52 protein-coding genes and 1 pseudogene (1 of these 53 cut by a window edge) are annotated in these 55,624 nt (G+C 64.5%); 15 read left to right on the forward strand and 38 right to left on the reverse strand.

Annotation, left to right across the window (positions count from 1 at the left end; all coding sequences use genetic code 11):
- Positions 1 to 438, reverse strand: a pseudogene (locus GM676_RS22305) (DUF3108 domain-containing protein); the annotation flags it as partial.
- 119 nt (positions 439 to 557) lie between these two features.
- Here GM676_RS22305 and GM676_RS22310 point away from each other — a divergent pair.
- Entirely contained in the window at positions 558 to 1,259 is a 702-nt protein-coding gene (locus GM676_RS22310) for a PhaM family polyhydroxyalkanoate granule multifunctional regulatory protein (protein ID WP_229262821.1), read from the forward strand.
- 4 nt (positions 1,260 to 1,263) lie between these two features.
- Here the strand turns inward: GM676_RS22310 and GM676_RS22315 are convergent, their stop codons facing one another.
- The 7 genes from GM676_RS22315 to GM676_RS22345 form a co-directional block, all read right to left on the reverse strand.
- Positions 1,264 to 1,479 (reverse strand): hypothetical protein, encoded by a 216-nt coding sequence (locus GM676_RS22315; protein WP_155466171.1) that lies wholly within the window; start codon positions 1,477 to 1,479, stop codon positions 1,264 to 1,266.
- An 88-nt stretch (positions 1,480 to 1,567) separates the two neighbouring features.
- On the reverse strand, positions 1,568 to 3,289 hold the full coding sequence (locus GM676_RS22320; RefSeq protein ID WP_155466172.1) for a tetratricopeptide repeat-containing response regulator: 1,722 nt from the start codon (positions 3,287 to 3,289) through the stop codon (positions 1,568 to 1,570).
- Positions 3,290 to 3,303: 14 nt separating this feature from the next.
- Complete coding sequence (locus GM676_RS22325; protein ID WP_155466173.1) at positions 3,304 to 4,026, reverse strand: sensor histidine kinase; 723 nt, start codon at positions 4,024 to 4,026, stop codon at positions 3,304 to 3,306.
- A 40-nt stretch (positions 4,027 to 4,066) separates the two neighbouring features.
- Positions 4,067 to 5,794, reverse strand: coding sequence for an FAD-dependent 5-carboxymethylaminomethyl-2-thiouridine(34) oxidoreductase MnmC1 (mnmC1, locus tag GM676_RS22330; protein WP_229262822.1), 1,728 nt, complete (start codon positions 5,792 to 5,794; stop codon positions 4,067 to 4,069).
- Positions 5,767 to 6,327: a DNA-3-methyladenine glycosylase I gene (locus GM676_RS22335; protein WP_155466174.1), complete on the reverse strand. Its 561-nt coding sequence runs from the start codon at positions 6,325 to 6,327 to the stop codon at positions 5,767 to 5,769. Before GM676_RS22335 ends, mnmC1 begins: the two co-directional genes overlap by 28 nt.
- A 4-nt stretch (positions 6,328 to 6,331) precedes the next feature.
- Positions 6,332 to 9,166 carry a diguanylate cyclase gene (locus tag GM676_RS22340; RefSeq protein ID WP_155466237.1) on the reverse strand — a complete coding sequence of 945 codons (2,835 nt, stop codon included), beginning with the start codon at positions 9,164 to 9,166 and terminating at the stop codon, positions 6,332 to 6,334.
- A 163-nt stretch (positions 9,167 to 9,329) separates the two neighbouring features.
- The gene (locus GM676_RS22345; protein WP_155466175.1) at positions 9,330 to 9,833 is read right to left on the reverse strand and encodes a DUF4142 domain-containing protein; all 504 of its coding nucleotides are present in this window, start codon (positions 9,831 to 9,833) and stop codon (positions 9,330 to 9,332) included.
- A 105-nt stretch (positions 9,834 to 9,938) separates the two neighbouring features.
- Here GM676_RS22345 and GM676_RS22350 point away from each other — a divergent pair, with 105 nt between their 5' ends.
- The 3 genes from GM676_RS22350 to GM676_RS22360 are packed head-to-tail and all read left to right on the forward strand — an operon-like array spanning position 9,939 to position 11,664.
- Positions 9,939 to 10,295: a COG4315 family predicted lipoprotein gene (locus GM676_RS22350; RefSeq protein ID WP_155466176.1), complete on the forward strand. Its 357-nt coding sequence runs from the start codon at positions 9,939 to 9,941 to the stop codon at positions 10,293 to 10,295.
- A complete protein-coding gene (locus tag GM676_RS22355; protein ID WP_155466177.1) occupies positions 10,295 to 10,798 on the forward strand; it encodes an RNA polymerase sigma factor in 504 nt (167 codons plus the stop codon). The genes GM676_RS22350 and GM676_RS22355 overlap by 1 nt, the downstream gene beginning before the upstream one ends.
- Positions 10,795 to 11,664, forward strand: coding sequence for an anti-sigma factor family protein (locus GM676_RS22360; RefSeq protein WP_155466178.1), 870 nt, complete (start codon positions 10,795 to 10,797; stop codon positions 11,662 to 11,664). The genes GM676_RS22355 and GM676_RS22360 overlap by 4 nt, the downstream gene beginning before the upstream one ends.
- A 9-nt stretch (positions 11,665 to 11,673) precedes the next feature.
- Here the strand turns inward: GM676_RS22360 and GM676_RS22365 are convergent, their stop codons facing one another.
- Complete coding sequence (locus tag GM676_RS22365; RefSeq protein WP_155466179.1) at positions 11,674 to 12,168, reverse strand: winged helix-turn-helix transcriptional regulator; 495 nt, start codon at positions 12,166 to 12,168, stop codon at positions 11,674 to 11,676.
- Positions 12,169 to 12,548: 380 nt separating this feature from the next.
- On the opposite strand from GM676_RS22365, the gene GM676_RS22370 reads away from it, so the two are divergent.
- Positions 12,549 to 13,337, forward strand: coding sequence for a response regulator transcription factor (locus GM676_RS22370; protein WP_155466180.1), 789 nt, complete (start codon positions 12,549 to 12,551; stop codon positions 13,335 to 13,337).
- Here GM676_RS22370 and pnuC read toward each other — a convergent pair.
- The 3 genes from pnuC to GM676_RS22385 all read right to left on the reverse strand — a co-directional run bounded on the left by pnuC (position 13,334) and on the right by GM676_RS22385 (position 17,181).
- A complete protein-coding gene (gene pnuC / locus GM676_RS22375) occupies positions 13,334 to 13,900 on the reverse strand; it encodes a nicotinamide riboside transporter PnuC (protein WP_155466181.1) in 567 nt (188 codons plus the stop codon). The two genes, GM676_RS22370 and pnuC, sit on opposite strands and share 4 nt — an antisense overlap.
- Positions 13,901 to 13,914: 14 nt before the next feature.
- Entirely contained in the window at positions 13,915 to 15,123 is a 1,209-nt protein-coding gene (locus GM676_RS22380; protein WP_155466182.1) for a M48 family metalloprotease, read from the reverse strand.
- 69 nt (positions 15,124 to 15,192) lie between these two features.
- Complete coding sequence (locus tag GM676_RS22385; protein ID WP_155466183.1) at positions 15,193 to 17,181, reverse strand: hybrid sensor histidine kinase/response regulator; 1,989 nt, start codon at positions 17,179 to 17,181, stop codon at positions 15,193 to 15,195.
- A 138-nt stretch (positions 17,182 to 17,319) separates the two neighbouring features.
- On the opposite strand from GM676_RS22385, the gene GM676_RS22390 reads away from it, so the two are divergent.
- A complete protein-coding gene (locus tag GM676_RS22390; protein ID WP_155466184.1) occupies positions 17,320 to 18,081 on the forward strand; it encodes a substrate-binding periplasmic protein in 762 nt (253 codons plus the stop codon).
- Here the strand turns inward: GM676_RS22390 and GM676_RS22395 are convergent, their stop codons facing one another.
- From GM676_RS22395 to GM676_RS22410, 4 genes are all read right to left on the reverse strand, one after another.
- Entirely contained in the window at positions 18,082 to 19,173 is a 1,092-nt protein-coding gene (locus GM676_RS22395; protein ID WP_155466185.1) for a catalase family protein, read from the reverse strand.
- A 70-nt stretch (positions 19,174 to 19,243) separates the two neighbouring features.
- Entirely contained in the window at positions 19,244 to 20,335 is a 1,092-nt protein-coding gene (locus tag GM676_RS22400; protein WP_170304343.1) for a HupE/UreJ family protein, read from the reverse strand.
- Entirely contained in the window at positions 20,319 to 22,415 is a 2,097-nt protein-coding gene (locus tag GM676_RS22405; RefSeq protein ID WP_155466187.1) for a DUF3500 domain-containing protein, read from the reverse strand. Before GM676_RS22405 ends, GM676_RS22400 begins: the two co-directional genes overlap by 17 nt.
- A 95-nt stretch (positions 22,416 to 22,510) precedes the next feature.
- Positions 22,511 to 23,125, reverse strand: coding sequence for a PEP-CTERM sorting domain-containing protein (locus tag GM676_RS22410; RefSeq protein ID WP_170304344.1), 615 nt, complete (start codon positions 23,123 to 23,125; stop codon positions 22,511 to 22,513).
- 148 nt (positions 23,126 to 23,273) lie between these two features.
- Here GM676_RS22410 and GM676_RS22415 point away from each other — a divergent pair, with 148 nt between their 5' ends.
- On the forward strand, positions 23,274 to 24,500 hold the full coding sequence (locus GM676_RS22415; protein WP_155466189.1) for an MFS transporter: 1,227 nt from the start codon (positions 23,274 to 23,276) through the stop codon (positions 24,498 to 24,500).
- On the opposite strand, the gene GM676_RS22420 is transcribed toward GM676_RS22415, so the two are convergent.
- Positions 24,475 to 26,091, reverse strand: coding sequence for a right-handed parallel beta-helix repeat-containing protein (locus GM676_RS22420; RefSeq protein WP_170304345.1), 1,617 nt, complete (start codon positions 26,089 to 26,091; stop codon positions 24,475 to 24,477). The genes GM676_RS22415 and GM676_RS22420 overlap by 26 nt on opposite strands.
- 143 nt (positions 26,092 to 26,234) lie before the next feature.
- Here GM676_RS22420 and GM676_RS22425 point away from each other — a divergent pair, with 143 nt between their 5' ends.
- The 4 genes from GM676_RS22425 (at position 26,235) to GM676_RS22440 (ending at position 28,644) form a co-directional block, all read left to right on the forward strand.
- Positions 26,235 to 27,179: a dihydrodipicolinate synthase family protein gene (locus tag GM676_RS22425; RefSeq protein WP_155466191.1), complete on the forward strand. Its 945-nt coding sequence runs from the start codon at positions 26,235 to 26,237 to the stop codon at positions 27,177 to 27,179.
- Positions 27,176 to 27,847: a GntR family transcriptional regulator gene (locus GM676_RS22430; protein WP_371866342.1), complete on the forward strand. Its 672-nt coding sequence runs from the start codon at positions 27,176 to 27,178 to the stop codon at positions 27,845 to 27,847. The genes GM676_RS22425 and GM676_RS22430 overlap by 4 nt, the downstream gene beginning before the upstream one ends.
- A 67-nt stretch (positions 27,848 to 27,914) precedes the next feature.
- Positions 27,915 to 28,307 carry a VOC family protein gene (locus tag GM676_RS22435; RefSeq protein ID WP_155466192.1) on the forward strand — a complete coding sequence of 131 codons (393 nt, stop codon included), beginning with the start codon at positions 27,915 to 27,917 and terminating at the stop codon, positions 28,305 to 28,307.
- A gap of 67 nt (positions 28,308 to 28,374) precedes the next feature.
- Positions 28,375 to 28,644 carry a hypothetical protein gene (locus GM676_RS22440; RefSeq protein ID WP_155466193.1) on the forward strand — a complete coding sequence of 90 codons (270 nt, stop codon included), beginning with the start codon at positions 28,375 to 28,377 and terminating at the stop codon, positions 28,642 to 28,644.
- 51 nt (positions 28,645 to 28,695) lie between these two features.
- Here GM676_RS22440 and GM676_RS22445 read toward each other — a convergent pair whose 3' ends face one another.
- From GM676_RS22445 to clsB, 7 genes are all read right to left on the reverse strand, one after another.
- Entirely contained in the window at positions 28,696 to 29,469 is a 774-nt protein-coding gene (locus GM676_RS22445; RefSeq protein WP_155466194.1) for an enoyl-CoA hydratase, read from the reverse strand.
- A 66-nt stretch (positions 29,470 to 29,535) separates the two neighbouring features.
- Entirely contained in the window at positions 29,536 to 30,732 is a 1,197-nt protein-coding gene (locus GM676_RS22450; protein ID WP_155466195.1) for an acetyl-CoA C-acyltransferase, read from the reverse strand.
- Between the two features lie 11 nt (positions 30,733 to 30,743).
- Positions 30,744 to 33,146 carry a 3-hydroxyacyl-CoA dehydrogenase/enoyl-CoA hydratase family protein gene (locus tag GM676_RS22455; protein WP_155466196.1) on the reverse strand — a complete coding sequence of 801 codons (2,403 nt, stop codon included), beginning with the start codon at positions 33,144 to 33,146 and terminating at the stop codon, positions 30,744 to 30,746.
- Between the two features lie 18 nt (positions 33,147 to 33,164).
- Positions 33,165 to 34,955: an acyl-CoA dehydrogenase C-terminal domain-containing protein gene (locus GM676_RS22460; RefSeq protein WP_155466197.1), complete on the reverse strand. Its 1,791-nt coding sequence runs from the start codon at positions 34,953 to 34,955 to the stop codon at positions 33,165 to 33,167.
- A 39-nt stretch (positions 34,956 to 34,994) separates the two neighbouring features.
- On the reverse strand, positions 34,995 to 35,618 hold the full coding sequence (locus GM676_RS22465) for a TetR/AcrR family transcriptional regulator (RefSeq protein WP_155466198.1): 624 nt from the start codon (positions 35,616 to 35,618) through the stop codon (positions 34,995 to 34,997).
- A gap of 209 nt (positions 35,619 to 35,827) precedes the next feature.
- Positions 35,828 to 36,199, reverse strand: coding sequence for an RNA-binding S4 domain-containing protein (locus tag GM676_RS22470; RefSeq protein ID WP_371866343.1), 372 nt, complete (start codon positions 36,197 to 36,199; stop codon positions 35,828 to 35,830).
- Entirely contained in the window at positions 36,196 to 37,359 is a 1,164-nt protein-coding gene (clsB, locus tag GM676_RS22475) for a cardiolipin synthase ClsB (protein WP_155466199.1), read from the reverse strand. Before clsB ends, GM676_RS22470 begins: the two co-directional genes overlap by 4 nt.
- 103 nt (positions 37,360 to 37,462) lie before the next feature.
- Here clsB and GM676_RS22480 point away from each other — a divergent pair, with 103 nt between their 5' ends.
- On the forward strand, positions 37,463 to 38,272 hold the full coding sequence (locus GM676_RS22480; protein WP_155466200.1) for a substrate-binding periplasmic protein: 810 nt from the start codon (positions 37,463 to 37,465) through the stop codon (positions 38,270 to 38,272).
- 12 nt (positions 38,273 to 38,284) lie between these two features.
- Here GM676_RS22480 and GM676_RS22485 read toward each other — a convergent pair whose 3' ends face one another.
- The 6 genes from GM676_RS22485 to GM676_RS22510 form a co-directional block, all read right to left on the reverse strand.
- Positions 38,285 to 39,100: an endonuclease/exonuclease/phosphatase family protein gene (locus GM676_RS22485; RefSeq protein ID WP_155466201.1), complete on the reverse strand. Its 816-nt coding sequence runs from the start codon at positions 39,098 to 39,100 to the stop codon at positions 38,285 to 38,287.
- Between the two features lie 76 nt (positions 39,101 to 39,176).
- Positions 39,177 to 41,111, reverse strand: coding sequence for a M10 family metallopeptidase C-terminal domain-containing protein (locus GM676_RS22490; protein WP_155466202.1), 1,935 nt, complete (start codon positions 41,109 to 41,111; stop codon positions 39,177 to 39,179).
- A gap of 66 nt (positions 41,112 to 41,177) precedes the next feature.
- Entirely contained in the window at positions 41,178 to 41,639 is a 462-nt protein-coding gene (gene nudB, locus GM676_RS22495) for a dihydroneopterin triphosphate diphosphatase (RefSeq protein WP_155466203.1), read from the reverse strand.
- A 42-nt stretch (positions 41,640 to 41,681) separates the two neighbouring features.
- A complete protein-coding gene (gene aspS, locus GM676_RS22500; protein WP_211923280.1) occupies positions 41,682 to 43,481 on the reverse strand; it encodes an aspartate--tRNA ligase in 1,800 nt (599 codons plus the stop codon).
- A gap of 37 nt (positions 43,482 to 43,518) precedes the next feature.
- Positions 43,519 to 44,145: a DUF502 domain-containing protein gene (locus GM676_RS22505; protein WP_155466205.1), complete on the reverse strand. Its 627-nt coding sequence runs from the start codon at positions 44,143 to 44,145 to the stop codon at positions 43,519 to 43,521.
- A gap of 31 nt (positions 44,146 to 44,176) precedes the next feature.
- A complete protein-coding gene (locus GM676_RS22510; protein WP_155466206.1) occupies positions 44,177 to 44,461 on the reverse strand; it encodes an FmdB family zinc ribbon protein in 285 nt (94 codons plus the stop codon).
- Positions 44,462 to 44,703: 242 nt separating this feature from the next.
- Here GM676_RS22510 and GM676_RS22515 point away from each other — a divergent pair, with 242 nt between their 5' ends.
- Positions 44,704 to 44,901: a hypothetical protein gene (locus tag GM676_RS22515; protein WP_155466207.1), complete on the forward strand. Its 198-nt coding sequence runs from the start codon at positions 44,704 to 44,706 to the stop codon at positions 44,899 to 44,901.
- Positions 44,902 to 45,002: 101 nt separating this feature from the next.
- Here GM676_RS22515 and GM676_RS22520 read toward each other — a convergent pair whose 3' ends face one another.
- The 8 genes from GM676_RS22520 to GM676_RS22555 all read right to left on the reverse strand — a co-directional run bounded on the left by GM676_RS22520 (position 45,003) and on the right by GM676_RS22555 (position 54,322).
- Positions 45,003 to 45,608 carry a methyltransferase domain-containing protein gene (locus GM676_RS22520; RefSeq protein ID WP_155466208.1) on the reverse strand — a complete coding sequence of 202 codons (606 nt, stop codon included), beginning with the start codon at positions 45,606 to 45,608 and terminating at the stop codon, positions 45,003 to 45,005.
- 5 nt (positions 45,609 to 45,613) lie between these two features.
- Entirely contained in the window at positions 45,614 to 47,173 is a 1,560-nt protein-coding gene (gene ubiB / locus GM676_RS22525) for a ubiquinone biosynthesis regulatory protein kinase UbiB (protein WP_371866344.1), read from the reverse strand.
- On the reverse strand, positions 47,170 to 47,778 hold the full coding sequence (locus GM676_RS22530) for a ubiquinone biosynthesis accessory factor UbiJ (protein ID WP_155466210.1): 609 nt from the start codon (positions 47,776 to 47,778) through the stop codon (positions 47,170 to 47,172). The genes ubiB and GM676_RS22530 overlap by 4 nt, the downstream gene beginning before the upstream one ends.
- Positions 47,779 to 47,856: 78 nt before the next feature.
- Positions 47,857 to 48,771 (reverse strand): Tim44 domain-containing protein, encoded by a 915-nt coding sequence (locus tag GM676_RS22535; protein WP_155466211.1) that lies wholly within the window; start codon positions 48,769 to 48,771, stop codon positions 47,857 to 47,859.
- Positions 48,772 to 48,785: 14 nt separating this feature from the next.
- Positions 48,786 to 49,520 (reverse strand): bifunctional demethylmenaquinone methyltransferase/2-methoxy-6-polyprenyl-1,4-benzoquinol methylase UbiE, encoded by a 735-nt coding sequence (ubiE, locus tag GM676_RS22540; protein WP_155466212.1) that lies wholly within the window; start codon positions 49,518 to 49,520, stop codon positions 48,786 to 48,788.
- A 46-nt stretch (positions 49,521 to 49,566) separates the two neighbouring features.
- Complete coding sequence (locus GM676_RS22545) at positions 49,567 to 50,823, reverse strand: alpha/beta hydrolase family protein (RefSeq protein WP_155466213.1); 1,257 nt, start codon at positions 50,821 to 50,823, stop codon at positions 49,567 to 49,569.
- A gap of 8 nt (positions 50,824 to 50,831) precedes the next feature.
- Positions 50,832 to 52,097: an LLM class flavin-dependent oxidoreductase gene (locus tag GM676_RS22550; RefSeq protein ID WP_155466214.1), complete on the reverse strand. Its 1,266-nt coding sequence runs from the start codon at positions 52,095 to 52,097 to the stop codon at positions 50,832 to 50,834.
- Positions 52,097 to 54,322: a TonB-dependent receptor gene (locus GM676_RS22555; protein WP_155466215.1), complete on the reverse strand. Its 2,226-nt coding sequence runs from the start codon at positions 54,320 to 54,322 to the stop codon at positions 52,097 to 52,099. The genes GM676_RS22550 and GM676_RS22555 overlap by 1 nt, the downstream gene beginning before the upstream one ends.
- A gap of 201 nt (positions 54,323 to 54,523) precedes the next feature.
- On the opposite strand from GM676_RS22555, the gene GM676_RS22560 reads away from it, so the two are divergent.
- Positions 54,524 to 55,576 carry a LacI family DNA-binding transcriptional regulator gene (locus GM676_RS22560; protein ID WP_155466216.1) on the forward strand — a complete coding sequence of 351 codons (1,053 nt, stop codon included), beginning with the start codon at positions 54,524 to 54,526 and terminating at the stop codon, positions 55,574 to 55,576.
- A gap of 8 nt (positions 55,577 to 55,584) precedes the next feature.
- Positions 55,585 to 55,624: the 5' end (the start) of a sulfonate ABC transporter substrate-binding protein gene (locus GM676_RS22565; RefSeq protein WP_371866345.1), read on the forward strand. The gene runs 866 nt beyond the window's last position; only the first 40 of its 906 coding nucleotides appear in the window; it begins with the start codon at positions 55,585 to 55,587; its stop codon lies beyond the right edge, outside the window.

Consider the following 55,624-nt stretch of genomic DNA (forward strand, 5'->3'; position numbering starts at 1 on the left):
TCTCGCCTGCGCCGCGCCAGCCTGCGCCACGCTCCCCGCCACACCGGCCTGCGCCCCTTGCGCGTCCGCCCCCGGCGCGGCCGGCACCGCGAGATCGCCCAGTTGCCCCGCTTCCGCCAGCACCGCCGCTGTCGCCGCCTGCGCGGCTGCCGGACTGGCGGCGGCCACCGGCTCCAGCACCTTCCTGCTGCTGGCCGCTGGCTTGCGCGGCAGAGCGGCCAGCGGCGCCACATCCTCCAGCGGCGCCGACTCCACCCGCTTCGGCAAGGCCAGCCGCAACTGCGCCGTCATCAGTGACGGCGCCAGTTCCGACGGCCGGTGCGTCTGTGCGCTCAGGCGCCCTCCCACCCAGTCGATGGCGGCATAGTGCAGCGCCACCGTGGCGGCACACAAGACCAGTACGCGCCGGTGTCGGGCTAGGAAGGAGGAATTCGTCATGGCCGCTAGTTTAAACGGGATCGCCAGGATCAGCTGAAGCGCGCCGAAATGTTGTCAAAACCTTTTGAATGACAAACAAATATCTGCTACGCTAAAACCTTATCCCACAGGAGAGACTCATGGCGCACAACCCGATGAACGACACGCTGGATTTCGTAAAAAACCTGTGGGGCAGCATGAGCGTACCGGGCCTGACCGCCCCCACGCTGTCGGTGGAAGAGCTGGACAAAAAGATCAACGACCTGAAAGCCGTCGAGAGCTGGCTCAATCTGAACATGAGCATGTTGCGCGGGAGCATACAGGCGCTGGAAGTCCAGCGCGGCACCATTGCCACCCTCAAGTCGGTGGGCGCCAGCCTGGCCTCGGCCGTCAACACCGGCGTGAACGACAAATCGATCTTCGACGCCAATCCCTACGCCTCGGCCTTCTTCCACCACGCGCGCGAGGCGGACAAGGCGCAAACCACACCGCCCGAACCTGAAGCCAAGGCGCCACCTGAGCCGGAAGTGAAGGCGGAAGCGCCCAAGGCGCCGCCATCGGGCGCGGGTGGCAGCCAGCCGAACGCCTGGTGGAACCTGCTGCAAGAACAGTTCAAGCAAGCCGTATCGACCGCCATGGCGTCCGAATCGATGATGACCGACGCCGCCGTCAAATTCGCCGCGGCGGCAGCCGGCGCCGGCGCCAAGCCCGCGGCCAGCAAGCCGCCCGCAGCGGCAGAGGCGGACCAGCCACCGGCAGCGGTCAAAAAGCCGGCCGCGAAGAAACCGGCAGCGAAAAAGCCCGCCGCCAAGCCAGTGGCCAAGCCCTCCGCGGATAAGTAATGGATTACGCCAGCCGCTGAATTCGGATGGCGTCAATCAAGCCGTCGGCCTGACGCTGCACTTTCTCGATATCGATCAGGCCCTCGTCTTCCAGCAGCCTGGCGCTGTCGTGCGCGGCCTGGAAGCTCTCCAGGGTGTCTCCTTTGGCGGCCACCGGACGAATCCAGGCCACACTCCCCACCTTCATTTTTTTATACACTTCCCTGGCGATATCGCGCATACGGTTTGCCCTTTATTTGCCCTCACCTCAAACCAGTGTAATCATTTGATGAGGCCGAAACAAGCACGCTGTTGCGTGGCGCGGACGGTCAGCTGCTGGTAAAGCGGGTCGATTCCGGCACCGGGCCATTGGCCGCCTCGTATTCGCTGGCGGCGGCTGCGGCCACCACGCCGGACACTGGCGCCAACAGCGCCAGTTGCTCCATCAGCTGGGCAAAGCGCTGCTGCCCGGGCGCGATGGCGTCGACGTGCATCAGCACCGCGATCGCCTCATCGGCCAGCGCACGGTCGTAGCCATGCTCCTGCAAATGGGAGATCAGGATCTGCGCCGAGTTGAAGAGAATGCGCATATTGTGCGGCAGCTGCTTGCGGGCGTCGCGCATCCATTCCACCGCCTCGTTGAGCTTGCCGGTCTTCCACAGCAACACGCCCTTGTTCATCAGGTCCGCCGCCTCCTGGCGCGCGGACTTGATCAGTTCCTGGCCTTCCTCGGCCATACGGGCTTTCTCGAAGATCTTTTGCACGTCTTCCAGCAGCGGCGCGTTGTCGTGGTTATTGCGGGTGACGTAGCACAGCAGGTTGATCGGTGCTTCCTTCACACCGACCGCGAACAGCAGGGTCGCCATATCGAGGCAGGTCTCGGTGTCCGGACGCTGGCGGTTCTCGTCGGCCAGCATGGCTTCCAGTTCGTCGCCGGATTTGCGCGCGCGGCGGAAGTCGCCGCTCTCGTGATACACCAGGCCCTCGGTGATCTTGGCGCGCAGCGTGACCTGGTCGCCGCCGAATTGATGGACCGCCGCGTTGAGCAGGCGGATGGCTTCCTTGGTGTCGTTCTTCTGGCCGCACACGCGCGCCAGGCCGAGATACGCATCCACCGTTTTACGCACCGAGAACTCGCCGATCTCGATGCACTTGCGGAAGGCCTTCTCCGCCACCGGGATATTCCCCAGCTTGAGCGCCGTGGTGCCCAGCGCGCGCTGGCGCGGCACGGAGTTGGGCGACAGCTTGGCGGCCTTTTGCAGCACGTCGAACGACTCTTCGGTCTTGCCTTGCAACTGGAACGATTCGGCCAGCTGGTCGAAGGCGTCGATGTAGAAGCGGTTATCGGTGATCACCGCCTGGAACATCAGGCGCGCCGCATCGATATCGCCATTGGCCATGCGGATTTTACCGAGGCCGCAACGCGCCCAGTTGTATTCGCGCTCTTGCAGCACATCCTCGTAGACCACCGCCGCGCGGTCAAGATCGCCGCTCTTGAGCAGCAGCGTGGCGCGCATGCGGTGCAGGTCGATGGCGTGCAGCGGATGATGGGCCACCTGTTCCTCGCACAGCTTGGCCGCGCGCAGGTAATCCTTGTCGGCAAAGGCCTGGTCGATTTCGCGGAACACCTGCTTGCGCAGCCACACGCGGTTCAGGCGCGTGAGCAGCACGCCCTCGGTGATCGGCTTGATGATGTAGGCGTCCGGCTGATGCTCGGCCGCGCCCATCACCGACTCCACGCTCTTTTCAGCGGAGACCATCAGCCATACGCTGGACGGCAGCATCAGGTTGCGGATGCGCGCTTCCTCCAGCACCTGCTGGCCGTTCTTGCCGTCGCCAAGGTTGTAATCGCACAGCACCACGTCGTAGCGGGTTTTCGACAGCAGCACCATGGCCTCGCCGCCGCTGGAGGCCTGGTCGATATGCTTGGCGCCGAGGTTGCGCAGCGACTCGCGCAGCAGCTGGCGAATGCCGACGAAATCGTCGATGATCAGGTAGCGTTTTTCCGCCCAGTCGATGCCGCTTTCCGCCGGATTCGAAGAGGTGCTCATGATCTCGCTCATCATCATGGCAGGCGCAGGATGAAGCAGCCGCCGCCCAGCGTGCCGCCGTTTTCCAGCGCGATGCCGCCGCTGCGCTGGCGGTGCTTGTGCATCTTCGCCACTTCGCTGGAAAAGTACAGGCCCAAGCCGCTGCTGTTGTTGAGGAAGTCGATGCGCGCGCGCTGCGGGTCCATGGCGCTGACACCTGCTTCCAGCAGCGCGGCGGGGAAGCCGCTGCCGTTGTCCTCCACGCGCACTTCGAGATAATCGCCGTCGATGCTGATGGCCAGGCGCACCCGGTCGCGCGTGTAGCGGATGGCGTTGTTGATGGCGTGGACCAGCACACCGATCACCAGGTCTTCATCCAGCGTCCAGATGGCGTGTTGCGGATACTCGACATCCAGCGTGATGCCGCGCGATTGCAGCAGCATGTGGGCTTGACCGGAGACCTGCTCCACCAGCTCGCGCACGCTGCGCGGGGCGGGATCGAAAGGGTAGCCGGGTTTGCCGACGTCCTTGTAAAGCGCCAGCAGCTGGATCAGGTTGTCGTTCAGGCGCTTGGTCTGATACAGCATGTGCGCCATCTGGCCGTATTCGGGAGCGCTGTTGGAAGGATGGGCGGCGAGCAGATTCTCCAGCGTGCCACTGAGGACGCTGATCGAATTTTTCATATCGTGCACGGTGGATGCCAGGAACATGAACAGCTCCGGCGAGCCTTCGTGCTGCGGCGCTTCTTGTTCATCCATTGCGGGGGTTCTCCAACGACTCTGTTGCCGATTATAGCGTTTATTGGCTGCGGCGGCGTTGTTTGAGGAGGAAGCGGCCGGGGTCGAGGGCTTCTATCAACTGGGTTTCCAGTGGTGGTGGCGTGTGTTCAAGTTGCGACACCAGCAGTTCGGCCATCAGCGGCGCCCAGATCAGGCCTCGGGAGGCGTAGCCCAGCAGGCAGTGGAGGCCGGGGTGGCGCCGCACGTCGGACAGGAATTCGGCGCGGCCGGTGTTGGGGTAGTCGGGCAGCGCGCCGGCCAGCGGCAGGCGGTCGGGCGCGGCGCAGCGGAAGCCTACGCGGCCTTCAAGCGGTGCGCTGTGCGCCAGTGCCGCCACCTCGTCGCCGGGAATGATTTCGGCCAGGCGGGTGAGGTTTTCCAGCTGGCTGCTGGCGCGCAGGCTCGGTTCGTCGTCGTTGTCGTAGGTGGCGCCGGCGCAGACGATCCCGTTCGACGGCGGCGTGACATACGCCTCGCGACAGACCACCAGCGGCAGCACCGGCGGGCGCGGCGCGGCGGGCGCGGGATCGAGCGCCAGGTGGGTGACCTGTCCGCGCAGTTTGAACAGCGGCAGTTCGGCGGCTTGCTCGATCTGGCCGGCTTGCGCGCCGCCGGCGAGGATGGCGGTGGGCGCTTGCGCGATCAATGCGCCGTCCGCGCCACGCACTAGCCATTCATCGCCGATGCGTTGCAGGGACAAAGCTTCGGTGTGAAACACGCGTTGCAGGCGGTCGCCGCATGCGTTCAGCATCGCCTCGCACAGGGACGATGGCCGCGCCCAGCCGCCCTGCTCGAACAGCCAGCCGCCATGCGGTGTCGTTGCGCCGATCAGCGTGCTGGCTTCCTGCGCGTCCGCCCAGCGGGCGTAGGCTTGCGGGTAGTTCCATGCCGCCAGCGCTTCCTGCTGGACCACGGCGTGGCGTTCGTCGCGGGCCAGTTGCAGCACGCCGCAATCGGCGCCTTCGAACGCGCGCCCAACGCCGCCAAGACGGCGCCATTCACGCAAGGCGAACAGGTAGGCGGCGCGGCTCAGGCGCGTGGGGATGTTGTCGTCCTTGGACAGCAGCGGCATGAAGATACCGGCCAGGTTGCCCGACGCCTCCTGTGCTGGCTGCGCATGACGTTCGATCAGCGTGACCTGCCAGCCGCGCGCGCACAAGCGATGTGCGGCCGATGCGCCAGCCAGGCCGGCGCCAATCACCACCGCGCGCCGCGCCGGCTCCGCCGCCATCGCTGGCTGCGGCCGTCGGCTGCGATAAACCGCCGTGATGTCAGGCGCCCTCTCGACATGGGCGGTGCGGTCGCCGGGGCTGGCGGCGATGCGGCACGCGAAGCCGGCGGCGGTGAGCGCCCATACCATCGCTTCGCCGGCCGCACGGGCGTGCAGCGTCGCACCTTGTACTGCAAGCTTTGCCAGCGTGCGCGCCATCGGCGGCGTCACGGCGGCATCGAGATGGAATGCGTTCACGCGCGCCACAACTTGCGGCAGCACGGCATCCAGCGCACCGACCAGCAAGTCCAGCGTCACTTCATCATTCAGGATCACGCGATGGAAGCCCGGCACATTCAGCGGCCACGCGGCGCGTAATTCTGCATCATGAACCGCGTCAGCCGGCGGCAGCGCAGGCGCCACCGCGATGTAATGCAAACGCCCGCCTTGCGCGCGCGCCGCCGCAAACCGCTCGCCACGCCATTCAGTGTCGAGCACCACCCGCATCATCACCGACGCGCCTTCCTGCAAAAACAATCCGGCGCATGATCGTCCACCATGCCGATGCCCTGCATGTACGCATAAATAATCGTCGAGCCGACAAACTTGAATCCCAGCTTGGCCAAGTCCTTGGAGATCCGGTCCGACAACTCCGTCTTGGCCGGACGCGGCTCCTTGCCGCTCACCAACGGCTTGCCGCCGACATAAGACCACAACAGCTTATCCAGACTACCGCCGCTCTCCACCAGCCGCATATAGGCCCGCGCATTGGTGATCGCCGCCGCCACCTTCAGGCGGTTGCGCACGATGCCCGGATTGGCCAGCAGCTCCGCCACCTTGCCCGGCCCATACGCCGCGATCTTGTTCGCATCCCACTGATCGAACGCCGCGCGATAATTCTCGCGCTTATTGAGAATGGTCTCCCAGCTCAGCCCCGCCTGTGCGCCCTCCAGATTCAGCATCTCGAACAAACGGCGCTCGTCGTGGCAAGGCACGCCCCATTCGTTGTCGTGATATGCGAGATACAGCGGATTGGCCGGATTGGCCCAGCTACAGCGCTTCTTTTCCATCGTTTCAGCCCAGTTCCAGATCGCTCGACAAGCCGATGCGGCGACGCTCGCCGCCCAGCACCAGCGGCCCGGCCAGATTGCTGACCAGCCGCACCTCGCCCTCCGCCACGGCCTGATCCAGTTTCTGCATCAGGCGCGGGAACACGCCCTCCGCGCGCGTGGCCTCGGTGCTGTACAGCGCGGCCCACGCGTTGCGGCCGGACCGCTTGGCGATGTACAGGCCCTGATCCGCCAGCTCCACCACCTGCGACCATGACAGCAAACGCGGTTGCTCGGGCAGGAAGGGGAAACAGGCAAAGCCGATCGAACAGGTCTTCGACAGACGCCCACCATCCGGCAATTCGAAATCGCGCTCGGCCACCACGCGGCGCATGCGTTCGGCCAGGCCTGCCGCATCGTCGCGATGGGTGGCGCGCGCCAGCACCAGGAATTCCTCGCCGCCCCAGCGGATCACGTAGTCCGATTCGCGGAACACTTCGCGCAGGCGCTCCTGCATCTGCACCAGAATCGAGTCGCCGGCCGCGTGGCCATAACGGTCGTTCACTGCCTTGAAGTGATCCAGGTCGACCATGAAGAACACCAGATCGTTCTGCGCCTGCAAATCGCACTCGGTCAGCTCGCGATGCTGGCCGGTCTCGTAGCCGCGCAAGCTCATGGCCACGTCGGCATCGACGTTTTGCAGGAAGAAGCGGCGGTTGCGCAAGCCGGTCAGCTGGTCGGTCAGACTGACTTCCTCCAGCGCCTTGTAGGCCTGCTCCAGTTCCAGATTCTTTTCCAGCAGCTGCTCCTGCGTGGCCGCCACCTGGCGGTACGCGCTGGCGTTATCCAGCGCGATAGCGCCGTACGCGCACAGTGTGCGGAAGATCAGGCGTTCGCGTTCGCCATACGAACGCGCGCGCAGCGACTGCACCGTCATCGCGCCCATCACGCGCTCGCCGACGCGCAGCGGCGCAAACAGCAGGGTCATTGTCGGCAGGGTGCCGGGAATCAGGTGCGGCGTGACGCCCTGTTCGTCCAGCTCAATCAGGATCTCGCGCCGTTCGCGCACGCAGCGCGCCGAGTTGGCGCTCGGCGAAGACAAAGGCACGCGGATCGGCGGCAGCGGCTTGCCCGCCTCAATCCCAAAGGTGCACACCAGCTCTTCGCCGTTCGCGGTCAGCAGGAAGATCGAGAAGTGCGTGGCGTCGAGCAGGCCATGCACGTGGCGATCCAGCGCGCGGAACACGGCCGCCGCATCGAGGTGCGCGGTGATCTCCTGGCCGATGGCGCTCAGGTGCTCCAGCGTGGCGCTGGTCTGTTGCAGCACTTCGGCGCGCTGCGCTTCGGCCGCCGCCAGCTGGCGATGGTGCTCGCTCTCGGTCTGCGCGCGCTCGGTCTGATACTGCACCTGCATGGCGATGGCGCGGTTGGTGGCTTCCTTGCTGTGCGTCTGGTCGCGCGCCGCGTTGGCGCGCAAGGCGATGTTGTAGGCGCGCTCGTAGTCGCCGATGGCCGCGTACTCGCGCGCCGCCGCATCCAGCAGCGCGCCCGGCACGGTGTAGCCTTCAATCGTGGCGGCGATCTCCAGCGCCAGCTGCAAATAATGCAGCACGGCGTTGGGCGCCATCATCAGCTCCGGCCCCGGCAAGTCGTGGCGCGCGTGGATGTCGGCCAGCACATTCAGCGCGGCGATCTGGCCCGACGCATCGGCATGGTCGCGCGCCAGCGCCAGCGCCGCCTGTGCGGCCGCCAGCGCCTCGCCCGGACGCGCCAGATGCGACAGCGCGTGCGCCTGGCCGCGCCGCGCGCTGCTCTGGAAGTCGTTCTGGCACAGGGCGTCGCCGCGCGCGGCCAGGCGGGTGAAGCTGTCCAGCGCCGCCACGTGATTGCCGAGGTCCAGCGCCAGGTCGCCCTGGTACTCCAGCGCCACCGCGTAGGCGCGCGAACCGGACAGCGGCGCCAGCGTGTTGAGCGCCTCGCGCAGCAGGCTTTGCGCGGCGTCGCGCTGGCCCAGCTGGCGCAGGGTTTCGGCGGTCTGCATCAGGCACATGCCGATGCTCAGCGGCCAGCCGGTGGGACGCGCCAGATCCAGCCCGCGCTGCATCCAGTCGAGCGCCGCCTCGTGCGCATTCAGGCTGGTGAAGCCGTTGCCGATGTTGGCGGCGATAATAATGGCGCGGCGGATCTGGCCGGTGGCCAGCGCGGTTTCAAAGCTCAGCATCAGATGGCCGATGGCGCGGCCGAACTCGCTGCGCTGGAAGGCGCAGGTGCCAAAGAAATCGCTGATCCAGCCGGCGGCGATCGGCGGCACGCCGTCCAGGTCGGCGTCGAAGCGGCCGTTCCAGCGCTGTTGCGCGGCCTGCCAGTCGCCGAAGGCGTCGCAGATGCCGGCGGCGGCGTCGATCACGTCGATGCGCACCGCGTCGCCCGCCTCGCGGGCGGCGGCGGCGGCCTGGCGCAGCCAGCTGTTGCCGGCGGCGCTGACGCCACGGTCATTCGAGACCCAGGCCATGGTCCAGCAGGCGTCGGCGCGGCAGGCGGCGGCCGCGGCGGGCAACGCCGGCGCGGCCTGCGCGCACAGCAGCAGGGCTTGTTCGAGATGGTATTGGGCGGTGTCCAGTTCGCCACGCAGCCATTGCGGTTCGGCGGCGATCAGCAGCAGGCGCGCGCGGTGCAGCACGGCGGCGGCGGGCAGCGACTCCAACAGCGGCACGATCTCGGCGGACAGCTGCAAGGCACGCGTGGGATCGCGCTGACGCAAATGCCAGGCGAGCGCGGTCAGCAGTTCAAACCGCTCCGAACCTTGCACTTCCTGCAATAATGAATCCCACTGCGCCAGCTCGTCGTCGAGCGCAAACATGTCCACCAAGTGACTTTCCTCTACTGTGTTGCGGCAGCGCGTCCTTGCGCCGCTACCGCATTATTCCACAGTTTGCAGCCCCACCATCATGCCCCCTTTAAGTGCCTGATAACAAAGCGTTTTTGGTGCCGCATGGAAACTTGTTTGATGGAAGCAACACCGTTTACTGCTTGCCGGAAGCTAAACCTTGCACGGTTTGCAAATGCTTGTCGATGGTCGGCTGCAACTCCGCCGCCAGCGCCTTCACGTCCGGATCGGTGGCTTTCTTTTGCGCCTCCGCCACCTTGGCGTGCGCCGCCTTGTGATCCTTGACGCCGGCGTCGGCCAGATAGGCCTTGTCGAACGCCGCGCCGGACAGGGTGTTCAGGTGCTCGGCCATTTGCTTATGCCTGGCGTCCGGCTCCATGGGCAGGGTGACGTTCTTGGCCCTGGCCACGTTCTGCACCGCTTGCAGGCCTTTGGTGTGGTCATCCACCATTTGCTGGGCGAACTTCTTCACATCGGCGGACTCCGATTTTTGCAGCGCGATCTCGCCGGCCGCCACCTCGGCCATATTGGCCTGCGCCAGCTCCTTCAGGATTTGCTGGTCGCCCTTGTTCACCGACTGGGCGTAAGATGCGGTGGCGGTGACCAGCGCCAGCACGGCGCCGCAGAATTTCATTTTCATGGCAGTTCTCCTCGCTTGATGTGCAAATTATTTTAGGGAGGATGGAATAAAGCAGCCGCACCTTACGTTTACGCAATTACATTCACCCACTCCAGGAGACTCGCCATGAAACTTGCCCTCAGCCTCACCGCCCTGCTGCTGGCCGCCAGCACCGCCCACGCCGACGACGTCATGAAAAAGGATGGCGTGCTGGTCAACAGCGCCGGCATGACCGTCTACACCTTCGACAAGGACACCGCCGGCAGCGGCAAGAGCGCCTGCAACGGCCCCTGCATCGAGAACTGGCCGGCGGTCGCGCCATCCGCCAATGTGATGGCGCCGTACTCGGTCATCGTACGCGACGATGGCAGCAAGCAGCTGGCCTATCAGGGCAAGCCGCTGTACCTGTTCAAGAAGGACGTCAAGCCGGGCGACCGCAACGGCGACAATGTCAAGGACATCTGGCACGTCGTCAAAGACTGATGCAATCTGACAGCCAGCGCCTGCTCGACTGCATCCCGCGCCTGCGCCGCTACGCACGGGCGCTGCTGGGTGCGGGCGCCGATGCCGACGACCTGGTGCAGGACACGGTGGCGCGCGGCTGGGACAAGCTGTCCTCGTGGCGGCAGGGCAGCGACATGCGCGCCTGGCTGTTCGGCATCATGCACAATCTGCATACGGACAACGTGCGCCGCGCGCACCCGGCCATGGTTGCGCTGGACGAGGCCTTGCCGGCGTCACAGGCCGATGCCGCCACCGGCCGGCTGGCCCTGCGCGATATGGACGCCGCGCTGCGCCAGCTGCCGCCAGAGCAGCGCGAAGTGCTGTTGCTGGTGGCGCTGGAGGAAATGAGCTACGAAGAAGTCGCGGCCGTGCTGCACATCCCCGCCGGCACCGTGATGTCGCGCCTGTCGCGCGGACGCGAACGCCTGCGCCTGCTGATGGAGGGCCAGCCGCTGCCCTCGCCGCTGAAGGTGATCAAATGAATGCCCCCGTAACCGAAGCCGAGCTGCAAGCCTGGGTCGACGACCGGCTGGCGCCGGAACGCCGCGCCGCCGTCGATGCCTGGCTGGCGCACAACCCGGCCGAAGCCGGGCGCGTGCACGCCTACCGCGCCCAGAACGCCGCCCTGCGCGCGTTGTTCGATCCCGTGCTGGACCAACCCCTGCCGCCGACGCTGGCGAGTCCGCCGCCCGCCGCGCAAGCGCGGACATGGCCGGCGGCGGACGACTCGCCGCGCGTCCCGCCAACGCCGCGACCGTGGCCGGCAGGAGAAGCGGGCGAACGGCAGGCGCAACCCTGGCCAGCGCTGCGCCTGGCCGCCATGCTGGCGTTGACGCTGGCTGGCGGCGCGGCTGGGTGGTGGCTGCACGATCTCACTTCGCCGGCGGCCAGCCCGGCCCTGCAGGCGGCCGCCGCCCTGCCCGGCCGCGCAGCCGTGGCGCACGCGGTCTACACGCCGGAAGTGCGGCATCCGGTGGAAGTCGGCGCCGACCAGCAGGCGCATCTGGTGGCCTGGCTGTCGAAACGCCTGGGCGCGCCACTGAAAGCGCCGCAGTTGAGCGCGCAAGGATGGGAACTGGAAGGCGGCCGCCTGCTGCCCGGCCAGAGCGGCCCGGTGGCCCAGCTGATGTACCGCGACGCCGGCGGCGCCCGCCTGACGCTGTACGTCTCGACCGAGCAGACGCATAACCGCGACGCCGGCTTCCGCTTCGCGCAGGAGGGCGAGGTCAGCGTGTTCTACTGGATCGACGGGAAATTCGGCTATGCCTTGTCCGGCACGTTGGACAAGGCGGCGCTGGCCACGCTGGCCAACGCCGTCTACGCCCAGCTGGAGCAGCCGGGCGCTTAAACCACCAGATCAGGCGCGCTGCTGGTTGATTTGCACCAGGCGCGAGCGCATGCCCTCGGTGGCGGCGGGGCCGGGCGCGAACATGTAGTCCTCGTCGTTGATGGCCAGGCCGCTGTTGGCGTCCACCAGCACCTGATCGGCCGGCTTGCCGGTTTCGCGGCTCACCACCAGCAGGCTGGCTCCCTCCGGCGCCAGATGCTCGTTACCCCAGGCCACAAAGGCCAGCAGCACCGGTTTGAAGTCGCGCCCGGCCTTGGTCAGCACGTACTCGTAGCGCGGCGGACGGGCGCTGTACTGGCGGCGCTCCATCAGGCCGCCCTCGACCAGCCCGGCCAGGCGACGGGTCAGCATATTCGGTGCGATTTTCAGGCTCTTCTCGAACTCGTCAAAGCGCGTCAGGCCGTAGAAGGCGTCACGCAGGATCAGGATGCTCCACCATTCGCCCACTTTCCCCAGGCTGCGAGCGATAGGGCACGGCATGCTGCCAAAGTCGGTATGTTTCATGTTCAGCTCCTCCAAGGTTATCTTTAGCTCGGGTACTTCTTGCCCTGCGTTTCGACAAATTTCTTCTATGAAAAACGATCCAGCCAGCCTGCCTCACCCCTCAAAAATAGGCCAAAAAACCACACTAAAAACTCTCCAAAAATCACGTCCTTCCCTGTGAGAAGATAAAATCCTTCCCTCAAGTTCGCCGCCAACCCGCGTACTGTCGACATTGCTCTTGCTCAACATGCGAATCCATTATTGATGATTTAAAAAAATCATGCTTTTGGCGGAAGAGACAACTATTTTGCAAGCGTAGAAAACTATCAATTATTTTTAAAAGATAGGCATAATACGCAACAGGAAGTGATAAATTTTTACCAACCGTCTCGGGGGCGCCCATGCCGACCACCCTTGAAAGCAGCCGCTCCAAGATCCTCATCGTCGACGACTCGGCGTTCGAGCAGCGCATGCTGTCGGATTTGCTGAGCGAATTGCCGTACAAGGTGTCGGTGGCCTTCAACGGCCTGCAAGGCTATCAACTGGCGCTGGCCAACCGGCCGGACCTGATCCTGCTCGATGTGCGCATGCCGAACATGGATGGCTACACCGCCTGCCGCCTGCTCAAGGCCAACCCGGTGACGCAGGACATCCCGGTGATCTTCCTGAGCGGCGCCGACGCCGACGACGACCGCATCCTCGGCCTGTCGATCGGCGGCGTCGACTACGTCTCCAAGCCATTCTCGCCGGGCGAGCTGGCGGCGCGCATCCAGGTGCACCTCAACCTGGCCAGACGCCAGCAGCAGAGCCCGCCCACCGAGGCGGAAGATGAGGGACAACTGGAAGCCGAGAGCGATCCGGACGCGGTGCTGGTGAATGCCGTCAAGCGTCTGATCGGCGACAATCTGGCGGCGCTGCCGGGACTGGCGGAAATCGCCCGCAGCGTTGGCACCTATCGCGAAAAACTGTCGCAGGTGTTCCGCGAACAGACCGGCATGACGGTGTTTGGCTTCATCCGCGAGGAGCGCATCCGGCGCGGCGAGGAACTGCTACGGGATACCGATATCGACGTGCAGGACATCGCCCTGCTGATCGGCTTTAACAACGCCGGCAATTTCGCCACCGCCTTCCGCGAGCGCATGGGCGTCACGCCCACCGCCTACCGCCAGGCGATCCAGAAGAAGACTTAAGCGGCTTGGGCCTGCATCTGGCGGCGCCAGAAGTACCACGAGGCCAATGCGTTGATCCAGTAGCCGGCGTACAGCACGGCCGTCAGCACCAGCCCCCGGCTGGCGTACAGCGGCACCGAGACCGTGTTCACCAGCAGCCAGAACGGCCAGCTTTCCAGCCGCCGCCCCATCAGCAGCAACTGGGCGACGATGCTGAACATCAGCACGGCGGAATCGATGAAGGGCGCGTAAGCGTTGGTGTAAGCCTGAAGCATCAGGCCATAGCCGGCCGTGGCCGCCACGCCGATGGCGCTCATCCAGCCCAGCGTCGGCAGGTGAGCCCGGGTGATGGGCAGTTGCGCGCCGGCCGCGCCACGCAGCCATTGCAGCCAGCCGATCACGCAGGTCACGATGAAGAAAATTTGCAGCGCCACGTCGGCGTACAGGTTGACGCTGTAGAACAGCGCCGCAAACAGGGCGCAGCCGACGACGCCCAGCCACCACGAATGAATATTGTTGCGCCCCGCCAGCACGATGGAAATGGCCATGACGGCGTTGGCGGCAATTTCCAGCGGTGAGGTCAACAGAGGTCCTTTGTCTAGTTGCGGCACTCCGGCGGCAGCACGCTGGCGGGAATGTCCTCGCTGGCGCAGCGCCAGACGACGCGCTTATTCTCGTCCACGCTCGGCGTGAACGCAATAGCCTTGCCGCGATAATTCAGGTCGGACGGGAACACCCGCACCATGCCGTTGCCGGGATCGACCGTGATGTCCTGCACCGCGTGGCCGGGATCGTCCATGGCGTAGCCGGCCTGCTCCAGCGTTTCCGGGCCGCGGCCGTTGGCGTAGAAATAGCGTTCCACCGCCGCCGTCGCCTCGTGCCCGACCACCACCGCCTGCGCCATGCGCGCCTTGGCGGTGTACTCGCCGTAGGCCGGGATCGCCACCGCCGCCAGCACGCCGATCAAGGCCATCAGCGCCAGCACCGAACCGGCGCCGCCGACGCCAAAGCGCGGCACGAACAGGGCCAGCAGATAGGCCAGGCCGTGGCGGCCCGGCGGCGCCACCTCGTTGCCTTGCGCCAGCCCGCGCACCACCGCCATGCGCTTGACCAGCCAGGGGTAATCGCCCACCAGCTCATGGAAGGACATCCAGAAGCCGCCGCTCTGCTGCGCCTGCGCCGTGTAGTTGCTCACGCTCAGCTGGCGCCAGCGCTTGCCGCCGGCCGCCAGCGCGGCCAGCCCGACCTGCGCGCTTTTCAGATCGTCGCAGGCGTGGAAGCCGTGGCGGTCGCAGGTGTACTCGCGGGCCCGCGCATAGGCCGCGCCCAGCAGTGGCAGCACCGCCGCCGGCGCCAGCAGCGCCGACCAGCGCAGGTGGTTGCGCTTGATGTGGCCGATCTCGTGGCCGATGTAGAAATTGATGGCGTCCGGCCGGTCCTCCAGCGCGTCGACCACGTCCGAATACAGCACGATGAAGTTGTTGCCGAGGAAGCGGGTGGCGAAGGCGTTGAAGGCGCCGCCCATTTGCAGCAGGTAGGCTTCCGGCACCTGCGCCAGGCCCAGACGCTCGCAGCAGGCCTCGATGCGCTGGTGCAGGTCGGGAAATTGCGCCGGCGTGATCTGCACCGCCGTGCCCTTGAGGTAGGACACCAGCGCCGACTGCGCAAAGCAATAGGTGACGAAGAACAGCAGCAGGTACGCCAGCGCCATGCCCACCGTGCCGATCACCAGCGCCGCCCAGATCAGCAGCGACAGCGCCAGCATGATGCCGAACAGCGTTTTCTCATTCTTGTAAATCAGGTTCATGCGGCCCCCGGCGCCTTAAAAGTTTCTCTGGGGCTATTTTAAACGTCGATTTACGAAATTTGCAACTCTTTATGACAACGAAATTTGCAGGTCGGCGATATTGATCGGTTTGACCAGATGGGCGGCGAAGCCGGCCGCGCGGCTGCGCGACTTGTCGTGCTCCTGGCCGTAGCCGGACAGGGCCACCAGTTTCAGCCCGGTGCCCTCCGGCAGCTTGCGCAGATGGTCGGCCAGTTCGAAGCCATCCATGCCGGGCAGGCCGATGTCGAGAATGGCCACGTCCGGCATGTCCGCCGAGGCCAGGGCGATGGCTTGCGCCGGATCGTAGGCCACCAGCGGCCGGTAGCCAAGCGCGCCCAGCAGCTCGCCCAGCGAATCGGCGGCGTCCTGGTTATCGTCCACCACCAGCACGCGCAAGCCCGCGCCCTGCTCCGGCAAGGGGGCGGCGTGGAGCTGCGCCAGCGGCGCCGGCGCCTCGGCCACCACCGAATCCGGCAGGGTGATGGTGAAGGTGCTGCCGCGCCCTTCGCCGGCGCTGTAGGCGCTGGCCTCGCCGCCGTGCATCTGCACCAGGTTGCGCACCAGCGCCAGCCCGATGCCCAGCCCGCCCTTGGCGCGGTCCAGCTGGCGGTTGCCCTGCACGAACAGGTCGAAAATGTGCGGCAGCAGCGCCGGCGCGATACCGTTGCCGTCGTCGGTGACCTGGATCTGCACCGTGCCACCCTTGACCCGCGTGCCCAGCGTGACGTGGCCGCCGGCCGGCGTGTAGCGCGCGGCGTTGGTCAGCAGGTTGGAGATCACCTGCGCCAGCCGCGCCGGATCGCCATGCCAGCGCACCGTCGGCACGTCGACCAACAGGCGGTGCTGCTTTTGCTCCAGCAAGGGGCTGGCCATTTCGATCGCCTTGTTGAGCACGTCGGCCAGCGGCACGGTTTCCTTGCGCAGCTCGACCTTGCCGCTGGCGATGCGCGACACGTCCAGCAAGTCATCCACCAGCCGCACCAGATGGTCGACCTGGCGCTGGATCACCGCCTGTTCGTGCGCGGTATCGCTGTCCCGGCTGCGCAACTTCATCAGCTTGAGCGCGGTGACGATGGGCGCCAGCGGATTGCGCAGCTCGTGACCCAGCATGGCCAGGAATTCATCCTTGCTGCGCGAGCTGAGGTTGAGGTCGACGTTCAGCCGTTCGCTCTCGGCCATGGCGTCGGCCAGCGCGCGGTCGCTTTGCAGCCGGCTCAGGGTGGCGCACACGACGGCGGTGTATTGTTCCAGGAACTGGCGGTAGGCGCAGTCCACCGGCAGCCGCGGCGACACCTTGAAGGCCAGCGCCAGATCGGCGCACAGCTGCAATTCGGCGCCGCGGATCACCAGCACGTCGCTGGCCGGGCGGCGGCCGGCCTGGTCGCCGTTGAGCAGGCTGATCTCCAGCAGGTCGCCCGGATTGTCGCTGGTCGATTGCGCCACGGCCGCACGCACGTCCGCCTCGCTGCGGCAGTCGAGCAGGCGGCGGCCCAGCAGGTCCAGCGTGTGGCGGCGGCGCTCGGCCAGCACTTGCGCCGTGGTCTCGGTGCACACCACCAGCACCCCGCCCACCTGGTCCTGCTCGTTGAACACCGGGGTGTAGGTGTAGCTCCAGAACACATCCTCGATGCGGCCGTTGCGCCAGATCGGCACCAGATTGTCGGCATACCAGCGCGGCTCGCGGCCGTTGCGCACCGCGTCGATCTGCGGGCCGATGATGGGCCAGATCTCCGGCCAGCACACGCGCCCGGCCTGCCCCAGCGCGGCCGGATGCTTGCCGGCGCCGAAGCACGGCACGTAGGCGTCGTTATAAATCTGCGTCAGTTCCTCGCCCCACCACAGGAACATCGGGTGCACCGAATGCAGCACTACGCTGACAGCGGTGCGCAGCGAGGCCGGCCAGCCGGCGATGGCGCCCAGCGGCGTGTCTTCCCACCGGTGCGACTGCACCAGGTCGCGCATGGGCGTACCGCTGCCGATGAAGCGCGGCAGCTTGTCCTGCGGACCGGGAAACGGCGTGACGGGCTGAGCCAGCATAGTGATTTTCCAAGGTTGAAAGGACAATACTAGCAACTGTACCGTACGGCGGCGCACAATAGATGGATGAGGTGCGCACTCTTGACATTCCCGTCACATCTGGCAAATTGTAGCCATCGTTCAAGAAAGGGTAGCTTCATGCAAGCGCGTCACGTGTTATCCGCCATGGCCCTGCTGGGCATGGCCGCGCAAGCGCAGGCGTGTCGGCTCAGCATGGCGCTGGAGCATTGGCCGCCCTACCTGGTCACCCAGCCCAACGCCGCGCCGACCGGGCTGGACTGGGAACTGGCGCAAGCCATCCTCAAGGAAGCCGGCTGCAAGCTCGATGTGCAGCCGGAATTGCCAACCTCGCGCCGCCAGCGCCTGTTCGAACAGGGCCAGCTGGACTTGATGCTGTCCGCCTCCAACACCGCCGACCGGCGCCGCTACGCGCGTTTCAGCATCGCTTACCGGCAGGAGACGGTGGGGGTTTTCTCGCGCAGCAATGCGCACCGGCATTACCAGCACATCACCAGCATGGATGCGCTGGTGAACAACAAGCTGGCGCTGCTGGCGCCCAAGGTCGGCTGGTACGGCGCCGCCTATGCGCGCGTGCAGCCGACGCTGAGCGCGACGGGCAAGCTCAGCACCTTCATCAATTTCCAGCAGGGCTTGCGCATGCTGGATGCGGGACGGGCCGACCTGATCCTCGGCGACAGTGGCGCGCTGCGCTACGAGGCCAGGGCGCAAGGTATCGCCATCAGCCCGGTGCCGCTGGTGGCGATGCGCGCGCCGGTGCATCTGATGCTGAACAAGGCCAACACGACGCAGGCCGATCTCGACCGCATCAATGCCGCCATCACGCGGCTGGAACAGCAAGGCGTGCTGGGCGCGATCCGCGGCCGCTACGGCGAACCGTAGTCAGTGCTCGCGCCAATGGTCGAGGTTGTGCGGCTCGGCCATTGAGGTGCCATTGCGCCCGGCGCGGAAGCGTAACGAGGCCGCATACACGGCGCGCCGTACCCGCATGATGGAGCCCAGCGGGCGATGATCGGCGATGCAATGCCAGGGGTTGAACTGCATGCCATCGTCCACCAGCACCGACAGGCCGTGGGTCCAGCCCGCTTGCGGCGGCGCGCTGATGCGGGCCACCGGTATCCATGGCGCGGTCCACTCCACCGAGGCATCTTCGATCGGCATGGTGGCGAGATCGGTGCACAGCTGCACGCGCAGCTCCCATTCGGCCTGGTGTTCGGTCATGAAGTCGACCACCGCGCCGCGCAGGCCGTTGGGCCGGTGCTCCAGCGCGACCGGCTGGCCCTTCAGCGCCGCCAGTTCCGGCGACAGCGGCGCCAGCGACAGCTTGGCCATGTAGCGGCCGTACAGGATGGGCACCACGGTGTAAAAGGTTTCGCCAAGGATGTGGGTTTCCGGATGGCCGCCCAGCCCTTTCAAGGTCGCGCTCTCGCCGCCCACCGCCTCCACCACTTTTTCCACGCCACGCAGCGCGGCCGACAACGCTTTCTTCAGGCCCGGCGCCTTGTCGGTGGTGGCCGCCAGCAGCTTGACGCTGCCGAGGAATTGCCTGGCATTGGGCGACTGGAACACGGGGCCGTTGACCATCACGAAATCCTGCGTGGCATCGCCCTCGCCATCCACCAGCCGCATGCCCGGCACGCCGATCACCTTGATCGCCATGCCGCGCGGTGTGGAGACCTTGTCGTCCAGCAGATCGCCCGGCGTGGTCGAGAGCCGCAACACCACCGGCCACGCAGCGCCGGCGTGGCTGAACATGCCTTGCGCGTACTCGGGCGGCAGGTTTTCCAGCACCCGCAACTCGCCGCGCAACAGGCCATGGCTCTTGGCGTGCACGCTGCGGTGGGCATGGCCGGTGTCGGCATCGACGGTGGTGGAAATGCGCAACATGGCCTCGGTCAGGCCGGCGACGGTGTCGGCTTCGCCCTCTTCCGGTACTTCGTAGGCGGGGTCGTAAGGCAGTGGAGGAGCGTGCATGGCGGATCCTTGTCGGGTGGATCGCGCCATCTTGCCCGCGCCCGCCGCGCGTGTCTGTGGTGTGACGCACTCACACGCGCTGCGCCATCCAGATGACCGCCATCACCGCCGACAGCAGCGCCGCCGCTTGCCGCACGCGTTGATACGCCGGCCGCCGCGCCAGCAGCATCAGCAAGGGCGCCGCCAGCAGAAGGATGGCGCCCTGCATCGCCTCGATGCCGAGATTGAACGCCAGCACGCCCGCCACCAGCCGGGCGCCGCTCAGCTGCAACTCGCGGATGGCCGCGGCAAACGCCAGTCCGTGCACCAGTCCGAAGCCGGACGCCACCCAGCCCTCGCGGCGCGGAAACAGCGGGCGCCAGGCGTGCACGGCCGAGAACAGGATCGACAGCGCAATCGCCAATTCCACCGGCGGTTCCGGCAACCTGATTGTGCCCAACGCGCCCAGCATCAGCGTCACCGAATGGCCCAGCGTGAAGGCCGTCACCACTTTCAGCAGATAGGCCAGCAGATGGCGCGTGCCGGCGTACGCCTGCCAGCGGCCGTCGCGCGCCAGCAGCGCGGCCGGCAGCAGCAGCGTCAACAGGAACAGCACGTGGTCCGTGCCTTCGGCGATGTGCGCCATGCCAAGCTTGAACAGATCGGCGCAGCCGGCCCACCAGCGAGGATCGGCGCCCCGTACCTCGATGCTGCGCTGGCCGAAGTGCAGCGTGCCCAGCAGGCGCGATGGCGCGTCGGGCGCGCTGCGCAACGCCACCACCGTCAGGTGGCTGGGCACCTGATGCGCGATGGCGTCGTCGCCGAAGGTGAAGCGGTCCAGCGGCGCGCCGGCCGGCGGGCGCAGCGTCATGCTGGCCAACAGATCGGCCGGCTGCCGCGACCACTGCCAGCGCAGCCGCTCGACCTTGACCACCCACGCCCGTCCGTCCGGCGCCACTGGACGGATGTGGGCGGCAAGGTAGGCCGCCATCTCCGCGTCGCCGGCCGGCAGGCCGCCGGGCAGCGCCAGCTGGAGCTGGTCCAGCGGCAGCACCAGCTCGGCATGGATGCCGTCCGGCCGGCTCTCCAGCAGGACTTCCGACTGCGGCGCGGGATGCGCCCCCGCCGCCATCGCCCACGCGAGCAGGCACAGCGCCAGCAGGCGCTTAGAAACTGCCGCCATAGTCATTGGTCTTGTCGCGCCAGATGGTGTGGTAGTGGATGTCGGTGCCATACACCACGCCCTGCTGCACCACGAACTCGATCCACACGCGCGGACCGTCGATACGGATGTAGGAGCGCTGCGCCTCCAGCGGCGACGAACCCGCATTCGGGTATGCGCTGAAATCGGCCTTCACGCCGTTCTGGCCGACGCCGTAGCCGACGTAGGTATTGGCCAGCGCGTCGTCCGCCAGGTAGGCCCCCAGCAGCGTGGCCGCCACGTCCGCCGCCTGCGTGTTGACCCAGGCCTCGATCGCCGCCCGCACATAAGTCTGCTGCCTGGCGCTCATGGCCGAGTATTGCAGGCCGCGTCCGCTGGTCGGATACACCAGCGACTTGAAGTTGCCGTCGCTGTTGCCGGATGCGCCCATGACCACATCGGTGAAAGTGCCGGACAGCTTGGCCGCGGCCGACGACGCGCTGTCGGCGTAAATCGATTCCGCCAGGTTGTAGACGGCGGCGCGCTGCTTCTCCATCGGCGCGTGCTGCTTGCCGGCGCTGCTGGCGTTGGCCGTGACGTTGACCGTGCCGTCCACGCCCACCGTCCAGTTAGGCGGCTCGACGCCGACAAAGTTCGGCGTGGCGCTGACCTTGCCGGTGTTGTAGGTGATGTTGTAGGCCAGGTGATGGCCGGCGATTTGCAAGATCCATGGCGAGGTGGCCGATGGCGTGCCGACAAACGCGATCGAATACAGATCGCTACCGTAGTCGAGCGCAAGGCCGCCAGTGCCGCCGGTGCCGCCGCCCGGCGCGGTGCCGGTTCCCGTGCCATCGGTCGGCGGCGTGAAGGTGCCGTCGGTTGGTGGCGTACCGGTGCCGTCGGCCGGCGGCGTGCCCCCGCCGCCGGGCATGGTGCCGCCGCCCGTGCCGCCGCCAGACGCCATGCCACCGGCCAGCACCTGATCGGCCGCGCGCAGCTCGTTCAGCAGCGTGATGCCGTTGGCGCTCAGCGCCTTGGCGATCACCCCATTGGCGGCCGCCAGTTGCGCCGCGCTCATCGTGGTCGTATTCAGGCGCAAGCCGTGGCGCGCGCCCGGCAGATTGGTCCACTGATTCGCATTGGCCAGCGCGTAATCGAACAGCACCGTGGTCGACGAGGTCGCCGAGGTCGCGACCGTTTTCTGGTCGGTCGACAGCGTGGCGAGGAAAGCATTGGCCGCATTCACCACCGCCGCCGTGTTGGCGCCTTCGCTCAGCACATTCACCTTCAGGGCCACGGTGGCGCTGGTGGCCGTGCCGGCCGTATTGGTCACCACCACCTTGTAATTGCCGGCGCTGTTGGCGTTGGCGGTATGGATCCTGTAGATCCGCTCGGTCGCACCGGCAATCGGCACATCGTTGCGATACCACTGATAGGCCAGGCTGACGCCATTCACCGCCACCCACAAGGTCGCGCCGGTGCCGGCATTGACCGTCTGCGCCACCGGCTGCACATTGATGGCGGGCGCCGTCACCGACGACGACACCACAATCTCCGCCGCCGAACTGGTGGTCGCGCCGGTGGTATTGGTGATCACCACCGTGTAGCTGCCCGCCGCCGAGGCCGCGTAAGTCGGACGCGTGGCGCCATCGATGGCCGTGCCGTCCTTGTACCACTGATAACCCATCTCCAGCCCATCGGCGGTGACCGACAAGGTCTGGCTGGTGCCGGTGAGGATGGTGGCGCCGGACGGCTGCACGGTAATCACCGGCGCGCTGCTGACCGTGATCACCGCATTGGCGCTGGTCACCGAGCCGGCCGACGACGTCACCACCACATAGTAGGTGCCGGCTTCGGTGGCGGTGTAGGTGGCGGCGGTGGCGCCGCTGATGGCGGTCCCGGCCAGATACCACTGATAGCTCAGGCCGCTGCCCTCGGCCACCACCGACAGCACGCTGTTGGAACCGGACACAATGGTGGCCGCAGCCGGCTGCAAGGAAATCGACGGCCCGCCGCTGCCGGCGGCCGTCGAGGTGGAAGAATCCGAGCTGCCGCTACAGCCGGACAGCAGCAGCGACAGAGAAGTGGCGTAGACGGCCAGCGTCCGGCTAGAAATAGGCATGTTTGCTTTCTCCGAAATTTAAAGAAAGCAAACTCTAGCCAAGCATCACGCCTTTTTCCGGACCATTATTGCCGTTTTGCCCAGTTTTACGCTGTTTAACAGCCCGCGTTGCCCTTGCGCGACTGGCGGCGCGCGACCAATGCCAGCAAGCCCAGGCCGGCGCCCAGCATGCCATAGGTGGCCGGTTCCGGCACCGCCACCACGTTGCCGATCGCCTGGAATTCCGACACCGAGAACTGCGCGTCGCCGGCGCCGGCCGCGCCACTGATGCGGAAAGCCGTGGTCAACACTGGCGAGCCCAGCGTGGCGCTGCCGTTATCCAGGCCCCAGCTGCGGTGCGGGCTCAGGGTGGCGGCGGTCTGCCAGAGGTTGCTGCTGTCGAGGTATTCCACCAGATAATTGTTGTCGTTGTCGGCCTGGATGAGCAACTGGCTGACCAGCGACTTCTGGTTCAGCGTCACCGTGATGGCATCGACGCCGACCGCTCCGCTCCAGAACACCGAGCCGGTATTCCACTGCGTGCCGACGGCGAGGAACACGCCATCCGTCACCGTGGCCGGGGCAGCCAGGACGCCGCCGCCCCAGCCGGCGCTGTCACCCCAGCCGGCGGTAGCGGACAGGGTCACCGCGCCATTCAGCGCCACATTCGTGTCTGCCAGCGCGCCGCCAGCGAGACCGGTGAAGGCCAATGCAAGTGCAAGTTTCTTCATTACCATCCCCCTTTTAATATAAAAATTATAATGTTCAACCAGTTTAACTCAGCAGTATGAGAGGCAGCGCACGATTGTGGGTGCGCTGCAACATCACGCCAAACATGCTAAGGTGGACCCTTTTTGCCCGCAGTTTTGCGTCATTTTCATGCAGCACGAACCGATTTCCGACACTCCCCTCATCAGCGCGCCGCACGGCGCCGGACTGGCCAGCCTGGCCCTGGCCCTCGGCGGCCTGGCCATCGGCACCGGCGAATTCGCCTCGATGAGCATCCTGCCCGTGGTGGCCAACGACTTGCATGCCAGCCTGCCCGACATGGGCCACATGATCAGCGCCTACGCGCTGGGCGTGGTGTTCGGTGCGCCGCTGATTACCATCTTCCTGGCGCGCATGCCGCGCAAAACCATGCTGGTGATGCTGATGTCGCTGTACGCGATGGGCAACCTGCTAAGCGCGGCCGCGCCCGGCTACGGCGCGCTGATCCTGGCGCGCTTCATCGCCGGCATTCCGCACGGCGCCTACTTTGGCGTGGCGGCGCTGGTGGCGGCCGCCATGACGGTGCCGGAGAAACGTGCGCAGGCGGTCTCGCGCGTGCTGCTGGGGCTGACCATCGCCAACGTGTTTGGCGTGCCGCTGGCGACGTGGCTGAGCCAGGGCTTCGGCTGGCGCTCGACCTTTCTGGTGGTCGGCCTGCTGGGCCTGACCACCGCCGTGATGGTGAGCCGCTACGTGCCCTTCATCGCCGCCGGCAACGCCAGCCCGCGCCGCGAACTGGGCGTGTTCCGCCGCTTGCAAGTGTGGGTGACGCTGCTGATGGTATCGGTGGGCTTTGGCGGCCTGTTCGCGGTCTACACCTACATTACCCCGACCTTGCTGGAAGTGACCAGGGTGGCGCCGGCGATGGTGGCCGTGCTGCTGGCCACGATGGGCGTGGGCATGACGGTGGGCAATCTGGTGGGCGGCTGGTTTGCCGACCGTTCGCGCCTGTGGACCATCTTCGGCGCGCTGGTGTGGAACGCGGCGGCGCTGTCGGCCTTCTATTACACCAGCGCCAACCTGTGGACGGTGGCGCTGAACCTGTTCGCGATTGGCTGCGGCATCGCCGTCTGCCCGGCCGTGCAAACGCGCCTGATGGACGTGGCGGGCGATGCGCAGACAGTGGCGGCGGCGCTCAACCACTCCGCCTTCAACTGCGCCAACGCCGCCGGCGCCTGGTGCGGTGGCCTGGCCATCGCCCACGGCATGAGCCTGCAATCGACCGGCCCGGTCGGCGCCCTGCTGGCCCTGGGCGGCATCGTGGTGCTGGGCATTTCGGTGCTGCTGGAGCAGCGTCCAGTTGCCCGCACGCTTACCGCCGGTAGCCTCGCTCCTTGAATGAGGTAGCCGCGAACCAGTTGCGCAGCGCGGCTTCCGGATCGAAGCCGGCCGCCGGTGCGACGGTGTTGACGGCCTCGCCTTCGAAGAATTGGGCGGACTGGATGTTCGCGTAGCCGTAGAAGCGGTTGCCGCCCCAGCGGATGTCGTCGTGGCGCAGCGCCGGCTTCATCGCGCGCCACAGCGTGCCGGCGTTGGCGCCGTGGTAGAACACGTTGTCGCGGATGTCGCCGGCGTTTTTGCTGCCCATGCCGGTGTTCTCGGCGGCCGGCGATACCAGCCCCGGCCGCGTGTTGAGCAGCAAGTTGCCACGCACCAGCGCGCTCTGCGAGCCGGCAAACACGATCACGCGCCGGCCATCGTTGATGCTGAGGTTGTTCTCCACCAGCGTGCCGGACGATTGCGCCGGATTCCCCAGGCCGTCATCGCCGCAACCGCAGAACAGCATGAAGCCGCCTTCGTTGTCGTGGCTGTAGTTGTTCACGACTTGCGTGTCGCGCGTGCCGAGGTCGGCATCGAAGGCCATGCCGTCGCCCGGCTCCCATGGCTGCTGGTAGCGCACATGGTGGATCTCGTTGTACTGGAAACGGGCGCCGTCGGTGTTGATGGCCCAGGCGCCGGCGCTGTTGCCCGCTGCGCGCAGCCAGATGTCGTGCATCAGGTTGGCCTCCACCAGCGGACGCGTGGCGCTGCGCACCACAATGCCGTCGCCACCGATGTCGTGGATATGGTTGTTGCGGAACACGATGTTGGTGGACGGCGTGTAATCGTCCGCCGCCGCCGCGCTCAGCGCGACGCGCTTGTCCTTGTAAGGCAGATAGTCACCGCAGGGCGCGCCGCCAACGCGGCACATCCACGCCGAGCGGGTCGACAGGCCGATGGCGTCGACATGGAAGATCTCGCTGTCCTCCACCAGCACATCATCAAAGCGCGTCTTGCGCTGATTGACCCCGTGGCGCGTGATGTTGAACAGGATGCCGCCGGTCTCCTTGTAGACATGCTCGCTGCCCGGCGCATCCTTCAGATAGCCACGCACATGATGCACATACACATCGCGCACGCGGTAGTGGCTGCCGACGCCAAAATCCTCCAGCTGCACCAGCAGACCGACGCGCGCGCCTTCGCTCAGGCCATCGTTGGTCAGCTCCAGCCCTTCAATTTCCCAATGCTGAAGGTTATGCAGATGAATCGCCGCCCGCGCAACCACGCCGTCATCGCGACGGCACAGGGAGCGATAGGGACTGATGCCGCTGGCCGTGCGCGCCTGCAAGGTCAACGCCTGATCCGGATCGGCCACCGCCTCGCGGCAGCCGGCGGCGATCACCGCCCTGCCCACCGCCGGGTCACCATAGCTGCCGACCACCACCGGCCGGCCCGGCACACCGGAACTGCCGGCACGCGGCACGAAGCTGCCATGGCAAGTCACGCCGCGCTTGAATAAGATCCGCGTGCCCGGCGCAAACCGCATGGCGTTCAACTCCGTCAGGCTACCGACCACCGGCGCGGGACTCGCGCCCGAACAATCGACCCGCACCTCATCGGCACGGGCCGCACCGGCGCCCAGCGCGGCCATCAGGACTACCCAGCTCATTTTGATCATGGCATCAGTTCATTTCAGACAATGAGTTAACGATACCACACATTCTTGCGTGCACATTGAAATTTTCAGATTGTATAAAATATCCAAAATCGGTATGATCCTCACACCCTCTAACGCAGCCCGAAGGAACCACCATGAGCGACAATATTTTCACCGGCACCATCCCGGCCCTGATGACCCCATGCAAAGCAGACCGCACGCCCGACTTCGACGCACTGGTCAAAAAAGGCCGTGAACTGATCGCCGCCGGCATGAGCGCGGTGGTGTACTGCGGCTCCATGGGCGACTGGCCGCTGCTGACCGAGGCGCAGCGCCAGGAAGGCGTGGCGCGCCTGGTGGCGGCCGGCGTGCCGACCATCGTCGGCACCGGCGCGGTGAACTCGAAAGAAGCCGTCTCCCACGCCGCGCACGCCGCCAAAGTCGGCGCACATGGCCTGATGGTGATTCCACGCCTGCTGTCGCGCGGCTCGTCGCCGGCGGCGCAGAAAGCCCACTTCTCCGCCATCCTGGCAGCCGCGCCCCAGCTGCCGGCCGTGATCTACAACAGCCCGTACTATGGCTTCGCCACCCGCGCCGACCTGTTCTTCGAATTGCGCGCCAGGCACCCTAACCTGATCGGCTTCAAGGAATTCGGCGGCGCCGCCGACCTGCGCTACGCGGCCGAACACATCACCAGCCAGGACGACGACGTCACCCTGATGGTGGGCGTGGATACGCAGGTGTTCCACGGCTTCGTCAACTGCGGCGCGACCGGCGCCATCACCGGCATCGGCAATGCCCTGCCGCGTGAAGTGCTGCATCTGGTCGCGCTGTCGCGCAAAGCCGCCGCCGGCGATGCGGTGGCGCGCCGCCAGGCACGCGAGCTGGAAGCGGCGCTGCTGGTGCTGTCCTCGTTCGACGAAGGCGCCGATCTGGTGCTGTTCTACAAATACCTGATGGTGCTGAACGGCGACACCGAGTACACCCTGCACTTCAACGAAACCGACGCCCTGAGCGCCAGCCAGCGCCGCTACGCCGAAACGCAGTACGCACTGTTCCGCGGCTGGTACGCGCAGTGGTCGAAAGAAGTGGCCGCGTGAAAGGCTTTGCGGTAACCACCGTTGCCGAGCAGGCGGCGGACGCGCTGCGCCGCAAGATCATGTCGGGCGAGCTGCCGGAAGGCGTCTCGCTGCGCCAGGATGCGCTCGCGGCCGAGTTCGGCATCAGCCGGATACCGGTGCGCGAGGCGCTGGTGCAGCTGGAGGGCGAAGGCCTGGTCAAGATCGTGCCGCACAAGGGCGCGGTGGTGTCCGGCTTGTCGATTGATGAAATCAACGAGCTGTTCATGCTGCGCAGCTTGCTGGAGCCGGTGCTGCTGAAGAAATCCGCGCCGAGGCTGACGGCGGAGGACTACGCCGAGCTGGACGCCATTCTGGCCGAATACAAGGTGGAACTGCACGCCCAGCACACCACCCGCTGGGGCGAGCTCAACACGCGCCTGCATGACGTGCTGCTGTCGCGTGCCGGACAGCCGCGCACCGCGGCCATCGTCGCCACGCTGTTGCAGCAAACCGACCGCTACACCCGCATGCAGTTATCGCTGAGCGCGGACAGCATCCGCCAGGCCCAGCAGGAGCACGAAGAACTGGTGCGACTGTGCCGGGATGGCGACGTGCGCGGCGCCGCCGCATTGTTGAAGCGTCACATCGAACACGCCAGCAAGGACCTGGAACAATTTATTATGTCGCAGCGGCGGGCGTCGAAATAATTGTCGATTTCAGGCGCCGCCGTTCGTCGTGGAAGGGTAATACCCAACTTTTCAACGTGGAGGCGTCATGAACAAAGAAATCATCTTCAACCTGCCGGTCAAGGATCTGGACAAATCCAAGGCCTTCTTCGCCGCGCTGGGCTTCACCTTCAACCCGAAATACAGCAATGAGAAAGCCGCCTTCATGGAGGTGGTGGAAGGCAGCATCCGCGCCATGCTGATGACGGAAGACTTCTTCCACTCCCTCATCAACAAGCCGGTGGCGAACGCCATGGAAGCGAACGAAGTCATCATCTGCCTGAGCTGCGAAAGCCGCGAAGAACTCGACAGCCTGATCGCCAAAGCCACCGCCGCCGGCGCCCGCATCCCCCACCCACCAGAAGACCATGGTTTCATGTACGACCAAGGCTTCGAAGACCTGGATGGTCATTTGTGGAATCTGGTTTGGATAGCGCCGTAAGTAATGTTATTGAGGCAGCTCAAAGTGCTTCGCTTGCAATCCCAAGGGAAAAGCACATACTGTTCCAATGAGCTCACTCGACACCCTCGGTTATTGCAAACGTCTCGAAGCGGTCGGCGTACCGCGAGCGCAGGCAGAAGTGCACGCGCAAGTATTGGCTGAAGTGATGAGCCAGGTCGCGACCAAGGACGACTTGAAAGAATTAAAAGCGTGGGTGGAGTTGTATGTTAAGGAGCAGATCCAAGGACTCAAGGCGGACATACTGAAATGGCTTGTCACTATCTCTATCGCACAGATCAGCCTGATGATCGCCGCGATGCGTTATTTTGCTCATTAACGCAAGGGCCATTCACATCGAATGGCCCCTCATCATTACATCAAACTCCCCTTAGGAAAACTGCTTGAAGTCCGGCTTGCGCTTCTGGAAGAAGGCCATGAAGGCTTCGCGGGCTTCGGGGGCGGACAGCATTTTGCCGAAGTGGATGTTTTCGGCGGCGATGGCTTCGCTCGCCGGGGCTTTGCGCGCGGCTTTCATCAACTCTTTCGTGACGCGGATCGAGCTCGCTGGCAGCGCCACCAGTTTGGCGGCTTGGCCTTCGGCGAAGGCGCGCAGTTCGTCCACCGGCAGCACTTTCGAGATCAGGCCCATTTCCAGCGCTTCCTGCGCGCCAAACGCCTCGCCCAGCATCAGTTTTTCGGCGGCGCGCGGGTAGCCGGCGATTTGGGTCAGCAGCAGGCTGGAACCGAATTCAGGGCACAGGCCCAGCTGTACGAACGGCATCGAGAACTTGGCGTTGTCGGCCGCGTACACCAGGTCGCAGTGCATCAGCAGCGTGGTGCCGATGCCGACCGCGTTGCCCGATACCGCCGCCACCACCGGCTTGGTCGAGCCGCTCAGCGCCATCATGAATTTGTACACGGAGCGGTCTTCGATCGCGCCGCTGGTCGGGGCGTTTTTCATGAAGTCTTCGAGGTCGTTGCCGGCGGTGAAAATCTCCGGTTTGCCGACGATCAGGATGGCGCGCACTTCCGCGTTGCCTTCGGCCTCGGTCAGGGCGTCGGCCATGGTCTGGTACATCGCGGCGGTAATCGCGTTCTTGCGCTCGGGACGGTTGAATTCCAGGGTCAGGATGCCGTCATTAATGCTGCTCAAAATTTCCATGTGTGTCTCCAAAATGAAAGGGCGCTGGGATACACCTCAGCGCCCTTTTTTACCGCGATGTCGTGATTACACGCGCTCGATGATGCCGGCCGCGCCCATGCCCGCGCCTACGCACATGGTGACCATGCCGTATTTCAGGTTGTTGCGACGCAGTGCGTGCACCACGGTCGCCGCGCGGATGGCGCCGGTCGCGCCCAGCGGGTGGCCCAGGGCGATCGCGCCGCCCATCGGGTTGACCTTGGCGGTGTCCAGACCCAGATCGCGGATCACGGCCAGCGCCTGTGCCGCGAAGGCTTCGTTCAGCTCGATCCAGTCCAGCTGATCCTGGGTGATGCCGGCGGCTTTGCACGCCTCTGGAATCGCGAACTTGGGACCGATGCCCATGATCTCCGGCGGCACGCCCTTGACGGCGAACGACGAGAACTTGGCCAGCGGGGTCAGGTTGTGTTCTTTCAGGATCTTCTCCGACACCACCAGCAGCGCGCCGGCACCGTCCGACATCTGCGAGCTGTTACCCGCGGTGACCGAACCTTTGGCGGCGAACACGGGTTTCAGCTTGCCCAGGGTCTCGATGCTGGTTTCCGGACGCGCGCCTTCGTCGGTGTCGACGGTGCGGGTTTTCACTTTGATTTCGCCGGTCGACAGGTCTGGCGTGCGGGTGACGATTTCCACCGGCGTGGTCTCGTCCTTGAAGAAGCCGGCCTGCTGCGCGGCGATGGCGCGGCGGTGCGACTCCACCGAGAACGCGTCCTGGTCTTCACGCGACACTTTCCACTGCTCCGCCACTTTCTCGGCGGTCAGGCCCATGCCGTAGGCCATGCCGACGTTTTCGTCGGTGAACATGTTCAGGTTCATCGATGGGTGATGGCCCATCATCGGCACCATCGACATCGACTCCACGCCGCCAGCCAGCATCACGTCGGCTTCGCCCACGCGGATGCGGTCCGCCGCCATGGCCAGGGCGGTGATGCCCGAAGCGCAGTAGCGGTTGATGGTCACGCCGCCCACGGTGCGTGGCAGGCCTGCCAGCAGCACCGATTGACGGGCGATGTTGAAGCCCTGCTCAGCTTCCGGGAACGAGCAGCCGATGATGGCGTCGGTGATCAGCGCCGGGTCCAGGCCGGGCGCTTGCGCCAGTGCCGACTGGATCACCTTGACCAGCAGGTCGTCCGGGCGGGTTTTGTTGAACATGCCGCGCGGCGCTTTGCCGATAGGAGTACGGGTAGCGGCGACGATGTATGCGTCTTGAACTTGTTTGCTCATTGTCTTATTCCTTAGTTGCGGACTGGCTTACCGGTTTGCAGCATGCCCATGATGCGCTCTTGGGTTTTCGGATGGTTCAGCAGCTCCAGGAACGCTTTACGCTCCATGTCCAGCAGCCACTGCTCGCTCACGAAGGAACCCTGATCGATGTCGCCACCGCTCACGATTTCGGCAATCATGTCGCCCAGTTTGAAGTCGTGCGCCGAGATGAAGCCGCCGTCGCGCATGTTGACCAGTTGGGCCTTGATGGTGCCCCAGCCGTAGCGGCCGGTCACCTGGATCGGCGCCTTCAGCGGCGCGCGGTAGCCCTTGTCGAACATGGCGCGCGCTTCGGTTTTCGCCACGTGCAGCAGTTCGTACGGGTTGAACACGATCACGTCGTCTTCTTTCAGGTAGCCCATCGCTTGCGCTTCCAGCGCCGATTTCGACACGTTCGCGGTGGCCGCGTTGGTGAAGCCGGTTTTCAGGAATTGCAGGATGTCGGTGCCCTTGGCTTCCTTGTAAGCGCGCTGCGCCGCTTCTTTCAGGCCGCCGCCGGCCGGAATCAGGCCCACGCCCACTTCCACCAGACCGATGTACGATTCGATCGAGGCCACGCGCTTCGACGCGTGCAGGGCCATTTCGCAGCCGCCGCCCAGCGCCAGGCCAGCCACCGCGGCCACCACCGGCACGTTCGAATATTTCATCGCCATGAAGGTGTCTTGCAGTTCGCGGATGATCGGGTCCACCGCTTTGGCGCCGCCGGTCATGAAGGCCGGCAGTGCCGATTGCAGGTCGGCGCCGGCCGAGAAGGCGCCGCCGTCGGCCGCGTCCGCGCTCCAGATCACCAGACCCTTGAAGTTCTTCTCCGCTTCGGCCAGTGCTTTACGGAAGCCGGCGATCACGCCCGGGCTGATCACGTGCATCTTGGTCTTGAGCGAAATCACCAGCACCTCGTCGCCGGAGTGCCAGATGCGCACATCGTCGTCTTCGTGCACGGTGGTGCCGGCTTTGCGGCCATCCAGTTCGCCCGAGCCCAGTACTGGCGCGCGGAATTCCTGACGCTTGTACACGGCCAGTTCCGAACGTGGCACGAACGATTTCGATACGGCCGACCACGAACCTTCCGGGGTGTGGACGCCGCCTTTTTCAGCCACAGGGCCTTCGAATACCCATGCTGGCAACGGTGCGTTGCACAGCGCGTGGCCGGCGTCGATGTCTTCCTTGACCCACTGGGCCACCTGAGTCCAGCCGGAGGCCTGCCAGGTTTCGAACGGACCGACGTTCCAGCCGAAGCCCCAGCGCATGGCGAAGTCGATGTCGCGCGCGTTGTCGGCGATGCTTTCCAGATGCACGGCGATGTAGTGGAAGGCGTCGCGGAAGATCGCCCACAGGAACTGCGCTTGCGGGTTGGTCGATTCGCGCATCGCCTTCATCTTCTTGACCGGATCCTTTTCTTTCAGGATGCGGGCCACGATGTCGGCCGCCTTGGCGCCGCCCGGTACGTATTCACCGGTCGCGAAGTCCAGGCGTTGAATCTCCTTGCCTACTTTTTTGTAGAAGCCGGCGCCGGTCTTCTGGCCCAGCGCGCCTTTTTCTACCAGCTTGGCCAGCACGGCTGGCGTTTTGTAGACGGCGGCGAACGGATCGTTCGGCAGGTAGTCCTGCATGGTCTTGATGACGTGCCCCATGGTGTCCAGGCCGACCACGTCGGCGGTACGGAAGGTGCCCGACTTGGCGCGGCCCAGCTTGGCGCCGGTCAGATCGTCGACCACGTCCACCGACAGGCCGAATTTCTCGGCTTCGTGCACGATGGCCAGGATGCCGAACACGCCCACGCGGTTGGCGATGAAGTTAGGCGTATCCTTGGCGCGGACCACGCCCTTGCCCAGGGTCGAGGTCAGGAAGCCTTCCAGCTGGTCGGCGATCTCTGGCTTGGTGTCCGGGGTCGGGATGATTTCAACCAGATGCATGTAGCGCGGCGGGTTGAAGAAGTGCACGCCGCAGAAGCGCGCCTTCAGGTCCGCGTCGAAGCCTTCGGCCAGCTTGCCGATCGACAGGCCCGAGGTGTTCGAGGCGAAGATGGCGTTAGCCGCAATGTGCGGCGCGACTTTCTTGTACAGGTCGTGCTTCCAGTCCAGGCGCTCGGCGATGGCTTCGATGATCAGGTCGCACTCGGCCAGTTTGGCCAGGTCGTCTTCGTAGTTGGCGACTTCGATCAGCGCCGCGTGTTCCTTGTTGCCCAGCGGCGCAGGCGACAGTTTTTTCAGGTTCTCGATGGCCTTCAGAACGATGCCGTTCTTGGGCGTGCCCTCTTTTCCAGGCAGGTCGAACAGCACCACAGGCACTTTGGCGTTGACGCAGTGAGCGGCAATCTGCGCGCCCATCACGCCGGCGCCCAGCACGGCTACTTTTTTAACGATGAAATTGGTCATGTCGTTTCCTCTGGTTGCTTAGAACAGGTCGGCGTCGAGTGCCATCAGGTTGGCGGAGCCCGAGCGTGCCTGACGGATCAGGGTGGCGGTTTCTGGTTGCAGGCGGGCGAAGTAGAAGCGCGCGGTAGCCAGTTTCGATTTGTAGAAGTTGTCGCCGCTGTCTTCTTTTTCCAGCGCGATCTGCGCCATGCGGGCGAAGAAGTAGCTGTACACCAGGTGGCCCACGACGCGCAGGTAAGGCACGGCGGCGGCGCCCACTTCGTCGGCGTTCTGGAAGGCTTTCATGCCGATTTCCATGGTCAGCTTGGTGACTTTGTCGCCCAGGTCGCCCAGCGGGGTGATGAACTCGGACATTTTTTCGTCCAGGCCGTTCTCTTCCACGTAGGACTTGATCTTCTCGCCGAACTTGCGCAGCTTGGCGCCGTTGTCGCCCAGGATCTTGCGGCCCAGCAGGTCCAGCGACTGCACGGTGTTGGTGCCTTCGTAGATCAGGTTGATACGGGCGTCGCGCACGTACTGCTCCATGCCCCACTCGCTGATGTAGCCGTGGCCGCCGTACACTTGCATGGCTTCCGAGGTGGCGATCCAGGCGTTGTCGGTGATGAAGGCCTTGATGATCGGGGTCAGCAGCGCGACTTCGTCGGCGGCTTCCTTGCGCACATCTTCGTCCGGGTGGTTCAGTTCACGGTCGATTTGCAGCGCGACGTAGGAGGTGAAGGCGCGCGCGCCTTCGGCGTAGGCCTTGCCGGTCAACAGCATGCGGCGCACGTCCGGGTGCACGATGATCGGGTCGGCTGGCTTCTCCGGGTTTTTAGGACCGGTCAGCGAGCGCATCTGGATACGGTCTTTGGCGTAGATCAGCGCGTTCTGGTAGGCCACTTCGGTCAGGCCCAGCGACTGCATGCCCACGCCCAGGCGGGCGGCGTTCATGAACACGAACATGGCTTGCAGGCCTTTGTTCGGCTGGCCGATGATCCAGCCACGGGCGCCGTCCAGATTCATCTGGCAGGTCGAGTTGCCGTGGATGCCCATTTTTTCTTCGATGGCGCCGCAGAAGATCGGGTTGCGTTCGCCGATCGAACCATCCGCGTTCGGCAGGAACTTCGGCACCAGGAACAGCGAGATGCCTTTCGAGCCTTCCGGCGCGTCCGGCACGCGGGCCAGCACCAGGTGCAGGATGTTTTCCGACATGTCGTGTTCGCCGGCCGAGATGAAGATCTTGTTACCGGTGATCAGCCACGAGCCGTCGGCCTGTGGCAGCGCTTTCGAGCGCAGCATGCCCAGGTCGGTGCCGCAGTGCGGTTCGGTCAGGCACATGGTGCCGGTCCACTCGCCCGACACCAGCTTGGGCAGATACAGTTTTTTCTGTTCGTCGGTGCCGTGTTCCTTCAGGCACTCGTAGGCGCCGTGCGACAGGCCCGGGTACATGGTCCAGGCCTGGTTGGCCGAGTTCAGCATCTCGTAGAACGAGTTGTTCATCACCACCGGCAGGCCCTGGCCGCCGTAGTCCGGATCGCACGCCAGCGCGGCCCAGCCGCCTTCCACGTACTGCTTGTAGGCTTCCTTGAAGCCTTTAGGAGTGGTCACGGTGCTGGTGGCGGCGTCGTGCTTGCAGCCTTCGCGGTCGCCCGAGTGGTTCAGCGGGAACAGCACTTCCGAGGTGAACTTGCCGCCCTCTTCCAGCACCTGGTTGATGATGTCGGCATCGATTTCCGCGTGTTTCGGCAGCGCTTTCAGTTCGTCTTCCACTTTCAGCAGCTCGTGCAGAACGAATTGCATATCCCGGATTGGTGCGACATATTGACCCATGATTTTCTCCTGATGACTACTTTTGAGTGTTTGAATTAATTAACCAGCTTGTGCGACCACCGCTGCCGGCGATTGCGGATTGCGATACGTCTCGATCAAGCGCTCGAAGCCCTTGCCGGCGCGCTCCAGGCTGCCCGGAATGCGCAGGAAGCGCGCATCGTGGTGCAGGGCCAGGATCAGGCCGTACATCTCGTACACCAGCTGTTGCGGATCGGTGTCGGCTTTCAGGTCGCCGCATTCCACCGACTGCTTCACGCAGCGCAGCAGGGCGCCCTGCCACGCGCCGACCATCGCCATCAGCTCTTCGCGGATCGGACCGGGACGGTCGTCATATTCCACGGCGCCGCTGATGTAGATGCAGCCCGAGGCCACTTCCACGCTGACCCGCTTGACCCAGCGCGCGAACATCGCCTTCAGGCGCTGGATGCCGCGCGGCTCCTTCACGCTGGGGAAGAACACTTCCTGCTCGAAGCGGTGGTGATACAGCTTCAGTACTTCCAACTGCAAATCTTCACGCGATCCGAAGTGCGCGAACACGCCGGATTTGCTCATGTTCATCTTATCCGCCAGCAATCCGATGGTCAGGCCTTCCAGACCATCGCGACTGGCCAGATCCAGGGCCACGTCGAGGATTGCCGCGCGGGTTAACTCGCCTTTGCGCATAAATTTAGTTGAGGTATTAATAAGATTGCATCCCAGAGTAAGTTTTTCAAATCATGGAGAAAGATTATTCTGCTCCAGTTAAATTTACTCTGTGTGAAAAGAATTGCGAACGCTCGTACTATTATCCACTTTGGGGGGGAATGTCAAACAGTACTGTTAGAGGTGGCGTTCTATTGCTGCAAAGCAGCAATGCGGGAGGGAAACTTACTTTACAGCTTGTCCAATTCGCGGCGGTCGCGTTTGGTGGGGCGGCCCTTGATGGTGGCGCCCGGCTCACGGTACAGGCGGCGGTTTTCGGCCATGGCGGCGCGGCGCGCCACGCTGACGTCGGTCTCTTCGTACAGGTTGCGCGCCACCGGCGCCGGGCCGCGCACATCGGACAAGCCCATCACATCGACTTCCCAGTGATCCGAGCCGTTGTCGATTTCCAGCACATCGCCGATCTTGACGTTGCGCGCCGGCTTGGCGCGGTCGCCGTTGACGATCACGCGGCCCAGCGAGATGGCATCGGTCGCCAGCGAGCGGGTCTTGAAAAAGCGCGCCGCCCACAGCCATTTATCCAGTCGTACACCTTCGCTCACGCGTATTTCCCCACCGCGAACACTCGCATCAGTAATTTGTAGAACACAAACGCAATTTCGTAGCCGATGCGCTTCACATGGCCAACGTGCTCAAAGTCATCATAGGTGATGAGCTTGCCATCCGCGATCGCCGCTTCAATATGCTTGCGCAGGCTTTGCGCGAACGCGGCATCCTTGATCACCACGTTGGCTTCCTGATTCAAAAACAGGCTCAGGCCGTCGACATTGCTGGAGCCGACCGTGGCCCAGTCATCATCGATCACCGCCACCTTGGCGTGCAATTGCGTCTTGTGATATTCCACCACTTTGACGCCCGCCGCAAGCAGCTTTGGGTAGAAAGAGTGCGCTACCGCATCTTGCAGCCAGATCTCGCCGACGCCGATCAGCAGCACCACCTCCACACCACGCTCGGCGGCCGAGGCCAGCGCCTGGCGGAACTTGCGGCCCGGCGCGAAATACGGATTGGCCAGCAGCACGCTCTTGCGCGCGCGGCCCAGCGCTTGCAGGTAGGCGCGCTGGATGGTCCTGCGGTTGCGCAAGTTGTCGCGCACCACGAAGCCGGCCTGCACGGCGTGCTGGGCGGCGATCTTCTGCACCTTGCGCATGTCGCGGTACAGGCCGATGCGCTTGATGATGCCCAGCTTGCCGAGGCGGCGCCATTGCGTCACTGCTTCCAGCTGAATGTCGGCCACCAGCGGCCCGCGCACCTGCACCGCGAAATCCCAGCGCGGCGCCGACAGCGGCTTGCTGTGATCGTAGTCGCAGAACATGTCGTCGTTGATGTTGATGCCGCCGACGTAGGCCACCTCGCGGTCGACCACGCAGATTTTGCGGTGCGTGCGGGTGACGCCGCGCCGGAACCAGGGATTGAACATGCGGTGCTCGACGCCGCCGGCCACCAGTTGCTCGTGCATGGCGTTGACCTGGCGGCGGCCGGTGCCCCACCAGTCGGTAATCATGCGCACCTGCACGCCGCGCCGCGCCGCGCCGATCAGCGCGGCCAGCACCTTGCGGCCGGTGTCGTCGCCGGCAAAGATATAGGTCTCGAAATAGACTTCGTACTGCGCGTTGTCGATGGCGTCGATCAGCGCAGGGAAATAGTCGGTGCCGGTATGAAGCAGCTTGACTTCGTTATCGGCCAGGAAGTTGACGGTACGCATTGCCTGATTCTAACCTCGTGTCATGAAATAAGGCGCATTTCAAGAAACAAGTCTATAATAAATTGCAATTCTGGCTGGTGGCCTAACGCACGGAGTGCTATGCATGGGAGTACCCATCCTGTCCTGTTGCCTGCTGTTGGCATCGCTGGCGCCCTGGTGCGCGGCGATGGCGGCCGAGCCGGCCGGCTGCCCCAAGGTGGTGGTGTCCGCCGACCCCGATTATCCGCCCTTGCACTGGTACGACGGCAAGGACTTGCGCGGCCCCAGCGTGGAACTGGCCGCCCGCATCCTGTCCGACCTGCAAATCCCCTACGAAGTGCGCTACGTCGGCCCCTGGAAGCGCGTGCTGGCCAACGCCGCCGCCGGCAAGATCGACCTGGTGGCAACGCTGAAAATCCAGCCCGAGCGCGAACGCTACCTGGAATTCGTGCGCACCCCGGCCTTTCCCAACCCGGTCGCGGTGTTCGTCGACCGCCAGCGCGCCTTCATCTTCAATGGCTGGTCGGACCTGACCCAGCACAAGGGCGGCATCTCGCTTGGCAATACCTTCGGCGCGGAATTCGCCCAATACGCGGCCAGCCATTTGCAGCTGGAGGAATCGGGCACCGCCGACACCAATTTCCGCAAGCTGGGCCTGGGCCGCATCGACTATTTTGTGGTCGGCCTGTTCACCGGCGAAACCTATCTGGCGCGGCACGGCCTGGCCGGCCGCTTCATGGCCATGCGGCCCTTCCTGACCGAAGACAAGAACTACTTCGCCTTCACCAAAAGCAGCCCTTGCGTGAAGTACCACGACGCGTTCGAGGCGCGGCTCAAGGAACTGGTGGCCAGCAAAACCAATATCACCATGCTCAACGCCAGCCTGCAAGGGATGGACATCAAGCTCGACGTCACCAGCCTGAGCCGCAAGTAGGCGCGGCCGGCCTCAGGCCAGCGCCAGGCTGGCCACGATGGGCGCATGGTCGGACAGCTTGGCCCACAGGCTGCCATGCATCACCTCGGCGGCCTCGACCTTGAAGCCGCGCACATAGATGCGGTCGAGGCGGAAGAACGGCAAGCCGGCCGGGAAGGTGCGGGCCGGCGCCACGCCGGTCTTGCGGCGCAGCTTGCGCACGATGTCGTCCAGCGCCGAGTTGCCGCCGATGCTATCGAAGGCTTCCACCACGCCCAGAGCGTTGCGCAGCTCGTCACCGAGGGTGTTGCGCCAGTCGTTGAAATCGCCGGCGATCACCACCGGCTCGCCGTTGGGCGCGGACTCGCGCACGGCCGAGATCAGCGCCTGGGTCTGGCGCCGCCGGCTGCCCTCGAACAGGCCCAGGTGCACCACATAGCAATGCACCGCGCCGCCCGGCGTTTGCAGCACGCAGTGCAGGATGCCGCGCTGTTCGTAAGCGTGATCGGAAACGTCGCGGTTGGCCTGGCTGGCGATGGGGAAGGCGCTCAACAGCGCATTGCCGTGGTGGCCATGGTCGTACACCGCGTTCATGCCGTAGGCCGCGTGCAGATGGCGCGACTCGCCGGCGAAAAACTCATGCTGCGCCGCAGCGGGCCAGTGCTTGTGGCCGAGGTGCTCGGCGCCGTACTTGGCCGCCTTGAGGTCGTGCTTGCCCTGCACCTCTTGCAAAAAAACCACATCGGCATCGAACATGCCGATGGCCTGTTTCAACGCCAGCACGCGCGGCTCGGCGCGGATGGCGGAAACGCCCTTGTGGATGTTGTAGGTGGCGACACGGATCTTCATGTCGCCATTTTACCCCTGAGATAGCCAACCCGGCGTGCGCCGCCGCACATCCGTCACATGCCGGGTTACGCCCTGGTCAGGCCGCCAGCAGCCAGCCGCTGTCGACCGTGTTGACGCCGACCAGCTCAGCATGCGCGCCGGCCAGCTTGCCGACCGTATCGATCACGGTGCTTTCGTAGTTGAGGATGCCGGTGCTCTGATTGACCGCATCCAGCATGGCGCGCGCGGTCGCGGCTGCCGCAGCGCCGGCATAGCCTGCCACTTCGGCCGGCGTGTCGAACATGCTGGTGAAATTCTGCGCCACGGTCACGCGGTTGGCGATCAGCGCGGCATCGATCTGGCCCTGGGTCGTGGTGTTGCCTTCGGCGCCGGCCACAATGTTCAGCGCCGCCAGGCCGCGTGCCAGGTTGCCGCTGTCCAGCGCGCCCGCCCAGAAGTTCAGGCCTTCCGCATTCGGCGTGCGTCCCAGCAGGTGGGTATAGATGGCGGTCACAAAATCACGGTTGTTGCCGCTGTACAGGGCTGCCGACTCGTTGCTGTTGCCAAAGCTGTCGATCAGCGCGTGGACGCTGGCATTGGTGCGATAGGCATCGACAAACGCCTGGGTATCGGTCGGCACGCCGGCGGCGGCGAATTGCGCCACCATGCTGGCCAGTCCATTGGCGTCGGCCGGGCGGCCGAAGTACGCCACGTAGAATTTCTGCGCCAACGCGGTGTACTGGCTCGACAGGGTGCTCTCGGCCAGACTGGCGATGTTCAGCGCCACCGTGGCGTCGGCAAAGCTCATGCGCTCGATACTGGTCAGCGTGTCCTTCTGCGCCGGATTGCTGGCCAGCGTGACGGTGTAACCGGTGCTGGTAGCGGCAACGCTGTAGGCGCTGAAATTGCCGCTGTAGAGCGCGGTGTCGATGCCGCTGCCGCCATCGATGGCGTTGCTGCCGCCATTACCCTGCAAGTGATTGGCCAGGCTGTTGCCGATCAGCGTATCGTTGCCGCTGCCGCCGATGGCGTTTTCTAGCCACGCGCCGTAGGCGATGCCGAGGTTGTTGGTGCCGTCGTAGGTGCCGGCCGGCGGCTGCGACGTACCCCAGTCGATATCGCTGCGCACCTCCGACGGAATATGGATCGACGAGTAATCACCGGGCGTCAGATCGATCACGCTGCCGTTGGTGAAATTGGCGATCGAGATCGTATCGTTGCCGCCCGCATCCCAGATGGTGCGCAGGAACGGCGTGGCCGGATCGAAGGTGTAGGTATCGTTGCCGGTCTTGTAATTCATATTGGCGCCATACTGGTACTGCATGGCGGCGATGTCGTTCACCATCGGCGTGTCCGGCACCACATCGTAGGATCTCCATGAATAGCCGCGCGCGGTTTCCGTGATGTCCACGAACAGGCTGTTGGGCGCGTCGTCGTAGGCCATGATGGAGTACTGGCGGTTGGCGTGCGCCAAGTCCACCGTGCCATCCTCGAACGGGTGCTTGAGGCCGAGCGCGTGGCCCAGCTCGTGGATCAGCGACATGTAGTTGTACGAACCGCTGGCCCAGTTGGTATCGGTCACACTGGTGCTGATCCAGACGTCGCCACCGGACGGATAGAAACCACTCGGATACGAGGCCCAGCCCCACGCCGCCCCGCCGTCACTGGCCGTGTTGGAGGCCGACGTAAAGGCGACGCGGATATCGCCCACCGAGGTGCTGCTTTCCGCCACCAGCACCGGCGTGATGTTGGCCACGCTGGCCCAGGCTTGCAGCGCATTTTGCGCGGCCGCCTGCTGGATGGCGTTCAGGCCGTAGTGCTGGGCGGCGGTGTCCTCGTGCAAGTCGGAATATATCCCGTCCGGGCTGGTGAACACGGCGGTGGTGCTGGTGGTCCAGGGGAAGCTGTAAGTGACGGTGGCGGCGGTGCCGACGGCGCCGCCCCACTTGCTGCCGCCCAGCAGGGCGTCGATGGTCAGCTGGCCGCTATTGTCGACGTCGCTGGCTGGACCGGTGGTGCTGGGACTGGGCATGACAAGACTCCTTATTCGTTATCGTGGGTATCGCTCTCAGACCAACACCCCGGGGCAGCGTCTATCTTACCTGATCTGTCGGGTTTGCCTCGGCAGTTGCAGGATGGCTTCGGCGTTGGATGGCGAGAAGCAGCGGTCGGCCGCCTCCAGGTAAGGCAGCCAGAGATGGTGGACGTGTTCGCGCGGGCTGAGGGTGATGGCGATGTCGCGCGGCACCTGCACGCTGAAGACGTGCTCGGTGTTTTGCGTCACGCCCGGCGCGTAGCGGTGGCGCCAGACCGGGTAGATGGTGTAGATGTTGGACAGGTGCCAGTCGCGCAGCACGATGGCCTGGCCGTCGGCGACGATGCCGGTTTCCTCGAACAGCTCGCGGGTGGCGGTGGTGAGCAGCGGCTCGTCCGGCGCGTCCAGCGAGCCGGTCACCGACTGCCAGAAACCGGGCTTGTCGGCGCGCTCGATCAGCAGCACTTGCAGGTCGGCGCTGTGGATCACCACCAGCACCGATTCGGGAATCTTGTAAGGCTTCATGGTTCCGGTAAAAAAAAGGGCGCCGCAGCGCCCTCTCCTGGTTTAGCCGGCGACTTTCGGCTCGGCCGCGCGCAGGCGGATGTGCAGTTCGCGCAGTTGCTTCTCGTCGACTTCCGACGGCGCGTGGGTCAACAGATCCTGGGCGCGCTGGGTTTTCGGGAAGGCGATCACGTCGCGGATCGAGTCGGACTTGGTCATCAGGGTCACGATACGGTCCAGGCCGAATGCCAGGCCGCCATGCGGTGGCGCGCCGTATTGCAGCGCGTCCAGCAGGAAGCCGAACTTCAGGCGGGCCTCGTCGGCGTCGATCTTCAGGGCGCGGAACACTTTCGACTGCACTTCCTCGCGGTGGATACGGATCGAGCCGCCGCCCAGTTCCCAGCCGTTCAGCACCATGTCGTAGGCCTTGGCGATGCAGGCGCCCGGATTGGTTTCCAGCATGTCCTCGTGGCCGTCCTTCGGCGCGGTGAACGGGTGGTGGGTCGCGGTCCAGCGGTCGGCCTCCTCGTCGTACTCGAACATCGGGAAGTCCACCACCCACAGCGGCGACCAGACGTCGTCGAACAGGCCGGCCGCCTTGCCGAATTCCGAGTGGCCGATCTTCACGCGCAGCGCGCCGATGGCGTCGTTCACCACCTTGGCTTTGTCGGCGCCGAAGAAGATCAGGTCGCCGTCCTGCGCGCCGGTCAGTTCCAGGATCGTGGCCAGGGTGGCGTCGTCGATGGTCTTGACGATAGGCGATTGCAGGCCTTCGCGGCCTTTGGCCTTCTCGTTAACCTTGATGTAAGCCAGGCCCTTGGCGCCGTAGATGGCGACGAACTGGGTGTAGGCGTCGATTTCCGAACGCGGCATCGAACCGCCTTTCGGCACCAGCAGGCCGACCACGCGGCCGTTGGCCATGTTGGCGGCGCTGTTGAAGATCTTGAACTCGACGTTTTTCACCACGTCGGTCAGTTCGGTGAACTTCAGCTTGACGCGCATGTCCGGCTTGTCCGAACCGTAGCTGCCCATGGCTTCGGCGAAGTCCATCACCGGGAACGGGTTGGGCAGGTCGACGTCCATGGTGTTCTTGAACACTTTGCGGATCATGTCCTCGAACAGATCGCGGATTTCCTGTTCGGTCAGGAACGAGGTTTCGCAGTCGATCTGGGTGAATTCCGGCTGGCGGTCGGCGCGCAGGTCTTCGTCGCGGAAGCACTTGGTGATCTGGTAGTAGCGGTCGAAGTTGGCCACCATCAGCAGCTGCTTGAACAGCTGCGGCGACTGCGGCAGCGCGAAGAAGTTACCGGCGTTGACACGCGACGGCACCAGGTAGTCGCGCGCGCCTTCTGGGGTCGACTTGGTCAGCATCGGGGTTTCGATGTCGATGAAGCCCAGTTCATCCAGGTACTTGCGCACTTCCATCGTCACCTTGTAGCGCAGGCGCAGGTTGTTCTGCATCTGCGGACGGCGCAGGTCCAGCACGCGGTGGGTCAGGCGGGTGGTTTCCGACAGGTTGTCGTCGTCCAGCTGGAACGGTACCGCCACCGAGGCGTTCAGCACTTCCAGTTCCGAGCAGATCACTTCGATCTTGCCCGACTTCAGATTGGCGTTGACGGTGCCGGCCAGACGGTCCTTGACCACGCCGGTCACGCGCAGGCAGAACTCGTTACGCACGGCTTCGGCGGCCTTGAAGACTTCAGCCTGTTCCGGATTGCACACCACCTGCACCAGGCCTTCGCGGTCGCGCAGGTCGATGAAGATCACGCCACCGTGGTCGCGGCGACGGTGTACCCAGCCGCACAGGCTGACGGTTTGGCCAAGCAGCGCTTCAGTGGTGAGGCCGCAGTAGTGAGTACGCATTGAGGACATGTTTATTTCTCGGTTCAGGTTAAGTTACTCAGTTAATCTTGCTTGCTTCGACGATGGCTTTGGGCGCATCTTCCGGCGCCACCACACCCATCGACACAATGTACTTCAGGGCCGCGTCGACACTCATGTCGAGCTCGACCACATCCTGTTTCGCCATCATCAGGAAGAAGCCCGAGGTGGGATTCGGCGTGGTCGGCACATACACGCTGACGTAGTCGCCCACCAGGTGATTCTTCACATCCCCGCCCGGCGCGCCGGTCAGGAAGGCGATGGTCCAGGAGTTCTGGTGCGGATACGGAATCAGCACCGCCTTGCGAAAGGCATTGCCGGACGACGAGAACAGGGTGTCCGACACTTGCTTGACGCTGGAGTACAGCGAGCTGACCACCGGAATCCGGGTCAGCAGCTTTTCCCACAATTTCACCACGTAGTTGCCGACCAGGTTGTTGGTCAGCAGGCCGGTCAGGAACACGATGACGATGGTCAGCAAGGTGCCCAGGCCGGGGATGTCGAAGCCGATAAAGGTACGCGGCTGCCAGCGCTCCGGCACGAACAGCAGGGACTGGTCCATGGTGCTGATCACCAGGTTCAGCACCCAGGCGGTAATCGCCAGCGGCACCAGGATCAGCAAGCCGGTAATGAAATATTTACGCATCGATGTCCTTCGTGGTGGATGGATCGCTTCTTCAGTTATCGCTGGAGCCGCCCGACGGCGCTGGCGTCGGCGTTGGCGCCGGCGCGCTGTCGGTCTTGGCCGGGCCGGTGGCGGTGCCGGTGGCCGGCGGTGTGCCGCCACGGAAATCGGTCACATACCAGCCCGAGCCCTTCAGCTGGAAGCCGGCCGCGGTCACTTGCTTCTTGAACGACTCCTTGCCGCACTCCGGGCAGACAGTCAGCTGCGGGTCGGAAATCTTTTGCAAGACGTCCTTGGCAAAACCGCAGGCCTCGCAGCGGTACGCGTAGATCGGCATTACTTACTCCGCAAAAATCATCAAAACCCTGAATTATAAAGCCTTTTGCCGGGCATCTGACTGTTTCCTGTGGCCAAGGCCGTTGCGGTAATCGATTTCATAGCAAAAATCTATTCGCGCATTGGTTGAGGGCATGTTTTAATGGCGTCTGACAAGCGTAGATTTCCCAATCCCTGAATCGCCGCCTCGTTTGCCGTCCACGACCGACGATGCCCCAACCATTTGATTCTTAAGGGAATTCCATGAAAAAATACCTGTGTGCAGGACTCCTGACCGCTTGCCTGTCCGCCCCGGCCTTTGCCGCCACCAGCAAATTTATCCCGCAATCGCCGGACGAGCCCCTGCACCGCCGTACCGTTGTGCTGTGCGTGGCGCTGATCATCGGCCTGCAAGCCTACAAGCACCATCCGCGCATCGAACGCCGCCAGCATCCCGACTGAGGTGCGGCCATGAAACGCTGTATCTGCCTCGGCCTGCTGGCCGCGGTGACGTACGCCGGTCCGGCCTCGGCCATACGGGCCCGCGATCCGCTCGACGCCGATCAACGCGGCATGGTGACCTTGCGCCAGACCATCCAGCGCTCCTTGCCGGCGAATACCGGAATCGAATCGGTCACCACCTCATCCGCCACACAAACGAAATCGGCTTGCAGCAAGCCATCCAGCTGCGCGCGCGCGATGCCGAACGGCGGCCCCTTGGGCGCGTCGTCAAAGAAGAAGTAACCGGCCAGCAGCCCGCCCGGCGCCAGCAGCCGCGCCCAGCGCGCCGCCACCCGCGGCCACATGGCGCGCGGCATGGCGCACAGGAAGGCGCGTTCGTAGATCAATTGCAGCGGCGCGGCCGGCTGCCATGCGAAGAAATCCGCCTCCACCACCCGCGCGGCGTGCGGGCCGGCCGCGCGCTTGCCCTGCGCCACGGCGGCCGGGGAAAAATCGATGGCGGTGGCGTCCCATCCCTGCCCGGCCAAAAACGCCAGTTCGTAGGCCGAGCCGCAGCCGGGAATCAAGGTGGCCAACGGCCCGTGAACGGCGGCGAAATCGCGCAGGGCCTGCGGCACGCCGCCCGCGTCCCAGGGCGTGAAATTGCGCTCGAAGCGTTCATCCCAGAACGCCGGCGAGCCCGGATCGCGCTGCTGGAAGTCGGCCATGAGGGTCAGTGCCAGCGCAGGTACAACTGGACGCCGGCCACACCCAGCGCAAACGCGCCGGCAACGTAGATCACCAGGCCCAGCAGGCGATTGGTGCGCTGCTGTTCGGCGATCAGCACCTTGATGAGCTCGGTGTTATCGGCCGGCTTCTCGGCATGCCGCTCCAGCGCCTGATGCACCAGGCGCGGCAGTTGCGGGAACAGGTGGGCGTAGCGCGGCGCCTCGGCCTTCAGGCGCTGCATGAAGCCTTTGACGCCGACCTGCTCGGCCATCCAGTTTTCCAGGTAGGGCTTGGCGGTCTTCCACAGGTCGAGATCGGGGTCGAGCTGGCGGCCCAGGCCTTCGATGTTGAGCAGGGTCTTTTGCAGCAGCACCAGTTGCGGCTGCACTTCCACGTTGAAGCGGCGCGACGTCTGGAACAGGCGCAGCAGGATCTGGCCGAAGGAGATGTCTTTCAGCGGCCGGTCGAAGATCGGCTCGCAGCAGGCGCGCACCGCCGATTCCAGCTCATCCACGCGGGTTTCCTTCGGCGCCCAGCCGGACTCGATATGGGCCTCGGCCACGCGCTTGTAGTCGCGGCGGAAGAAGGCCAGGAAGTTCTGCGACAGGTAATCCTTGTCGAAATCGTTGAGCGTGCCGACGATGCCGAAGTCCAGCGCGATGTAGCGGCCGAAGGTTTCCGGCTCCACCGACACCAGGATATTTCCCGGGTGCATGTCGGCGTGGAAGAAGCCGTCGCGGAACACCTGGGTGAAGAAGATTTCCACGCCATCGCTGGACAGCTTTTTCAAATCCACGCCGGCCTGCTCCAGGCGGTCGATCTGCGACACCGGAATGCCGTGCATGCGCTCCATCACGATCACGCTGGACGAGCAATAATCCCAAAACATTTCCGGCACCAGCAGCAGGTGCGAATCGGCGAAATTGCGGCGCAACTGGCTGGCGTTGGCGGCCTCGCGCATCAGGTCCAGTTCGTCGTGCAGGTATTTGTCGAACTCGGCCACCACCTCTTTCGGCTTGAGGCGCTTGCTGTCGGCCCACAGATTGCCGATCCATTCGGCGGCGACATGCATCAGCGCGACGTCGTCGTCGATCGACTTCTTCATGCCGGGGCGCAGCACCTTCACCGCCACCTGGCGGCCGTCCCTCAAGGTGGCAAAGTGCACCTGCGCGATCGAGGCCGAGGCCACCGGTGTGCGTTCAAAGGTGGCGAACAGCTCATCCGGATGCGCGCCCAGCGATTTGCGGATTTGCGCGATGGCCAGGTTGGAATCGAACGGCGGCACCCGGTCCTGCAAGCGCGCCAGCTCGATCACCAGATCGGCCGGAATCAGATCGCTGCGGGTCGACAGCACTTGGCCGAACTTGACAAAGATCGGCCCCAGCTCTTCCAGCGCCATGCGCAGGCGCTCGCCGCGCGGGGCCGACAGGTCGCGCCAGAAAAACACCGTGTCGATCAGCTTGGCGATACGCGGCTTCCTCAAGCCGGAGATGGCGATTTCGTCGAGGCCGTAACGCACCGATACCCGCAGGATTTTCAGCAGGCGCAAGAATTTCAGCATTATTTGGACCCCAGTTTCTGTTCCAGTTTGGCCAGGCGCTTGGCGAAGCGCTCAACGTCGTCGCGCAGGCGCGTGACGTCGGCCGAGTAACCATCCACCGTGTGCGGGCGCACCAGCACCTGTTTTTCGTCGAGCAGGAATTCGGCCACGTTCTGCGCCAATTTCTGCTGGCCGGTCTTGATGGCTTCGAAGGCGGCCTTGGCGCCGGAGACGGCGCGCACGGCGGCGATCGGGCCGATCAGTTTTTCCAGATCATGCTCGGCTTCCCAGCGCAGGGTCTTGCTGAGGTTGGAGATGGCGTTGGCGAATTCCGCGTCGCCCTCGATCTGCACGTAGGAAAAGGCGCGTTCGCGGTTCTGCGCGATCAGCGGCAGGTCCGACAGCTTGACGCGGATGGTGACGCGCGCCGCCTCCTCCTCCGGGGCGGCTTCCAGATAGCCATCGGCGGTCACGCGCAGGCGCAGCGCGGCCGTGCCGGCGTCGATGCAGGCGGTCTTGCCGGCATGGCGCTGCAATTCCTGCCGCGCCCACGGCTCCTGCGCCAGCAAATGATTGATGGCGGCGCTGGCCGGCGCCGCGGAGAAACTGCCGGGATTGAATGAAATCATGTTCTAGACGTTGAAAACAAAACCGCCCGGTGACGGGCGGCCTTGATCTTACCAGTTTTACCGGTGAGCCCGGTTTGCTTACGCCAGTTGCTGAATGCCGGCCAGCAGCCAGCCGCTCGAACCGTTGACCGGCTTGACCAGGTTCCACACCTCGTGGAACGGCTCGGCCAGCGCGTCCGGCGCCGGCTTGATCATGCCGGAGAACTTGACGCTCGCCAGGTAATCGCTATCGCTGGTCTCGATGCCCAGCAGCTCGGCCTCGATGCTAACCACGTCGGTGTAGTCGGCCACGGTGCGCTCGCTGATCTGCATCTTCATCTCGGCAAACACTTCCGGCGTGGTGAACTCGCGGATATCGGCCACATCGCCCTTGTCCCAGGCCGCTTGCAGGCGGATGAAATTGCTCTTGGCCACGCGCAGGAAGCTGGCCTGGTCGAAGTCGGCCGGCACGCCCCACTGGGTGTGCGCCAACTGCGGCGCCGGCGCGGCGGCCGGTTGCAGGTGCGAGCCGATTTCCGGCGTGACCGCACCTTGCGACGGCGGCATCGGGTACACATTGTTGCCGCCAAACGCAGCCGGCTGCGCCGCAGGCTGCGACTTGCCGCGGATCAGGCGGATGATGAAGAACACCACGCCCGCCAGCAGGGCCAGCATGATGATCGAGCCCAGCGCGCTGGCCAGCGCGCCACCCATGCCGAAGTGCGAGAACAAGGCGCCCAGGCCCAGGCCCAGCAGCGCGCCGCCAAGGATGCCTTTCCACATGCTAGGCTTCTTTGGCGCGGCGGCCGGCGGCACGGCCGGGGCCGGCGCTGGTGCGGGCTGAGCCTGGCGCGGCGCCGGTTGCGGCGCTGGCTGGGCCGGCATGCGGCTGACGTTTTGCGACTGACGGCCGATCGAACGGCCGCCGCCCGCGGGACGCGCGGTCGCTTCGGCCAGCATCGACATGGCGGAGACGGCGATCACCGCGCCGATCAGGATTTTTTTCAGGTTCATGGTCATTCCAGTCATTACATTTTGATACCGGTGTGCAGGGCGGCCACGCCGGCGGTCAGGTTGTAGTACGTCACCCGTTCCAGGCCCGCCTCTTCCATCATGGTCTTGAGGGTTTCCTGGTCCGGGTGCATGCGGATCGATTCGGCCAGATAGCGGTAGCTGTCGGCGTCGTTGGCGATCTTCTCGCCCATCCATGGCAGGATCTTGAACGAATACAGGTCATATGGCTTTTGCAACGGCGCCGCCACTTTCGAGAACTCCAGCACCAGCAGCTTGCCGCCCGGTTTCAGCACGCGGCGCATTTCTTTCAGCGCTTGATCCTTGTGCGTCATATTGCGCAGGCCGAACGCCACGCTGACGCGGTCGAAGTAGTTATCCGGGAACGGCAGTTTTTCCGCATCACATAGCAAGGTGGGGGTCAGCAGGCCGCGATTCAAGAGGCGGTCGCGCCCCACGCGCAGCATGGATTCGTTGATGTCGGTCAGCCAGACCTCGCCGGTCGGGCCAGCCTGCCTGGCGAACACCTTGGCCAGATCGCCGGTGCCGCCGGCGATGTCCAGGCACTTGAAGCCCGGACGCACGGCCGCGTTAGCGATAGTGAAGGTCTTCCACAAGCGATGCAGGCCGGCCGACATGACGTCGTTCATGATGTCGTACTTGGCGGCGACAGAGTGGAAAACCTTGGCGACTTCGCGGACTTTATCTTCTTCCGCGACAGTCTTGTAACCGAAGTGAGTGGTGTTGGTCATGATATGCAGGCCTGTTAGTTTGCCAGCATTATACAAGACCCACTTTTTATTGCGGCTTAAGGTGCTGCCACTCCAGCCCTAGCATGGCGCGCTTGGGGAAGCCCTTCCAGTTGTCGTCCAGATAAGCCTGCAATGGCGCGGCTTTCAGGTGGATGCCGAGGAAGACGGTCACGTAATGCTGGTTGATGTTGTTGATGCGACGGCTGTCCCACACCGGCTCGGAATACGACTGGAAATCGTCCGGATTGCTCCAGTGCGCCGGCGACGGCGGATTCGGCGCCGGGTTATGGCGGGCGCCGACGTAGGTCAGCAGGTAGCGGTCGGCGTTGACGGCTTGCTGGAACAGTTTAAGCACGCCGTCCTTGTAGCCCGCCACGTCGTCCTGGTCGCCGGTGATGAACAGGATGGGCGTGCGGACGCCGGCCAGGCCAGTCTGGTCCCACACTTTCTGCTCGCCGCCCCACGGGGCGAAGGCTACCACGGCCTTGATGCGTTGGTCGCGTGCGGCTTCGTATTCTGCATTGCCTTGCTGGTTGACAGCCAGTTTGCCGCCGGGGACATAGGCCACGGCGGCGGCGCTGATACCGGCACCCACCGTGTTCAGTGCGCCGTAGCCACCCATCGAATAGCCGATCAAGGCGGTGTTGTCGGCGTCCACCACGCCGGACAGGAAGTGGCCGCTGCCCGGCCTGGCCCATGCGGCCACGGTGTTCAGCACGAACAAATCGTCCAGACGGCGGTTCAGCAGCGTGCTGGGGAAACCCGCCTTGTCGGCACGCGTGGATTCCAGATGGTCGATGGCGACCACCACGTAGCCTTTCGAAGCCAGGTTCTCGGTCAGGTAAGACATTTGCAGCCGCGAGCCAGGGTAGCCGTGCGAGACGATCACCAAGGGATAACGTGCCGACGTGGCGGCGGTCTGCGCGGGCGGCAGCGGAGCCGCATCGCGCGCGGCGCGGCCGCTGAACTGGAACGGTGTGTTGGGCCGCTTGGGATCATTCGGTCCGGAGCCCAGGACATCGGTATAAACAGTATGTTCCTTTTGGCCCGCGGCCAGCCGCGCCGGATACCACACCTCCAGCACCAGCTTGCGCGTGTAGAGCGGATCAGGCTTGTCGGCGCTGGCGTGCAGGATGTCCAGTTGGTCCGCATGCTCCGCCACCAGCGTGCGCACGCCGACCGGCAACGAACCACGCGCCGCCAGCTCCGGCGCATCCGGCCGAGCATCGCCGAAATACTCCTGCGCGCCGACCTGCCCCGCCATCAACGCGACGGCCAACACCAACATCCTGCCTAACTTCATGCCTTCTCCTATAAGCCCAAGTGCCCGCGCAGCGTGCTCCCTTCATACGACGTGCGGAACAAGCCGCGACGCTGCAACTCAGGAATCACCAGCGCGAGAAAATCATCCAAACCGCCAGGCAGCGCCGGGGCCATGAAATTGAAGCCATCCGCCGCGCCCTGCTCAAACCATGCCTGCATCTGATCCGCCACCTGCTCCGCCGTGCCGGCCACCGTGAAGTGCCCGCGTCCACCGGCGATACGCTCATACAACTGGCGGATCGTCAAATTCTCGCCCTGCGCCAGATCGGTCAACAGCTGCTGGCGGCTGCGCTGCCCATCCTGCGTCGGCGGCAGCTCCGGCAGCGGTCCATCCAGTGGGTACGGCGACAAATCGAAGTTACCGATCATGCGACCCAACAGCGCCAGACCAGCCTTCGGCTCGATCAGCGACTGCAACTGCGCGAACTTCCCATCCGCCTCCGCCTGCGTTCGGCCGACCACCGCAAACAATCCCGGCATCACCTTCACCGCATCCGGCGAACGGCCCTTCTCCACCACACGCCGTTTGATATCGCTGTAAAAGGCCTGCGCCTTGGCCAGCGTGGGCTGCGCGGTGAACACCACCTCCGCCGTCCCCGCCGCCAGATCGCGGCCAACCTCCGAACCGCCAGCCTGCACCACCACCGGCCGCCCCTGCGGACTGCGCGCCACATTCAGCGGCCCGGCGACAGCGAAATGCTCGCCGCGATGATTCAGCTTGTGCAGCTTGGCCGGGTCATACGGCAGCGCGCCGGATTTATCCACCTCCAGCGCATCGGGGTCCCAACTATTCCACAGTCCTGTGACAACCTGATGAAATTCCCGCGCCCGCGCATAGCGGTCCGCATGCGCCACATGCTGCTCGCGGCCAAAGTTGGCCGCTTCCGCCGCGTTATCCGACGTGACCAGATTCCACCCCGCCCGCCCCTCCGACAGCAAATCCAGCGACGCAAACTGGCGCGCCACCGTGTACGGCTCGTTGTAGGTGGTGGTGGCGGTACCGATCAAACCGATATGCTGAGTCGACGCGGCCAGCGCCGACAGCAAAGTCAGCGGCTCCAGCGACGGCGCACCAGTCAGCGCCACGCTATCGGCAAAAAACACCGCATCCAGGCAGGCTTTTTCCGCGCTACGCACCTGATCGCGAAACACCTTGAAAGGATTCGACAACAGGTCCGTTTCCGGATGCCGCCACGCCGCAACGTGGTGGCCATAACGCATCATGAATGCGGCAATGCTCAACTGCCTGGACATCAGAACTCCTTGCGTGCGGTGATACCGAAGTAACGCTCATCATCACGCGGCACGGCGCGGGTGACGTAGCCGGTCGAGGCGACCAGATTGGTGGCATACGATTTGTTGGCCAGGTTCTTGCCCACCAGCGCCACGCGCCAGCCGCCCACCGGCGACGACAACGCTATACCCGCGTTGACGACGCCATACGCGCCCTGAATCGCATCAGCGGACTGGAACAAGTCATACTGCGTCTTGGCCTGCCAGCTGTAGTCGGCCGACAGGTCGACGATCAGGCCATTCTCCAGCGGCAGCGCGTAGTTGGCGCGGGTGAAGGACTTCCACTTCGGCGAGAACGGCAGCGGCTTGCCATTCAGGTTGCACGATGCGGCGGCGGCCGGCGGGCAGTTGAAGTTGTCGATGGTGGCGTCGGTATAGGCCAGCGATGCGCTCAGCGTCAGCGCGCGGGTTGGGCGCGCGTTCAGGTCCAGCTCCACGCCCTTGGTCGATACATCGCCAGCGTTGATCAGGCGCGTGACCACGGCGCCGGCCACGGTGTCGTAGAAGTTGGCCTGATAGTTCGCGTACCTGGTGTTGAACACGGCCAGATTGGCGGTCAGCTTGCGATCGAAGGCGCTGGCTTTCAGGCCCAGCTCAAAGGAATCCGAGGTCTCCGGCTTCAACGCCAGCGTGTCGCGATTCAGCATGTTGAAGAACACATTGTAGGCCGGGCCTTTGTAGCCACGCGAATAGGTGGCGTAAGCGTTCACGTCACGCGAGATGTCGTATTGCAGACCGACGCGGCCCGAATAGCCATCTTCATTGGTGGAGCCAGCGTTCTGCACGGCCGGCTGCACGCCGGGGAAGGCCACGGTCTGGGTGGAAACGCGCTTGTGATCGTAGGACAGTTCATCCTTGGTCCAGCGCGCGCCAGCGATGGCGCGCCACACTGGCGAGAAGTTCAGGGTGCTCTCGCCGAACAGCGAGTAGCTGTCGCTCTTCACGCCGTAATCCGCACGGCCCGAGTTGATGGCCGTGCCATTGTTGACGATGCGCTGATAGGTCTCGCGGTCCTTGCCGTGCAGGTAGTAGGCACCAACCACGTATTCCGCAAACTGCTCTTTCGGCGACGCGAGACGCAGCTCTTGCGACACTTGGCTGAAGTCCACCGTGCCGATATCGCGTGTGGCCGGGAAGGCAGCGGTAATGCGCGCCACTTCCGCCGCGTTGCCAATGGCCGAGGTGCTGGTGTACTGGGTGTTGTCCCAGTCGCGCACCGCCGTGATGGAGGTCAGCGTGTAGCCGTCGAAGCGGTAGTCCACTTGCGCCGACAAGCCTTTGTTCTTGTCGCGGATATCGCTCGGAATGTCGGCGTTGACCTGGCGGTTTTCCGGGCCGGCCACCACCGGCGCGATACCGGCATTGAACGCGGCCGACGTCGATTTGTAAGCGGTGAAAGTCGGTGAGGCATTTGAACGCAGATAGTCCGCGATCAGCGCGATATCCAGATTCTTGGCCGGCGTGATATCAACGCGGGCACGCACGCCCTTGCGGTCGTAGCCATTCAGCTTGCCACCGCCGGCGTGGACGTTGTCGACATTGCCGTTAAAGTCCGCATACAAACCGGTGACCGATGCCGCCACCACGCCCGGCTGGATCGCGCCCGACACGCCGGCGCGCACGCGCTTCTCATTGCCCTCGTAGTAGGCCGCATCCACGAAACCGGTCGTTTCCTGCGACGATTTGCGGCCGATCACATTCAGCACCCCGGACGAAGCGTTCTTGCCGAACAGCGTGCCCTGCGGGCCGCGCAGGATTTCAATGTGCTCGATATCCAGCAAATCCAGCGTGGCCTGGCCCGGACGCGCATATACCACGCCATCGATCACGGTCGATACGGTCGGCTCCACGCCCGGCGAGGTGGAGATGGTACCGATACCACGAACGAAGATGGTGGAATCCTTGTTGCCACCCTGCTGGCGGAAGGTCACGCTCGGCACTTCCTGCACGATGGTGTCGATGCTGGTGCGGTTGGCCTGCGTCAGCGCGTCGCCATCCAGCACCGACACCGCCACCGGCACCGATTGCAGCGAGGCGCTGCGGCGCGTGGCGCTGACCGTCACGCTGGGCACGGAGGCGCTGTCTTCGCGGTCCTTGATCGGCGTCGATTCGGCTTCCGCGTATGCCGCGTTCACCAACAGCGCGCCGATGGTCAGCGCGCCGAAAAGTTTGATGTTGTTCTTCATTTCCTGATCCCTTGATTTGAAAGCGCCCGTTGCGCCATATACGGAAAACCTGCTTTCTTCATCGAAGAACCAGCTTAGTGCTCGGCAGGTCGTTCGCTAAAATAAAGTGGTACCGGTACCCTTTTTTTAGTGTCGCGGCGGGCCGGATTGAAGTCAAAGAATTAAAAAAATCATCGATATGTTTTTTCGGAATATGCGTCCATGAACGAAGCAATAGCACCACGTAAGCGTCGCGGTTCGGGCCGCGCCACTATCCACGATGTGGCGCGGCTGGCGGGCGTCGGTTCGATTACCGTATCGCGCTATTTCACCGAGCCGGGGCGCGTGGCGGCCGAACGCAGCGCGCGCATAGCGGCGGCGGTGAAGGCGCTCGGTTACGTACCGAACCTCGCCGCCAGCGGCCTCGCTTCCGCGCATGGCCGCGTGGTGGGCATGGTGATACCGAATATCTCCGGCCCCATCTTCGCCAACACCATCCAGACCTTCAGCGATACGCTGAACCGCCACGGCTACCAGTTGCTGCTGGCCTCCAGCTACTTCTCTGCGGCGAAGGAAGAAAGCGCGGTACGCGCCTTCCTCGGCTGGAAGCCTGCGGCGCTGGCGGTGGTGGGACGCTTCCACAATCGCGCCACGGAGAAACTGCTGTCCACGGCCGGCATACCGGTGGTGGAGACGTGGGACTACCAGCCTAAGCGCAAGCCGATACAAGTCGGCTACTCCAACAACGCGGTGGGCGAGCAGGCAGCGCGCTATTTGTACACCAAGGGTTACCGCCGCATCGCCTTCGTGCAGAACAGCCTTGCAGGCGATTTGAGCGCGATGGACCGCAGCGATGGCTACGAGGCGGTGATGCGCGAGCATGGCCTTGAACCGATCATCTACGCGCCCACCGCCGAGGCGCCGTTCGACGCGGGCAAGCAGGCGATTGAGGCGCTGGCCTTGTCGCCGCCGCGCCGCGCGCGGCCGGTCGAGGCGATCATCTTCGCCAACGACAATCTGGCTGCGGGCGCCTTGCTGGCGGGCCAGCGCGCGGGATTGAAGATACCGCGGCAGTGCGCCATTGTCGGCTTTGGCGACTACGCATTCTCGCCGCTGCTGCTGCCCAGCCTCACCACCATCCGTCCGCCGGGACGCGAGATCGGCGAGATCGCCGCGCTGCGGATACTTGAACAACTGGGCGTTTTGCCCGCATCGGCACAGGATTCGCGTTTGAACCTGCTGGCCTGCGAATTGATAGAGCGCGAGAGCGCATAAGGAAGATGATGAAGAAATGGATTGTTGCGGTGTTGGCCCTGCCCTTGC

The organism is Duganella radicis (genome assembly GCF_009720825.1).
GTDB lineage: Bacteria > Pseudomonadota > Gammaproteobacteria > Burkholderiales > Burkholderiaceae_D > Rugamonas > Rugamonas radicis.

What these genes read in the sequence shown, in the direction of transcription:
- GM676_RS22435 (WP_155466192.1), top strand. Translation starts at nt 27,915, where the DNA reads ATGAACAAAGAAATCATCTTCAACCTGCCGGTCAAGGATCTGGACAAA.
- GM676_RS22550 (WP_155466214.1), bottom strand. Translation starts at nt 52,097, where the DNA reads ATGTCCAGGCAGTTGAGCATTGCCGCATTCATGATGCGTTATGGCCAC.
- GM676_RS22425 (WP_155466191.1), top strand. Translation starts at nt 26,235, where the DNA reads ATGAGCGACAATATTTTCACCGGCACCATCCCGGCCCTGATGACCCCA.
- GM676_RS22515 (WP_155466207.1), top strand. Translation starts at nt 44,704, where the DNA reads ATGAAAAAATACCTGTGTGCAGGACTCCTGACCGCTTGCCTGTCCGCC.
- GM676_RS22545 (WP_155466213.1), bottom strand. Translation starts at nt 50,823, where the DNA reads ATGAAGTTAGGCAGGATGTTGGTGTTGGCCGTCGCGTTGATGGCGGGG.
- GM676_RS22560 (WP_155466216.1), top strand. Translation starts at nt 54,524, where the DNA reads ATGAACGAAGCAATAGCACCACGTAAGCGTCGCGGTTCGGGCCGCGCC.
- ubiE (WP_155466212.1), bottom strand. Translation starts at nt 49,520, where the DNA reads ATGACCAACACCACTCACTTCGGTTACAAGACTGTCGCGGAAGAAGAT.
- GM676_RS22505 (WP_155466205.1), bottom strand. Translation starts at nt 44,145, where the DNA reads ATGCGTAAATATTTCATTACCGGCTTGCTGATCCTGGTGCCGCTGGCG.
- GM676_RS22365 (WP_155466179.1), bottom strand. Translation starts at nt 12,168, where the DNA reads ATGAAACATACCGACTTTGGCAGCATGCCGTGCCCTATCGCTCGCAGC.
- GM676_RS22520 (WP_155466208.1), bottom strand. Translation starts at nt 45,608, where the DNA reads ATGGCCGACTTCCAGCAGCGCGATCCGGGCTCGCCGGCGTTCTGGGAT.
- GM676_RS22400 (WP_170304343.1), bottom strand. Translation starts at nt 20,335, where the DNA reads ATGGCGGCAGTTTCTAAGCGCCTGCTGGCGCTGTGCCTGCTCGCGTGG.
- GM676_RS22440 (WP_155466193.1), top strand. Translation starts at nt 28,375, where the DNA reads ATGAGCTCACTCGACACCCTCGGTTATTGCAAACGTCTCGAAGCGGTC.
- GM676_RS22480 (WP_155466200.1), top strand. Translation starts at nt 37,463, where the DNA reads ATGGGAGTACCCATCCTGTCCTGTTGCCTGCTGTTGGCATCGCTGGCG.
- GM676_RS22535 (WP_155466211.1), bottom strand. Translation starts at nt 48,771, where the DNA reads ATGAACCTGAAAAAAATCCTGATCGGCGCGGTGATCGCCGTCTCCGCC.
- GM676_RS22555 (WP_155466215.1), bottom strand. Translation starts at nt 54,322, where the DNA reads ATGAAGAACAACATCAAACTTTTCGGCGCGCTGACCATCGGCGCGCTG.
- GM676_RS22410 (WP_170304344.1), bottom strand. Translation starts at nt 23,125, where the DNA reads ATGAAGAAACTTGCACTTGCATTGGCCTTCACCGGTCTCGCTGGCGGC.
- GM676_RS22315 (WP_155466171.1), bottom strand. Translation starts at nt 1,479, where the DNA reads ATGCGCGATATCGCCAGGGAAGTGTATAAAAAAATGAAGGTGGGGAGT.
- GM676_RS22355 (WP_155466177.1), top strand. Translation starts at nt 10,295, where the DNA reads ATGCAATCTGACAGCCAGCGCCTGCTCGACTGCATCCCGCGCCTGCGC.
- GM676_RS22360 (WP_155466178.1), top strand. Translation starts at nt 10,795, where the DNA reads ATGAATGCCCCCGTAACCGAAGCCGAGCTGCAAGCCTGGGTCGACGAC.
- GM676_RS22420 (WP_170304345.1), bottom strand. Translation starts at nt 26,091, where the DNA reads ATGAGCTGGGTAGTCCTGATGGCCGCGCTGGGCGCCGGTGCGGCCCGT.
- GM676_RS22390 (WP_155466184.1), top strand. Translation starts at nt 17,320, where the DNA reads ATGCAAGCGCGTCACGTGTTATCCGCCATGGCCCTGCTGGGCATGGCC.
- GM676_RS22380 (WP_155466182.1), bottom strand. Translation starts at nt 15,123, where the DNA reads ATGAACCTGATTTACAAGAATGAGAAAACGCTGTTCGGCATCATGCTG.
- GM676_RS22450 (WP_155466195.1), bottom strand. Translation starts at nt 30,732, where the DNA reads ATGAGCAAACAAGTTCAAGACGCATACATCGTCGCCGCTACCCGTACT.
- GM676_RS22415 (WP_155466189.1), top strand. Translation starts at nt 23,274, where the DNA reads ATGCAGCACGAACCGATTTCCGACACTCCCCTCATCAGCGCGCCGCAC.
- GM676_RS22530 (WP_155466210.1), bottom strand. Translation starts at nt 47,778, where the DNA reads ATGATTTCATTCAATCCCGGCAGTTTCTCCGCGGCGCCGGCCAGCGCC.
- GM676_RS22320 (WP_155466172.1), bottom strand. Translation starts at nt 3,289, where the DNA reads ATGAGCACCTCTTCGAATCCGGCGGAAAGCGGCATCGACTGGGCGGAA.
- nudB (WP_155466203.1), bottom strand. Translation starts at nt 41,639, where the DNA reads ATGAAGCCTTACAAGATTCCCGAATCGGTGCTGGTGGTGATCCACAGC.
- GM676_RS22405 (WP_155466187.1), bottom strand. Translation starts at nt 22,415, where the DNA reads ATGCCTATTTCTAGCCGGACGCTGGCCGTCTACGCCACTTCTCTGTCG.
- GM676_RS22465 (WP_155466198.1), bottom strand. Translation starts at nt 35,618, where the DNA reads ATGCGCAAAGGCGAGTTAACCCGCGCGGCAATCCTCGACGTGGCCCTG.
- GM676_RS22340 (WP_155466237.1), bottom strand. Translation starts at nt 9,166, where the DNA reads ATGTTTGCGCTCGACGACGAGCTGGCGCAGTGGGATTCATTATTGCAG.
- GM676_RS22455 (WP_155466196.1), bottom strand. Translation starts at nt 33,146, where the DNA reads ATGACCAATTTCATCGTTAAAAAAGTAGCCGTGCTGGGCGCCGGCGTG.
- GM676_RS22460 (WP_155466197.1), bottom strand. Translation starts at nt 34,955, where the DNA reads ATGGGTCAATATGTCGCACCAATCCGGGATATGCAATTCGTTCTGCAC.
- GM676_RS22510 (WP_155466206.1), bottom strand. Translation starts at nt 44,461, where the DNA reads ATGCCGATCTACGCGTACCGCTGCGAGGCCTGCGGTTTTGCCAAGGAC.
- aspS (WP_211923280.1), bottom strand. Translation starts at nt 43,481, where the DNA reads ATGCGTACTCACTACTGCGGCCTCACCACTGAAGCGCTGCTTGGCCAA.
- GM676_RS22490 (WP_155466202.1), bottom strand. Translation starts at nt 41,111, where the DNA reads ATGCCCAGTCCCAGCACCACCGGTCCAGCCAGCGACGTCGACAATAGC.
- GM676_RS22395 (WP_155466185.1), bottom strand. Translation starts at nt 19,173, where the DNA reads ATGCACGCTCCTCCACTGCCTTACGACCCCGCCTACGAAGTACCGGAA.
- GM676_RS22335 (WP_155466174.1), bottom strand. Translation starts at nt 6,327, where the DNA reads ATGGAAAAGAAGCGCTGTAGCTGGGCCAATCCGGCCAATCCGCTGTAT.
- GM676_RS22385 (WP_155466183.1), bottom strand. Translation starts at nt 17,181, where the DNA reads ATGCTGGCTCAGCCCGTCACGCCGTTTCCCGGTCCGCAGGACAAGCTG.
- GM676_RS22310 (WP_229262821.1), top strand. Translation starts at nt 558, where the DNA reads ATGGCGCACAACCCGATGAACGACACGCTGGATTTCGTAAAAAACCTG.
- clsB (WP_155466199.1), bottom strand. Translation starts at nt 37,359, where the DNA reads ATGCGTACCGTCAACTTCCTGGCCGATAACGAAGTCAAGCTGCTTCAT.
- GM676_RS22325 (WP_155466173.1), bottom strand. Translation starts at nt 4,026, where the DNA reads ATGGATGAACAAGAAGCGCCGCAGCACGAAGGCTCGCCGGAGCTGTTC.
- GM676_RS22445 (WP_155466194.1), bottom strand. Translation starts at nt 29,469, where the DNA reads ATGGAAATTTTGAGCAGCATTAATGACGGCATCCTGACCCTGGAATTC.
- GM676_RS22485 (WP_155466201.1), bottom strand. Translation starts at nt 39,100, where the DNA reads ATGAAGATCCGTGTCGCCACCTACAACATCCACAAGGGCGTTTCCGCC.
- GM676_RS22345 (WP_155466175.1), bottom strand. Translation starts at nt 9,833, where the DNA reads ATGAAAATGAAATTCTGCGGCGCCGTGCTGGCGCTGGTCACCGCCACC.
- GM676_RS22350 (WP_155466176.1), top strand. Translation starts at nt 9,939, where the DNA reads ATGAAACTTGCCCTCAGCCTCACCGCCCTGCTGCTGGCCGCCAGCACC.
- GM676_RS22370 (WP_155466180.1), top strand. Translation starts at nt 12,549, where the DNA reads ATGCCGACCACCCTTGAAAGCAGCCGCTCCAAGATCCTCATCGTCGAC.